The 55,466-nt window shown below is 63.1% G+C and carries 59 protein-coding genes (2 of these 59 running past the window's edge); 30 read left to right on the plus strand and 29 right to left on the minus strand.

Features of this window, described 5'->3' with window-relative positions; all coding sequences use genetic code 11:
• From flgE to GJ668_RS06390, 6 genes are all read right to left on the minus strand, one after another.
• On the minus strand, positions 1 to 406 hold the beginning of the coding sequence (gene flgE / locus GJ668_RS06365; RefSeq protein WP_186342931.1) for a flagellar hook protein FlgE. It extends 932 nt beyond the left edge of the window; 406 of the gene's 1,338 nt are visible here — the first part of the coding sequence; its start codon is at positions 404 to 406; its stop codon lies beyond the left edge, outside the window.
• Positions 407 to 445: 39 nt separating this feature from the next.
• Entirely contained in the window at positions 446 to 1,123 is a 678-nt protein-coding gene (locus GJ668_RS06370) for a flagellar hook assembly protein FlgD (protein ID WP_155449310.1), read from the minus strand.
• A gap of 38 nt (positions 1,124 to 1,161) precedes the next feature.
• A complete protein-coding gene (gene flgC / locus GJ668_RS06375; RefSeq protein WP_155449311.1) occupies positions 1,162 to 1,581 on the minus strand; it encodes a flagellar basal body rod protein FlgC in 420 nt (139 codons plus the stop codon).
• A 4-nt stretch (positions 1,582 to 1,585) separates the two neighbouring features.
• Positions 1,586 to 1,993: a flagellar basal body rod protein FlgB gene (gene flgB, locus GJ668_RS06380; RefSeq protein ID WP_155449312.1), complete on the minus strand. Its 408-nt coding sequence runs from the start codon at positions 1,991 to 1,993 to the stop codon at positions 1,586 to 1,588.
• A gap of 163 nt (positions 1,994 to 2,156) precedes the next feature.
• Positions 2,157 to 2,972: a CheR family methyltransferase gene (locus tag GJ668_RS06385; protein ID WP_186342923.1), complete on the minus strand. Its 816-nt coding sequence runs from the start codon at positions 2,970 to 2,972 to the stop codon at positions 2,157 to 2,159.
• A gap of 17 nt (positions 2,973 to 2,989) precedes the next feature.
• Positions 2,990 to 3,913, minus strand: coding sequence for a chemotaxis protein (locus GJ668_RS06390; RefSeq protein ID WP_155449313.1), 924 nt, complete (start codon positions 3,911 to 3,913; stop codon positions 2,990 to 2,992).
• Positions 3,914 to 4,096: 183 nt separating this feature from the next.
• Between GJ668_RS06390 and flgA the strand changes: the two genes are divergently transcribed.
• The 5 genes from flgA to GJ668_RS06415 all read left to right on the plus strand — a co-directional run bounded on the left by flgA (position 4,097) and on the right by GJ668_RS06415 (position 7,600).
• Positions 4,097 to 4,837, plus strand: coding sequence for a flagellar basal body P-ring formation chaperone FlgA (gene flgA / locus GJ668_RS06395; protein ID WP_155449314.1), 741 nt, complete (start codon positions 4,097 to 4,099; stop codon positions 4,835 to 4,837).
• Positions 4,838 to 4,943: 106 nt separating this feature from the next.
• The gene (flgM, locus tag GJ668_RS06400; protein WP_155449315.1) at positions 4,944 to 5,249 is read left to right on the plus strand and encodes a flagellar biosynthesis anti-sigma factor FlgM; all 306 of its coding nucleotides are present in this window, start codon (positions 4,944 to 4,946) and stop codon (positions 5,247 to 5,249) included.
• Positions 5,246 to 5,758 (plus strand): flagella synthesis protein FlgN, encoded by a 513-nt coding sequence (locus GJ668_RS06405; protein ID WP_155449316.1) that lies wholly within the window; start codon positions 5,246 to 5,248, stop codon positions 5,756 to 5,758. Before flgM ends, GJ668_RS06405 begins: the two co-directional genes overlap by 4 nt.
• Positions 5,759 to 5,783: 25 nt before the next feature.
• Positions 5,784 to 7,274: a flagellar hook-length control protein FliK gene (locus GJ668_RS06410; RefSeq protein WP_186342924.1), complete on the plus strand. Its 1,491-nt coding sequence runs from the start codon at positions 5,784 to 5,786 to the stop codon at positions 7,272 to 7,274.
• Positions 7,271 to 7,600, plus strand: coding sequence for an EscU/YscU/HrcU family type III secretion system export apparatus switch protein (locus GJ668_RS06415; RefSeq protein ID WP_186342925.1), 330 nt, complete (start codon positions 7,271 to 7,273; stop codon positions 7,598 to 7,600). Before GJ668_RS06410 ends, GJ668_RS06415 begins: the two co-directional genes overlap by 4 nt.
• Positions 7,601 to 7,618: 18 nt before the next feature.
• On the opposite strand, the gene murI is transcribed toward GJ668_RS06415, so the two are convergent.
• The 5 genes from murI to folP all read right to left on the minus strand — a co-directional run bounded on the left by murI (position 7,619) and on the right by folP (position 14,567).
• Positions 7,619 to 8,467 carry a glutamate racemase gene (murI, locus tag GJ668_RS06420; protein WP_155449318.1) on the minus strand — a complete coding sequence of 283 codons (849 nt, stop codon included), beginning with the start codon at positions 8,465 to 8,467 and terminating at the stop codon, positions 7,619 to 7,621.
• Between the two features lie 111 nt (positions 8,468 to 8,578).
• Positions 8,579 to 9,895 carry a homoserine dehydrogenase gene (locus tag GJ668_RS06425; RefSeq protein WP_155449319.1) on the minus strand — a complete coding sequence of 439 codons (1,317 nt, stop codon included), beginning with the start codon at positions 9,893 to 9,895 and terminating at the stop codon, positions 8,579 to 8,581.
• A 38-nt stretch (positions 9,896 to 9,933) separates the two neighbouring features.
• Positions 9,934 to 11,136, minus strand: coding sequence for an alanine transaminase (gene alaC / locus GJ668_RS06430; RefSeq protein ID WP_186342926.1), 1,203 nt, complete (start codon positions 11,134 to 11,136; stop codon positions 9,934 to 9,936).
• 74 nt (positions 11,137 to 11,210) lie between these two features.
• Positions 11,211 to 13,721, minus strand: coding sequence for a penicillin-binding protein 1A (locus GJ668_RS06435; RefSeq protein ID WP_155449320.1), 2,511 nt, complete (start codon positions 13,719 to 13,721; stop codon positions 11,211 to 11,213).
• A 9-nt stretch (positions 13,722 to 13,730) separates the two neighbouring features.
• Complete coding sequence (folP, locus tag GJ668_RS06440) at positions 13,731 to 14,567, minus strand: dihydropteroate synthase (RefSeq protein WP_155449321.1); 837 nt, start codon at positions 14,565 to 14,567, stop codon at positions 13,731 to 13,733.
• 165 nt (positions 14,568 to 14,732) lie between these two features.
• Here folP and GJ668_RS06445 point away from each other — a divergent pair, with 165 nt between their 5' ends.
• The gene (locus tag GJ668_RS06445) at positions 14,733 to 15,110 is read left to right on the plus strand and encodes a PilZ domain-containing protein (protein ID WP_155449322.1); all 378 of its coding nucleotides are present in this window, start codon (positions 14,733 to 14,735) and stop codon (positions 15,108 to 15,110) included.
• Here GJ668_RS06445 and GJ668_RS06450 read toward each other — a convergent pair.
• The 7 genes from GJ668_RS06450 to GJ668_RS06480 form a co-directional block, all read right to left on the minus strand.
• A complete protein-coding gene (locus tag GJ668_RS06450) occupies positions 15,074 to 16,558 on the minus strand; it encodes a glycogen synthase (protein WP_155449323.1) in 1,485 nt (494 codons plus the stop codon). The two genes, GJ668_RS06445 and GJ668_RS06450, sit on opposite strands and share 37 nt — an antisense overlap.
• Before the next feature lie 20 nt (positions 16,559 to 16,578).
• On the minus strand, positions 16,579 to 17,439 hold the full coding sequence (locus GJ668_RS06455) for a hypothetical protein (protein ID WP_155449324.1): 861 nt from the start codon (positions 17,437 to 17,439) through the stop codon (positions 16,579 to 16,581).
• Between the two features lie 8 nt (positions 17,440 to 17,447).
• Positions 17,448 to 19,586 (minus strand): glycogen debranching protein GlgX, encoded by a 2,139-nt coding sequence (glgX, locus tag GJ668_RS06460; protein WP_155449325.1) that lies wholly within the window; start codon positions 19,584 to 19,586, stop codon positions 17,448 to 17,450.
• A 189-nt stretch (positions 19,587 to 19,775) separates the two neighbouring features.
• The gene (locus GJ668_RS06465; protein ID WP_155449326.1) at positions 19,776 to 20,918 is read right to left on the minus strand and encodes an MFS transporter; all 1,143 of its coding nucleotides are present in this window, start codon (positions 20,916 to 20,918) and stop codon (positions 19,776 to 19,778) included.
• An 80-nt stretch (positions 20,919 to 20,998) separates the two neighbouring features.
• A complete protein-coding gene (aroC, locus tag GJ668_RS06470) occupies positions 20,999 to 22,108 on the minus strand; it encodes a chorismate synthase (protein WP_155449327.1) in 1,110 nt (369 codons plus the stop codon).
• Between the two features lie 2 nt (positions 22,109 to 22,110).
• Complete coding sequence (locus tag GJ668_RS06475; RefSeq protein ID WP_155449328.1) at positions 22,111 to 23,451, minus strand: TolC family outer membrane protein; 1,341 nt, start codon at positions 23,449 to 23,451, stop codon at positions 22,111 to 22,113.
• Between the two features lie 128 nt (positions 23,452 to 23,579).
• Positions 23,580 to 24,536, minus strand: a complete 957-nt coding sequence (locus GJ668_RS06480) for an adenylate/guanylate cyclase domain-containing protein (protein WP_155449329.1) — start codon at positions 24,534 to 24,536, stop codon at positions 23,580 to 23,582.
• Between the two features lie 101 nt (positions 24,537 to 24,637).
• Here GJ668_RS06480 and GJ668_RS06485 point away from each other — a divergent pair, with 101 nt between their 5' ends.
• From GJ668_RS06485 to GJ668_RS06495, 3 genes are all read left to right on the plus strand, one after another.
• A complete protein-coding gene (locus tag GJ668_RS06485) occupies positions 24,638 to 25,054 on the plus strand; it encodes a hypothetical protein (RefSeq protein ID WP_155449330.1) in 417 nt (138 codons plus the stop codon).
• A 77-nt stretch (positions 25,055 to 25,131) separates the two neighbouring features.
• Positions 25,132 to 25,635, plus strand: a complete 504-nt coding sequence (locus GJ668_RS06490) for a DUF454 family protein (protein ID WP_186342927.1) — start codon at positions 25,132 to 25,134, stop codon at positions 25,633 to 25,635.
• A gap of 11 nt (positions 25,636 to 25,646) precedes the next feature.
• Complete coding sequence (locus GJ668_RS06495; RefSeq protein WP_155449331.1) at positions 25,647 to 26,456, plus strand: sirohydrochlorin chelatase; 810 nt, start codon at positions 25,647 to 25,649, stop codon at positions 26,454 to 26,456.
• An 8-nt stretch (positions 26,457 to 26,464) separates the two neighbouring features.
• Here GJ668_RS06495 and GJ668_RS06500 read toward each other — a convergent pair whose 3' ends face one another.
• The gene (locus tag GJ668_RS06500) at positions 26,465 to 27,424 is read right to left on the minus strand and encodes a Gfo/Idh/MocA family protein (protein ID WP_155449332.1); all 960 of its coding nucleotides are present in this window, start codon (positions 27,422 to 27,424) and stop codon (positions 26,465 to 26,467) included.
• 70 nt (positions 27,425 to 27,494) lie between these two features.
• Complete coding sequence (locus GJ668_RS20090) at positions 27,495 to 27,665, minus strand: hypothetical protein (protein WP_186342928.1); 171 nt, start codon at positions 27,663 to 27,665, stop codon at positions 27,495 to 27,497.
• 158 nt (positions 27,666 to 27,823) lie between these two features.
• On the opposite strand from GJ668_RS20090, the gene apaG reads away from it, so the two are divergent.
• Both apaG and GJ668_RS06510 read left to right on the plus strand, forming a co-directional pair.
• Positions 27,824 to 28,195, plus strand: coding sequence for a Co2+/Mg2+ efflux protein ApaG (apaG, locus tag GJ668_RS06505; RefSeq protein ID WP_155449333.1), 372 nt, complete (start codon positions 27,824 to 27,826; stop codon positions 28,193 to 28,195).
• A gap of 28 nt (positions 28,196 to 28,223) precedes the next feature.
• Positions 28,224 to 29,060 (plus strand): symmetrical bis(5'-nucleosyl)-tetraphosphatase, encoded by an 837-nt coding sequence (locus GJ668_RS06510; RefSeq protein WP_155449334.1) that lies wholly within the window; start codon positions 28,224 to 28,226, stop codon positions 29,058 to 29,060.
• Positions 29,061 to 29,065: 5 nt separating this feature from the next.
• On the opposite strand, the gene GJ668_RS06515 is transcribed toward GJ668_RS06510, so the two are convergent.
• The 6 genes from GJ668_RS06515 to GJ668_RS06535 form a co-directional block, all read right to left on the minus strand.
• Complete coding sequence (locus tag GJ668_RS06515; RefSeq protein ID WP_155449335.1) at positions 29,066 to 29,581, minus strand: dihydrofolate reductase; 516 nt, start codon at positions 29,579 to 29,581, stop codon at positions 29,066 to 29,068.
• Between the two features lie 12 nt (positions 29,582 to 29,593).
• Positions 29,594 to 29,956: a ribosome silencing factor gene (gene rsfS / locus GJ668_RS06520; RefSeq protein WP_155449336.1), complete on the minus strand. Its 363-nt coding sequence runs from the start codon at positions 29,954 to 29,956 to the stop codon at positions 29,594 to 29,596.
• A 51-nt stretch (positions 29,957 to 30,007) separates the two neighbouring features.
• On the minus strand, positions 30,008 to 30,682 hold the full coding sequence (nadD, locus tag GJ668_RS06525; RefSeq protein WP_155449337.1) for a nicotinate-nucleotide adenylyltransferase: 675 nt from the start codon (positions 30,680 to 30,682) through the stop codon (positions 30,008 to 30,010).
• 73 nt (positions 30,683 to 30,755) lie between these two features.
• Positions 30,756 to 30,914, minus strand: a complete 159-nt coding sequence (locus tag GJ668_RS20095; RefSeq protein ID WP_186342929.1) for a hypothetical protein — start codon at positions 30,912 to 30,914, stop codon at positions 30,756 to 30,758.
• Positions 30,915 to 30,952: 38 nt separating this feature from the next.
• Complete coding sequence (locus GJ668_RS06530; protein ID WP_155449338.1) at positions 30,953 to 32,410, minus strand: NAD(P)/FAD-dependent oxidoreductase; 1,458 nt, start codon at positions 32,408 to 32,410, stop codon at positions 30,953 to 30,955.
• A gap of 155 nt (positions 32,411 to 32,565) precedes the next feature.
• Positions 32,566 to 33,840, minus strand: a complete 1,275-nt coding sequence (locus GJ668_RS06535; RefSeq protein ID WP_155449339.1) for a glutamate-5-semialdehyde dehydrogenase — start codon at positions 33,838 to 33,840, stop codon at positions 32,566 to 32,568.
• Positions 33,841 to 34,044: 204 nt separating this feature from the next.
• Between GJ668_RS06535 and GJ668_RS06540 the strand changes: the two genes are divergently transcribed.
• The gene (locus tag GJ668_RS06540; protein ID WP_155449340.1) at positions 34,045 to 35,940 is read left to right on the plus strand and encodes a putative bifunctional diguanylate cyclase/phosphodiesterase; all 1,896 of its coding nucleotides are present in this window, start codon (positions 34,045 to 34,047) and stop codon (positions 35,938 to 35,940) included.
• Positions 35,941 to 36,073: 133 nt separating this feature from the next.
• Here the strand turns inward: GJ668_RS06540 and GJ668_RS06545 are convergent, their stop codons facing one another.
• A complete protein-coding gene (locus GJ668_RS06545; protein ID WP_155449341.1) occupies positions 36,074 to 36,493 on the minus strand; it encodes an SCP2 sterol-binding domain-containing protein in 420 nt (139 codons plus the stop codon).
• Between the two features lie 252 nt (positions 36,494 to 36,745).
• On the opposite strand from GJ668_RS06545, the gene ubiG reads away from it, so the two are divergent.
• From ubiG to secF, 7 genes are all read left to right on the plus strand, one after another.
• On the plus strand, positions 36,746 to 37,468 hold the full coding sequence (ubiG, locus tag GJ668_RS06550; RefSeq protein WP_155449342.1) for a bifunctional 2-polyprenyl-6-hydroxyphenol methylase/3-demethylubiquinol 3-O-methyltransferase UbiG: 723 nt from the start codon (positions 36,746 to 36,748) through the stop codon (positions 37,466 to 37,468).
• The gene (gene gph / locus GJ668_RS06555; protein ID WP_155449343.1) at positions 37,461 to 38,153 is read left to right on the plus strand and encodes a phosphoglycolate phosphatase; all 693 of its coding nucleotides are present in this window, start codon (positions 37,461 to 37,463) and stop codon (positions 38,151 to 38,153) included. The genes ubiG and gph overlap by 8 nt, the downstream gene beginning before the upstream one ends.
• 34 nt (positions 38,154 to 38,187) lie before the next feature.
• The gene (locus tag GJ668_RS06560; protein WP_155449344.1) at positions 38,188 to 38,964 is read left to right on the plus strand and encodes an SDR family NAD(P)-dependent oxidoreductase; all 777 of its coding nucleotides are present in this window, start codon (positions 38,188 to 38,190) and stop codon (positions 38,962 to 38,964) included.
• A 42-nt stretch (positions 38,965 to 39,006) separates the two neighbouring features.
• The gene (locus GJ668_RS06565) at positions 39,007 to 40,734 is read left to right on the plus strand and encodes a potassium/proton antiporter (protein WP_155449345.1); all 1,728 of its coding nucleotides are present in this window, start codon (positions 39,007 to 39,009) and stop codon (positions 40,732 to 40,734) included.
• A gap of 157 nt (positions 40,735 to 40,891) precedes the next feature.
• A complete protein-coding gene (gene yajC / locus GJ668_RS06570; RefSeq protein WP_155449346.1) occupies positions 40,892 to 41,224 on the plus strand; it encodes a preprotein translocase subunit YajC in 333 nt (110 codons plus the stop codon).
• Positions 41,225 to 41,396: 172 nt separating this feature from the next.
• Positions 41,397 to 43,253: a protein translocase subunit SecD gene (gene secD, locus GJ668_RS06575; RefSeq protein WP_155449347.1), complete on the plus strand. Its 1,857-nt coding sequence runs from the start codon at positions 41,397 to 41,399 to the stop codon at positions 43,251 to 43,253.
• Positions 43,254 to 43,265: 12 nt separating this feature from the next.
• Positions 43,266 to 44,216, plus strand: coding sequence for a protein translocase subunit SecF (gene secF, locus GJ668_RS06580; protein WP_155449348.1), 951 nt, complete (start codon positions 43,266 to 43,268; stop codon positions 44,214 to 44,216).
• A 555-nt stretch (positions 44,217 to 44,771) separates the two neighbouring features.
• Here the strand turns inward: secF and GJ668_RS06585 are convergent.
• Both GJ668_RS06585 and GJ668_RS06590 read right to left on the minus strand, forming a co-directional pair.
• A complete protein-coding gene (locus tag GJ668_RS06585; protein WP_155449349.1) occupies positions 44,772 to 45,899 on the minus strand; it encodes an NAD(P)/FAD-dependent oxidoreductase in 1,128 nt (375 codons plus the stop codon).
• Positions 45,900 to 46,020: 121 nt separating this feature from the next.
• Positions 46,021 to 46,632: an arylesterase gene (locus GJ668_RS06590; RefSeq protein ID WP_155449350.1), complete on the minus strand. Its 612-nt coding sequence runs from the start codon at positions 46,630 to 46,632 to the stop codon at positions 46,021 to 46,023.
• On the opposite strand from GJ668_RS06590, the gene GJ668_RS06595 reads away from it, so the two are divergent.
• The 11 genes from GJ668_RS06595 to iscB form a co-directional block, all read left to right on the plus strand.
• Positions 46,631 to 47,326 carry an ABC transporter ATP-binding protein gene (locus GJ668_RS06595; RefSeq protein ID WP_155449351.1) on the plus strand — a complete coding sequence of 232 codons (696 nt, stop codon included), beginning with the start codon at positions 46,631 to 46,633 and terminating at the stop codon, positions 47,324 to 47,326. The two genes, GJ668_RS06590 and GJ668_RS06595, sit on opposite strands and share 2 nt — an antisense overlap.
• Positions 47,323 to 49,812 carry an ABC transporter permease gene (locus GJ668_RS06600; RefSeq protein ID WP_155449352.1) on the plus strand — a complete coding sequence of 830 codons (2,490 nt, stop codon included), beginning with the start codon at positions 47,323 to 47,325 and terminating at the stop codon, positions 49,810 to 49,812. Before GJ668_RS06595 ends, GJ668_RS06600 begins: the two co-directional genes overlap by 4 nt.
• Before the next feature lie 173 nt (positions 49,813 to 49,985).
• Positions 49,986 to 50,186 carry a type II toxin-antitoxin system TacA family antitoxin gene (locus tag GJ668_RS06605; RefSeq protein ID WP_155449353.1) on the plus strand — a complete coding sequence of 67 codons (201 nt, stop codon included), beginning with the start codon at positions 49,986 to 49,988 and terminating at the stop codon, positions 50,184 to 50,186.
• A gap of 29 nt (positions 50,187 to 50,215) precedes the next feature.
• Entirely contained in the window at positions 50,216 to 51,805 is a 1,590-nt protein-coding gene (locus GJ668_RS06610; protein WP_155449354.1) for a class I SAM-dependent DNA methyltransferase, read from the plus strand.
• A 25-nt stretch (positions 51,806 to 51,830) separates the two neighbouring features.
• A complete protein-coding gene (locus GJ668_RS06615; RefSeq protein WP_155449355.1) occupies positions 51,831 to 52,136 on the plus strand; it encodes a hypothetical protein in 306 nt (101 codons plus the stop codon).
• Positions 52,133 to 52,534 carry a type II toxin-antitoxin system VapC family toxin gene (locus tag GJ668_RS06620; RefSeq protein WP_155449356.1) on the plus strand — a complete coding sequence of 134 codons (402 nt, stop codon included), beginning with the start codon at positions 52,133 to 52,135 and terminating at the stop codon, positions 52,532 to 52,534. Before GJ668_RS06615 ends, GJ668_RS06620 begins: the two co-directional genes overlap by 4 nt.
• Positions 52,535 to 52,686: 152 nt before the next feature.
• Complete coding sequence (locus GJ668_RS06625; RefSeq protein WP_186342930.1) at positions 52,687 to 52,941, plus strand: type II toxin-antitoxin system HicA family toxin; 255 nt, start codon at positions 52,687 to 52,689, stop codon at positions 52,939 to 52,941.
• Entirely contained in the window at positions 52,941 to 53,153 is a 213-nt protein-coding gene (locus GJ668_RS06630; RefSeq protein ID WP_155449358.1) for a type II toxin-antitoxin system HicB family antitoxin, read from the plus strand. Before GJ668_RS06625 ends, GJ668_RS06630 begins: the two co-directional genes overlap by 1 nt.
• Before the next feature lie 50 nt (positions 53,154 to 53,203).
• Entirely contained in the window at positions 53,204 to 54,424 is a 1,221-nt protein-coding gene (locus GJ668_RS06635; RefSeq protein WP_155449359.1) for a restriction endonuclease subunit S, read from the plus strand.
• Between the two features lie 16 nt (positions 54,425 to 54,440).
• Positions 54,441 to 54,734, plus strand: a complete 294-nt coding sequence (locus GJ668_RS06640) for a DUF4365 domain-containing protein (protein WP_155449360.1) — start codon at positions 54,441 to 54,443, stop codon at positions 54,732 to 54,734.
• 232 nt (positions 54,735 to 54,966) lie between these two features.
• Positions 54,967 to 55,466 carry the beginning of an RNA-guided endonuclease IscB gene (gene iscB, locus GJ668_RS06645; RefSeq protein ID WP_155449361.1) on the plus strand. The gene runs 850 nt beyond the window's last position, so 500 of the gene's 1,350 nt are visible here — the first part of the coding sequence; it begins with the start codon at positions 54,967 to 54,969; the stop codon falls past the right edge of the window.

The following is a 55,466-nucleotide window of genomic DNA, read 5'->3' on the forward strand; positions in this document are numbered from 1 at the left end:
TATCGCTATTCGGTATTTTTGGAGGATAGACCTGCAGTCGCTTCCCTGCCGAGCTAACGACATAGCCATCCCGATCGACTTGAAAAGTACCATTACGCGTGTAAACCATCTCGTTCTGCCCAACGTCGTTGCGCAAAACAAAAAAACCCTCGCCATTGATAGCCATATCCAATGTGTTATCGGTCAATTCGAGACTGCCCTGAGAAAACTGCTGGGTCACCGCCGCCAAGCGAACACCGACAGCCGAGTTATTAGCACAGGTGCCAAAAGAAGAGGCATAGATATCAGCAAATTCAGCGCGTGACTTCTTGAAGCCGATCGTCGATGAATTGGCGATATTGTTGCCGGTGACTTCGAGATCTTTTGCTGCTGCATTCAAGCCACTCAATCCGATACTAAACATGATGTCATCTCCTGGCTGAAATCTGAAGAAGGTCTGTGCCCACTAGCTGACACGAAGAACATCTGAGAATGTAGTGTTACCGATCCCCTGAACGTTGAGCATGAGTCCGGCGCCCGTGCTCTCGGCTGATACGCTCTTGACTTGACCATTGAGATAGGTCGTCAGTGCTTCGGTCATGCCGTTGGTTTGAGCGGTGACTTTGAATTCGTAGTTGCCGGCGGGAGCTACAGAACCATCCTCTAGCGTGCCATCCCAATCGAATTCCTGAAGACCCGCGCTCAATGCCCCTAAATCCAGGGTACGGACCACTTGACCGCTGGCGTCATAGATATCGGCCCTGGCCTGAGTCGCGGACGTAGATAGCTCCACCGCACCGCTTGCACCCTGCCCTTCGGAAAGCTCCATCTTGCTCGACGGTACTAATACGCTCTTCCCAACCAGGGTCGCGGCTTCCAGGGCTTGACCTTGCAACAGTGTCTGTGACAAAGACTCGAACGAACTCGTCAGCTCCTCAATTCCGGTCAAGGTCGAGAATTGCGCCATCTGCGCGACAAAATCCTCGTTTTCGACCGGATTGGTCGGATCCTGGGTCGTCAGCTGCGTGGTCAGCAGCCTGAGAAAATCTTCTTGTCCAAGCTCGTCGTCACCTTGCGTGGTCGAAGCTGGAGAATAGGCATTCAGGCCTAGCCCATTCAAATATTCAGTGCTCAGTTCAGCCATGATGTTGGCTCCTAAATAGCATACATATCAACGAAGAATCAGCCCTGACCCACTTGCAAGGTTCGCTGTAACAGGGAGCGCGTTGTCGTCAGCACCTCGACATTAGCCTCATAGCTGCGCGAGGCCGACATCATGTTGGCCATCTGCTCGACCATATTGATGGCGGGCCGAAACACATAGCCTTCTTCATTGGCATTGGGGTGATTGGGTTCATAGGTCGGAATCGGCTCGCATTCGTCATCGACGATGCCTGCAACTCGCACTGGCATGGCTACGCCATTGGGATCTTCCTGATCGATCACGGTCTGAAAAAGTACTTCTTTGGCGCGATAGGTATCCTCGGGTGTCGAGGCAGTGGTGGCGGCATTCGCCATGTTGGAGGCGACGGTATTGAGCCGCACGGATTGCGCCGTCAGCGCCGAAGCCGAAGTATTGAAGATACGAAACAAATCGCTCATGACATCACTCCTTACGCAAAGCCTTACGCAGACCCGCGACGCGACGATCGAGGAATTCGAGCGTGCTCTGATAATGCGTGGTATTTTCGGCGAAGGCCGCGCGTTCGAGCTGAGGATCGACCGTATTGCCATCGAGCGAGGGCTGCGACGGAATGCGATAGAGCAGATCCGGCTCCAGCGCCTTGGATTTATCGATCTCGTTCGTCAAATGATTGGCGCGCGTCGTCGCCAGCTTCATCCGATTGCCCATCCCCTCGACCTCGGCCAGTACTTCGGTGAAATGGAAATCGCGCGATTTATAGTCCGGTGTATCGGCGTTAGCGAGATTGGAGGCCAGCAGCTCGGCACGACGCGCTTTGATCAGCACCGCCGACGGCAGGACTCCAAAGGCTTTGTCGAGCGAGAGACTCATGGTGCTGGCATCCGCGACTAAGGGCTGCCTGCTGAGATGCAACTGACATGCCAGCCGCTTAAATCACATAGACGCCCGACCCGAACCTGATCCGGTCGAGCCATGGGCCATCAAGCGGTGGTGCTGGCAGAGGCCGAGCCTCTGACGTGCTCGGCGCGAGGCGCTACGAACGACGCCGTAGCAGGCTGCCTTGCGGGGTACGGACGATCTCGAAGGCGTCGGTGTAGGAGCTGACCGACTCCGAAGCGCCGACGAACAGATAACCACCCGGATTCATCTGCCGGGCCAGGCCGTCAAAAATCTGACGTTTGGTTTCAGCCGAAAAATAGATCAGAACATTGCGGCAAAAGATGACATCGAACTTGCCGAGCATGGCGTAGGAATCGATCAGATTGAGTTTCTGAAAGCGCACGCGACGCTGGATCTCAGGCTTGATGCGATGGCCGTTCTCGATCGTGTCGAAGTATTTCTGACGCCGCTCGGGCGTCAGGCCGCGCACGATACTCAGACCATCGTAGACGCCTGACCGAGCCTCGGCGAGCACGCTCTCAGACAGATCGGTCGCCAGAATACTGACGGGCGTGGACTTGGGTGGAAAGCTCGCCTCCCACTCAGAAATCACCATGGCGATGCTGTAGGGTTCCTGGCCGCTGGAGCAGGCCGCCGACCAGATCCGGACCGGTTTCTTGCGCGCGTCCAACTCCGGCAGCAAGACCTGGCGCAGGATCTCGAAGGGATAGACGTCGCGAAACCAGGAGGTTTCATTGGTCGTCATGGCATCGATAACGCGCGACTTGAGCGTCGGATTGCCCGACTGGCGCAGCGCTCGCAACAGATCCTCAACCTTGTGGTAGCCGAACTCGCTGAGCAGACGTGACAGACGACTGGAGACGAGATACTGACGGTTCTCGCCTAACACCAGGCCACAGCACTCCGAGAGAAACCGAGCGAACTCGGCGTAATCCTGCGCGTCAATCACGAATGAACCCCATCATATCAGTCATGCCGCGCATATTTGAGCACGGTTGACGCCAGTTCGTCCGGATCGAATTTGGCCAGAAAATCATCAGCTCCAGCCCGCTTGACCATATCGACATTGAATTGACCGCTCAGCGAGGAATGTAGAATCACACATAGATGCTTGAGTTTGGCATTTTCGCGGATCTTGCGCGTCAAGGTATAGCCGTCCATGCGCGGCATCTCGATATCGGCGATCACCATCTCGATGGAGGAATCGACCATGTCGGCAGTCGCCAGTTCTTCCAGATACTCTAGCGCCGCCTTGCCGTCGGAGCGGCTCTCGGTGCGAAAGCCCAGCTCCGTGATGGAACGCTCGATCTGCTTGCGCGCCACCAGCGAGTCGTCGACGACCAGGATGCGCCGGTCGTGTGGAAGCTCTTCGGCCTGGGTGCGCACCGCATCTGAGACATCCGTCGGGAGATTGTTGATCTGGGCAAAGACGCGCTCGACATCGATGATTTCGACCAAACGGCTATCGACTTCGGTGACCGCGACCAGATAGCTCTCACGCTCGGTGCCGCGCGGCGGCGGTTTGACCGTCTCCCAGTTGACATTGACGATGCGGTCGACCGCCGATACCCAAAAGCCCTGCACCGAACGGTTGAACTCAGTCACGATCACCTTGGCGTCGTTGTCCTGATCGACCGGCAGCGGCTCGAAGCCGATGGCGCGCGCCAGATCGATCACCGAGACGGTGCGTCCGCGGATATTGGCCACGCCACAGACCATCGGGCTGGAGCCTGGAAGATGTCTCAGGGTCGGCTTGGCGATGACTTCGCGGACCTTGAACACATTGATGCCGAACATCTGCCGACTGCCCAGATAGAACAGCAGCAACTCCATGCGGTTTTGCCCGACCAGACGGGTCCGCTGATCTACATCGGCGATAAACTGACTCATCTCACCCACACCCTCTTGATGTCATCGGTAAAGGCCCGGCACGCAAGCACCGGTGGCCAGTGTAGCAGTCGCACGCCGATTCGAGGCACTCGGCATCGACCATTCGTCCGCTGAAGGTGCGGCTCAAAACGGCGCGTTTCATGCATGATTCTCGCCAAACCCGCCACGAGAGGAGTCCGATCGATGACACTGACAACGCCCAAGACCTCTAGGCACCGCGGCGCGCGGCCCGCGCTCGGATACGCGCTGCTGGCCCTGAGTTTGTCCCAACCAGCACTGGGGGCCGACATCGAACCCGTGGAGCGGATTCTGAATACGGCGCGCGCCTTTGCGGCCACGGCTGTCGATTCATCGTCACCCGATCAGGAAACCCACATCGAAATCGGCAAACTGGACAGCCGACTGCAACTGACACGCTGCGCACATCCGCCGACCGCTCAACTCGCCCCAGGTGCACGCACTGATGGCCATACCACCATCAATGTCCGTTGTTCCGAACCTGTGAGCTGGTCGCTGTTCGTCCCGGCCCGCATCGAGCGCCATCTCCCGGTCGTCGTCCTCGACCGACCGGTCGCCCGCGAGCAGGTCATTCGTTCCAAGGATGTCAGAATCGAGCCGCAATCCGTCTCGACCCTGACCAACGGTTATTTTACCGAGATGGACGCTGTGGTCGGAATGGCCGCACGCCGGCGCCTGATGCCCGGACAGGTGCTCACCAGCGCCCATATCACCCAGCGCCAGATCATCGAGCGCGGCCAGGAGGTGACACTGTTCTCGGCGCGTCCCGGTCTGGTGGTGCGCATGAAAGGCGTTGCTCTGGAGGATGGCGTCGAAGGCGAGCGCATCCGGGTGCGTAACAGCGCCTCGAAGCGGGTTGTTGAAGGGTATGTCGAACCTTCCGGCGCGGTGCGCGTCGCATTATGATGACCAATCTTCACCATCGAACGCCAAGGACATGAACATGTCCTATAGTTTTCCACTCAAGCGCCGATATTCATAGGCGTACCCCAATCGACTCTGGACCGAGCCCATGGATATCAAGCTTCCTATTGGAAACAACCTGCGCACCGACGGGACGGTAGCGGGGGGCAAGCCGCGTAACGCGCCCTCGTCGACCGAGCCGACCGAGACCAGGCCCAAGGGCGTGGCGGGCGAATCCGTCACACTCACCGAGACCGCTAAGACCCTGAGCGCCGCGCGTGGAGATGCCCAGGAGGCGCCCGTCAACAATACGCGCGTGGCCGATATCAAGGCGGCGCTCGCCGAGGGGCGCTATGAGATCGACAACCAGCGTCTGGCGCAACGAATGCTCGCATTCGAGGGAGCCTTCGCTTGAGCACCACGGACATGCAGACGCCGATGCCGGGTGCGAGCGATCTCACTGGACTGGTGGCCTCGCTCGACCGCGCCATCGTGGACATGCATCAACTCGCCGAGTTGATGTTCGATGAGCTGCGGGCGCTCGAATCCAGGGATCTTGATGGACTCCAGCAGGTCGTCACCGAAAAGCAGCGTCTTGTGGCCCGCCTCGAAGCCGAGACCGCTCAACAGCGGCACTGGATCGAGGCCGCCGGTTTCAGCTTCACGCCCGTAGGCATCGAGCAGTTCATCCAAGGTTTCGACCAGAACGACCAACTCAGCACACGCTGGTCGACACTGCTCGACCACACACGCCGCTGTGACCAATTGAACCGCGACAACGCCCGCTCGATCGAGCGCGACTGGCGGCGTGTCACCGTAACGCTGCGTCTGCTCAAGGGCGAGGATGCCAGCACAACGACCTATGATACACGGGGTCGGACCGCCTCCAGCGGCCAGCGCGGACGCAGCCTCAGTCAGGCGTGAAGCGCTTGGAGCGTCCGTTATTTTGATGAGCGAGCCACCGCGCCTCCCGCCGTCCGGCTCTGGCGCGAGTGTTGCCAGTGCGGCCGCGAGCGCAACGCGCGCACAGGCGTCAACGGCGGCGGCGCTCGCCGAGCGACTCCAGGTCGGGATGCAGGTCGAACTCAGACCCAGCCGCTCGATTACGCCCGAACTGATCGAAACGCAGCTACGCCCCCTGGGGAGCACGACGACCTGGAGTCAAGGCATCCAGGCACGGCTGACTTCCCCCATGCTCGCCAATTCGCTTCCAGCGCCCGCCGTCGGTGAACGTTCGGCGACAGGCGGCGCCATGCCAGCACTGCGTGCCGAGGTTGTCGCCACCAGTCCGGCACTCGTGCTGCGGCTCATCTCCACGACGGCAGACCGCTCGACGCCGATCCCGAATCAAACCGCCGTGGCCGGCTCGCGCGAATGGCTGGGGCAGCAGTTCAAACAGCACTGGCCTGAATCCCGGCCGCTCGCGGCCACACTGGACCGCATCCTGGTGCAACTGGCCAGCGCCAGCACACCCCCTATCACCAACCTCACTCACACAGATCCGACGAACGCCACGCCAATCCAGCGTGCCGTTGACAGCTTGATCGGCCAGCTCGCGACCGTGACTGAGCTGACCGACCCCGAGCAGTTGGCCGTCGCTGTCAGCCGCTCCGGACTTTGGATGGAAGCGCTCCTGGCACAAGCGGCGATCACGCCAACTCAGTCGAACGAACTGGTGCTCGATCTCAAAGCACAGTTGCTCGTGCTCGCCCAACGGCTTCGTCTCCCGGGAGCCGGAGCGCCGAGCGCGCCATCCAGTGCTCAGCCAACAGCCGGACAGCGCGTCGACTCGCCCGTACAGGCCCTCCAAACCGGCGCACAGATGGAGCGCTCCGGCGCATCCGCTGGAGCCGAGCCGAGACCGGGGGCGACGCCCGAACCGGCTGGACCAGGCACCAGCCGCGTTGCCGCGCCTGAATCGGGATCGCCTCCCACGAGCGACAACGCACCGCCGGAAGAGACGCGCACCGCTGAACAGAACAACTCGCGCACCGCGAGCCTGGCGCGCGACGTGGAAGGCATGCTCAAGCAGGTGGTGACAAAACAGCTTCAGTCGCTCGACAGCCCGGCGGGGCAGAACCAGTGGTTGCTGGAACTGCCCTTCCGGACTCCGACCGGACTTCAGGCGCTGGAAGCGGACATCCGCCGCGAACAGGCGCGGGACGGCAGCGAGCACGAGACCTGGAGCATGCGACTGCGGCTCGATCTGCCTAAGCTCGGTCCACTGAACATTCTGCTGACACTGCGCAACGAACGGCTCAATGCCAGTCTCCAGTCGGCCGATGCCGATGGCGCACAGCAAATCCGACAACACCTGAGCGAACTGCGCGCGCGTTTGGAGGCGCGGGAGATCGAAATCGCCAGTCTCCACGCCGGCCACCGGCCGCTCGATCGCCCCGTTCCACCCTTCACGGATCCACTGGTGCGTGAACAGGCGTGAGCGCGTCATCCACACCTCCCCGGCCCAAGACCACCAAGGCGGTCGCGCTGTCCTGGGACCGTCAGAACGCGCCCCGCATTACGGCCACTGGAACCGGGCTGACCGCCGAGCAGATCCTCAAGATCGCCGAGGAGCACGATATCCCGCTGCGCGCCGACCCGGTGCTGGTGGAAGCCCTGGCACAGATTCCGCTCGGTGCCGAGATCCCGCGCGCGCTTTATGTGGCCGTCGCCGAGGTGCTGGCGTTTGTGTTCATGCTGGAAGGGATCGATCCCAGACAACCGACGCTCATTCCAGCCGAGCGAAACAAACAGCAGACAGAGTGATGTGGTTGGCGGCGTGGTTCAGATCGGCTCCAGCGCCAGACCGCCATGGGATCTCGGGTCATCTCGCGTCTTCGACTCGGCCCAGTGCGCGAGCTCGACCTCGCCGGCCCAGAGCCGGGACATGAGCCCGTGCATCCTCGCCGGGTGCGCACTCGTCCAGAATCGATCACGTCCAATCCGATCCTCCGGAGCCAGCAGTTCAGCCTCGCTCAAGCGACGGTGCACCTGACGCGCCACCCCCATCCCTGAATCCAGGATGCGTACATGCGGCCCCGCCAATTCCTGGATCAAGGGGGTCAGCAGCGGATAATGCGTACAGCCCAGAACCAGAGTATCGGCCCCGCGCTCCAGCAACGGCTCCAGATAAGCGCGTAGCAACTCGCGCGTCCCCTCCCCCGCCAAGTCACCCGCCTCGACCCGCTCGACTAAGCCAGGACAGGGCTGCAACAGCACCTCGGCATTGGTTTCGAGCCGCCCAAGCAGCACCGAGAAATTGTGACTGGCCAGCGTCTGGCGCGTGGCCAGCACCGCCACCACGCCCGAGCGCGAGTGCTCGACCGCTGGTTTGACAGCCGGCTCCATGGCAATCAAGGGGACACTGTACCGCGTGCGCAACAGCCGCGCGGCAGCACCTGTCGCCGTATTGCAGGCCACCACGATCGCTTTGGCGCCGCGTTCGAGCAGAAATTCGGTGATGGCGATGGACCGCGACTCGATGAAGGCCACGGACTTGTCGCCATAGGGCGCATGGGCCGAATCGGCCACATACAGCAGATCCTCGCCCGGCAACAGACGGCGGATCTCGCGCAGCACGGTCAGTCCACCCAAGCCTGAGTCGAAGACGCCGATCGGATGATGAGAATGCATGGTTGATCGTTGAGGGCGCGATTATGCTGGCGCGATTTTCGTCAAACCGCTGGGCGATGGAGCATCGCCGGAACCGCCAGCTCGATCACGTCGACTTCTTTGCCATTGGAATCAGCCGGAGAGGCTCTCCATGCGGATGCGCACCACCGAACCCTGAACCGAGTCGAGCGCCTCGATGCGGGCGATGGCCCGGTTCATCTGACCCTCGATCACGCGATGGGTGAGCATGACCAGGGTCACCTGGGTCTCGCCCTCGGCGGGCGCCTTCTGCTTGATGGCCTCGATGCTGATGCCCTCCTCGCCCAGGATACTGGCGATGCGTGCCATGACACCAGGACGGTCGAGCGCAGTGAGACGCAGATAGTAGGAGGTCTTGATGGCCTCCATCGACAGCACCGGCGTATCGGCCAGCTCGTCGGGCTGGAAGGCCAGATGCGGCACACGATTGTTGGGATCCGTGGTCAGCGCGCGTGTCACGTCGACCAGATCCGCAACCACGGCCGAGGCGGTCGGCAGCGCGCCGGCTCCGGCCCCATAGTAGAGCGTCGGACCGACTGCATCGCCCTTGACCAGCACCGCGTTCATGACCCCATCGACATTGGCCAGCAGCCGCCGCTCGGGGATCAGGGTCGGATGCACGCGCAGCTCGATCCCGCCGGGCGAGCGGCGTGCGATGCCCAAATGCTTGATGCGATAACCGAGTTCAGCGGCATTGGCCACATCCTGGGCGTCGATGCGCGAAATACCCTCGGTGAAGCAGCGCTCGAATTGCAGCGGGATGCCGAAGGCGAGCGAGCCGAGAATCGTGAGTTTGTGGGCGGCGTCGATGCCCTCGACGTCGAAGGTCGGATCGGCCTCGGCATAGCCGAGCGCCTGGGCCTCGGCGAGCACCTCGGCGAAGTCGCGCCCCTTGTCGCGCATCTCGCTGAGGATGAAGTTGCCGGTGCCGTTGATGATGCCGGCGATCCATTCGATATGGTTGGCCGCCAGCCCCTCGCGCAGCGCCTTGATGATGGGGATGCCACCGGCGACGGCAGCCTCGAAACCGACCATGACGCCCTGTTCGCGCGCGGCGGCGAAAATCTCGTTGCCGTGCTTGGCGATCAGGGCCTTGTTGGCCGTGACGACGTGCTTGCCATTCTCGATGGCGCGCATCACCAGTTCCAGCGCCGGCGAGTAGCCGCCGATCAGCTCGACGACGATCTGAATGTCGGGATCCTCGACCAGGTCGAAGGCGTCATCGCCAATGTGACCGATCTGGTCCAGGCCCTCGATCAGCTCGGGACGATAGTCACGCGCCGCCGCGCGGGCGATCTCGATACCGCGACCGGCGCGGCGGGCGATCTCGCGTGCATTGCGCGTCAGCACCGTCACCGTGCCGCCGCCGACGGTTCCCAAGCCCAGTAGACCGATCTTCACCGGATCCATGCGATTACCTCAAAGCTGTGTCAATTCCAGGATTCGGATCAGGCGCCCGCGCGCGAGTCGCGCCGGAACATCTCCTTGATGCCGCGAATCGCCTGGCGCGTGCGGTGCTCGTTCTCGATCAGACCGAAGCGCACATGGGTGTCGCCGTACTCGCCGAAACCGATGCCCGGCGACACCGCAACCTTGGCCTCGCGCAAGAGCTTTTTGGAGAACTCCAGCGAACCCAGGTGACGGTATTGTTCGGGAATGGGCGCCCAGGCAAACATGGTCGCCTTCGGCGGTTCGATCGGCCAGCCGGCGGCGTTCAGGCCGGAGCACAGCACATCGCGCCGACTTTCGTACATGTCGCTGATCTCGCGCACGCAGTCCTGCGGTCCTTCCAGCGCGGCGATGGCCGCGATCTGGATCGGAGTGAAGGTGCCATAGTCGAGATACGACTTGATGCGCGCCAGAGCCGAGACCAGGGTGCGGTTGCCGCACATGAAGCCGACGCGCCAGCCGGGCATGTTGTAGCTCTTGGACATGGAGAAGAACTCTACCGCGATGTCCTTGGCGCCTGGGACTTGCAGGATCGAGGGTGCCTTGTAGCCGTCGAAGACGATATCCGCATAGGCGATGTCGTGCACCACCCAGATGCCATGCTCCTGAGCGATATCAACGACCTTCTGGAAGAAGTCCAGCTCCACGCATTGAGTCGTCGGATTACCGGGGAAGTTGATCACCAGCATCTTGGGCTTTGGCCAGGACTCCTGAATCGCTTTTTGCAGCTCCTCGAAGAAATCCACCTCGGGTGTCAGACGCACATGACGCACATCGGCCCCGGCGATGATGAAGCCATAGGGATGGATCGGATAGGCCGGATTGGGCACCAGCACCGTGTCGCCCGCGCTCATGGTGGCCAGCGCCAGATGCGCCAGACCTTCCTTGGAGCCGATGGTGACGATGGCCTCGATTTCAGGGTCGAGATGCACGTCGAAGCGGTCGCGGTACCAGTTGCAGATGGCGCGGCGCAGACGCGGGATGCCGCGCGAGACCGAGTAGCGGTGCGTGTCGCGGCGTGAGGCCGATTCGACCAGCTTGTCGACGATATGCTGGGGCGTACTCTGATCCGGGTTGCCCATGCCGAAATCGATGATGTCCTCACCCCGCGCTCGCGCCTCGGCCTTCAACTCATTGACGATGTTGAAGACATAGGGAGGCAACCGCTTGATGCGGTGAAAGTCTGACTCGGGGGAGACCACGGCGAAACCTCATGGGATGGTGGATGGGATGAAAGCCGTCAAGTCTACCGCCGCGATCAGTAGAAATCATCACCTCAAAATAGATCGTCCGTGACACGGGGGCCCGAGCGCTGACTCGATGGGCCTCGCTTGCGTGTCGAAGGTCCGGCGACCTTGACCGGCTCAGGACCAAGCAGGGCGTCGCGATACTCTTCCTGCACGAATTCCACGACCCCGCTCTTAGCCTTGGTCTCAACGCCGCGCGCCGGATCGACCCGCACCTCGACGAGCCCGGATGGCGGCTCCAGGGTGGCGACGGGCCGCCCCTTGAGTGCCTCTTCCATGAAATCGATCCACATCCCGATCGCCGCCCGGCCGCCCTCCTCGCCGCGACCGAGCTTGCCGAAGTCGTCGAAGCCCATCCAGGCGATGGTCACGAACTCGGCCTGATAGCCGGCGAACCAGGAGTCGCGGATGTCGTTGGTGGTGCCGGTCTTGCCGACGATGTCCGGTCGGTTGAGCTTCTTGGCACGGGTGCCGGTGCCGCGCTCAACAACTTCGCGCAGCAGCGAAGTCATCTGATAGGCCGTGCGCGGATCGATGGCAGGCTCGGCCAACCCCTGTGAGGCGAGCGCCCGGGTGGTGGCGGACGACTCTCCGGTCTTGTACCAGCAATCCGTGCAGGCACGCGCCGGTTTGGCCTCGAAGACGACCTGACCGTCGCCGTCTTCGATACGCTGGATGAAATAGGGCGTGACATGGTAGCCACCATTGGCAAAGACGGCGTACCCCTCAGCGAGCTTGACCGGAGAGAGTTCGCCCGTACCCAGCACCATGGAGAGTCCGAGCGGCAGCGCCGGTGTATCGAAACCGAAACGGCGGATGTAGTTCTGGGCCTCTTCCAGACCGACGCTCTGCAACAGATTGATGCTGGCCAGGTTGCGCGAGAGCGCCAGCGAGCGGCGCAGACTGATGGGGCCGAGTTCCCTGTGGTCGGCGTTCTTGGGGTTCCAGCGCTCAGACCCCTTGAGCTTCACGGCCTCGTCGCGCAGCAGGCTGGCCGGCGTCCAACCCTTGTCGAGTGCGGCAGCATAGACGAAAGGCTTGAAGCTGGAGCCGGGCTGGCGGCGCATGTCGACGGCGCGGTTGAACTTGGAGTCGCTGAAGGCATAGCCACCGACCAGCGCCCGGACCCCGCCGTCCAGAGGATCGAGCGCGACCAGTGCCCCTGAGACGGCCGGAATCGGGGTCAGTACCCAATCCCCCTTGGATGAGCGTCTGAGTCGCACCAGATCACCGACCGCGACGGCGTTCGGACCACGCCGCCGTTCGCCGCGCCAGCGGGCCAGATTGCGCTGGGTGCGCGCCCAACTGAGCGCCGTGCGCGGGAGTTCGACCCGCTCGCCGTGCCCGAGATAGATCTCGGCGCCGCTCGAGGAGACACGGGTGACGAGTCCGGCCACGAGTCCTGGAACGCGCACGACCTCGTCCAGAGCGTCGTCCAGCTCGGACTCGGTCAGTCCAGCGATGTCGAGCGTGGCTTCCGGGCCGCGATAGCCATGACGGCGATCGTACTGGCGCAGTGCAGTGCGCACGGCCTCCTGCGCGGCGATCTGGAGACGCGGTTCGAGTGTGGTAGTCACGCGGTAGCCGCGACTGATGGCCTCCTCGCCATAAAAACGCACGATCTCAGCCCGCGCCATCTCGGCGACATAGCCGGCTTCCAGATCAGGCAGACGCCAGTGCGCGCGCGCCATGTCGGGCGTGGCGATCGCGGTGGCATGCTGCCCGGCGTCGATATAGCCGAGTTCGAGCATGCGCCCGAGGATATAGTCGCGCCGCTCAAGTGCGCGCGCCGGATTGGTGATGGGATTATTGGCCGAGGGCGCCTTGGGAATACCGGCCAGCATGGCCGCCTCGGCGACCGTGAGCTGATCGAGCGGCTTGTCATAGTAGAGCGCGGCGGCGGCCGAGATGCCATAGGCACGATGCCCGAAGAAGATCTGATTGAGATAGAGTTCGAGGATCTCCTCCTTGGTCAGGGCCTGCTCGACATGCAGGGTCAGCAGCACCTCGGCGAGCTTGCGCTGAAAGGTCTTTTCGGGCGAGAGAAAGAAATTGCGCGTGAGCTGCATACTGATGGTGCTGCCGCCCTGGGACTTCTCGCCCGTTGTGGCGTAACTCAGGAGCGCGCGCCCCAGACCCTGAGTATCGATGCCGCGATGCTCGAAGAACCGGCTGTCCTCGGTCGCGAGGAAGGCCTGGATCACCAGCGGTGGGATCTGACGGATCGAGACCGGACGGCGCCGTTCGATGCCGAACTCGCCGATCAGGAGTCCATCGGCACTGTAGACCCGCAAGGGTTGCTGGAACTGGACGTCGCGCAATGTCTCGACGTCCGGCAGATCAGGAAGCGTCACACCGACGAAGATGGCCGCGCCCGCCAGACCCAGTGTTAGTACCTGCAGTGGAGCGCCGAGACCCGAACCGACGAAATGCAGAAACCAACGGGTCACCGAGCGCGATCCTGGACGCGCGCCCTCGCCCTTCACCGGCTCGGGTGGCGGCCGATCGGGCGCGTTCGTGTTGACGGCGTTTTTACTCATGTCCAAGGTTCATACACCTGTCGAAAAGCCGGAGATGGCCCAGGCGACGTCGGCCGCCTGACGGTTGGCGGCCACATCGTGCACACGAAAGACCGCTACGCCCTGCATGACGCCCAGTGCTGTGGTGGCACAGGTCGCCGCCACCCGCTCATGCGGCGCGACATGACCGCACAGGGCGCCGAGAAAGCCTTTGCGACTCGTCCCGAGCAGCACCGGCAAGCCCAGCTCGACCAATCGCCCCAGCCCGGCCAGGAGCGCCAGATTGTGCGCCTGCGTCTTGCCAAAGCCGATGCCTGGATCAAGCAGGATATCGCACTCGCGCACACCGGCAGCCAGTGCGGCCTCGGCGCGCGCGGCCAGATGATCGCGCACCTCGCCGACCACGTCCGCATAGCTTGGCGCCTGCTGCATGGTCTGTGGCGTCCCGCTCCGGTGCATGAGCACGATCGGGGCGTGCTGCTCGGCGGCCAGCGGCAGCATCCCAGGGTCGTCGAGTCCGGCCGAGGTGTCGTTGATCCAGTCCGCTCCAGCCGCAAGTGCCGCGCGCGCCACACTCGCCCAGGTGGTGTCGATACTCAGCGGAACCCCTTGCGGCAGACGTTCGCGCAGGACGCGAATCACATCCAGAACGCGCCGCTGCTGCTCCTCGGGCGGAACTGGAGCCGAGCCTGGACGGGTCGACTCGCCGCCGATGTCGAGAATGTCGGCGCCCTCCTCCAGCATCCTGAGCGCGCGCGCGACAGCGGCCTCTGGCTCCAGATAACGACCGCCGTCGGAAAAGCTGTCTGGCGTGATGTTGAGAATGCCCATGAGGCGCGGTGGACGTGAGACAGGCAAAGTGGACATGGTGTCTGAAAATGCAACGGCTAAATGGCTGGATCGTCTCTGAAACGGCGGGGTGGATCTATACTAAAGTATCGAGTTTGAGTCGGGTGGTACGCCTTGCGTGCTCTACTACAGAGACTTCGGGCGCGCAGGCGAGGTTCTTTTCGAGGCGATGAGGGTCAAACAATGGTCTCCAACACGACAGTTGATGAGCGGCGGTATTTTCGACGGGCGTCCTGGACAGGTCGGGCGCGCATCTTTCCGCTGAGCCTGGAATCGCTGAGCGCCGTTCCGAGCATCCAGGACGTGACCTCGCAGGATATCAGCGAGGGCGGTATTCAGGTACGCAGCGCGCAGATGGTGCCGATTCATTCGCGGTTGCTGGTGGAGCTGGAGTCGAGCGAGACCTCGGCCTGGATCCAAGCCGTCGGCTCGGTAGCCTGGATCTCGCCGGCGATGAACCAGGAACCCTGGTGCCTGGGGATCGAGTTCTCCGATGTCGGCGATCTGGCGCTGGCGGGCATTCGTCATATCGTGGACGAGGCCGACCCCGCAAACCCCTGAGCCTGCCGCGCGTACGCATAGAGACCGAGATAGTCTCGGGCTGGCTGGTGCCACGAATAGTCGCCGCGCATCCCGTTGAGACGCAACTGACTGAAATAGGACGGAAACGTGCGCCAGAGTTCGAGCGCACGGTTCATAGCCCCTTCCAGGGCCTCAGCGGTCGGTTCGTCGAAGAGATAGCCGTTGCGTGACTCAAAGGGCGCCGTCGAATAGTTGGCATCCTGGATGGTGTCAGCCAGTCCGCCGACGCGGCGCGCAATCGGCACTGTGCCATAGCGCATGGCGATCAGCTGCGTCAGCCCACAGGGTTCGTAGAAACTGGGAATGAGGATCATATCGGCCCCGGCATAGAGCAGATGGGCCAGCGACTCGTCATAGCCCAGTTCGAGATGCGCATGCGGACTGGCACCCAGTGTCGACTTCAGATGCGCGAAGCGCTCGGCGATGGCCGGCTCGAGCGCCGTCCCCAGGAGCGCGATCTGAGCGCCCGACTCCAGCCCATGCTGGATACCGTGCGCGATGAGTTCGACGCCCTTCTGCCGATCCAGACGGCTGACGACAGCCATGATCGGTCGTTCTACCGCCGTCTCCAATCCAAGCCGTGCGCGCAGCGCCTGACGATTGAGCGCCTTGCGCGGCAGGGTCTCGGGGCCGAAGTTCGCCGGGATCAGTGGGTCGGTGCGTGGATCCCAGACCGTCTCGTCGATTCCGTTGAGGATACCGCCGAATTTGTCGCGATAGCGCTGCACGCAGGCTTGCAGACCCTGGCCCTGCTCGGTGTTCTGGATCTCCCAGGCATAGCGCGGAGAGACGGTATTGACGACATCCGCCGCCACGATGCCGCCCTGCATGAGGTTGACGCGAGGCGGATCGCCTGGATCGGCGGGCAGACAGGCCGCGTCGAGTCCGACCCGCGTCAGGAGATCGGCCTCGACCCAGCCCTGATAGCCGACATTGTGCAGTGTGTAGCAGACCGGAATCCGCGTGGGCGCTGTTGCGCATGCGGCGAGCAGCACCGGCACGAGACCGGTTTGCCAGTCATTGCAGTGCAGGACGTCCGGGCGCGCCTCCGGGCGCGAGACATATTCGACCACTGCGCGCGAAAAGAAGGCGAAGCGCTCGGCATCGTCCGGCTCGCCATAGAGTCGCCCACGCTCGAAGAAGCCGTGCACCGAACGCGGTGCGATCAGACGGCATTCATAGCCGTCCAGACTCAGCGCGAGCACCTGGCAGGCAATCGATTCACCGGCGAATGGAACCTGCAGCGTGCACTCGATGACGGACGGAGGCGCCCGGGCGTCGAGCCGCAGACTGTCGTAGGCCGGCAGAATGACTTCGACACGCTCGCCGACCTGGGCCAGTTCGCGCGCCAGCCCCTGAACGAAGTCACCGAGGCCACCGGCCTTGGCAATGGGCGCGCATTCGGCGCTGACCATGGCGATGTGCATTGTTCGAATCGACGCGGCTGTTATCGCGGATCACCCAACTCGGGCGGCGGATGCCGTTCCAGGGCGCGCCGGATGAGTTCGGGATCATCGACCTTGAGACTGAGCTGAAAGCGTCCGCCCGGACCCACGCGATAGCGATGTCCGAAGAGATCGATCTCGGCGTTGGGCGCGCTCCAGCCATGAATTCGCAGCTCGGCTTCGATGACCACGCCGGCCATCGAGGGTGCGGGATCGGCATAGGTCAGCACCGGAATGGCGGTTGCGACATTGACGGCGCCCCGGTGTTCGGCATCGACAGGGACTGCCTCGGGTCTTGCCGCGCCCTGTCGTGTCTCGATGAACGAGGCATTCACAGACCCGGTCTGCACCTTCGTGGATGTCGGCACAGGCTCGGCCGGGTGGCTTCGGACATCGCGATCACACCCGAACTCAGGACGCGCCGATGGGGCCGACTGGCGCAACGACTCCAGACCCAGTCCACGCGCCTGCTGGAGCCGATTGGAGCGCGCCAGCAACAGCCAGCCGCCCTCGGGGTTCATCAGTCCCAGCTCGGCCTCGAACAGGGCGACGTCGTCATCGACCTGGAAGGCCGCCTCACCACTCCCGCCCAGCCCGGACAGACGCAGACGCCGCTCACCGATCGGCTCCGATCCGCCCTCGACACGCACACGCCCAAGCCGCAGCACAGGTGACGGCACGCCATCGGCGCGCGGAAAATCGGCGCTATATGCCACAACATCATTGGCACGCAAATGCCAGCGTACCCGAATCTCGCCGGTGGCCCCTGGATAGAGCGTCAGCGGTTTACGCGCGCCGCCAAGCGGAAAGACGGGATCCAGGGGCCGCGTGGGCGGTAACAGATCGGGCGTGACACTTGGCATCAGCACGTCTAACCGGTTTTCCCGGCTGTCGGCCCCGGCTCAGACTGGCTCCGCTCCAGCCGACCCTCGAGAACGAGGATACTCCTGGAACGGACCAACGGGCGTTCGTCGTCGACAGGGTGCTGATCTTCAGGCGCGACGACATCGGACGGCGACGCGCAGGCCGTATCCAACGCCAGATACCAACGTGCCGGGGCGATCTCAGGATGCGCAAAGCGCCGTGCTCGATCGCTCATGTTGATCATGATATGCAGGAGCGCCTCGTCGGGACAGACCGGAGCGAGCGTGAAGGCCAGGATCTGGCTCTCCGGGTCGTCCCAGGGCGGGGCGTTGAGTTCCAGTCCATGCCAGACGACGTCGGGGATGTCCCCGCCCGGCAGCGGCTGGCCGGCAAGAAAGTGACGATGACGCAGATTGGGATGACGCTTGCGCAGCGCGATCAGTCCACGCACGAACCGCAGCATGGCCGCGTTGCGTTCCAACAACGACCAATCGAACCAACCGATGTCGTTGTCCTGACACCAGGCGTTGTTATTGCCCTTCTGCGAGCGCAGCACCTCGTCGCCGGCGAGCAGCATGGGGATGCCCTGACTCAGAAACAGCAGGGTCAGCAGGTTCTTGGCCTGACGGCGGCGCAGGGTCAGCACCTCGACGTTCGGGGTCTCACCCTCGGTGCCGCCGTTCCAGCTCAGATTGTCATCGGTGCCGTCACGGTTGCCCTCGTGATTGGCCAGATTGTGCTTGCGGTTGTAGGAGACCAGATCCCAGAGCGTGAAGCCGTCGTGACAGGTGACGAAGTTGATGCTGTTGATCGGCTTGCGCAGATTGGCTTCATAGAGATCACTGCTGCCCGAGAGCCGGGTGGCGATCTCAGGCACCAGACCGCGATCGCCGCGCACGAAGCGCCGAATGCTGTCGCGATAGCGTCCGTTCCATTCCATCCAGCGATAGCCGGGAAAGCTGCCGACCTGATAGAGCCCGGCGGCATCCCAGGCCTCGGCAATGATCTTGGTGGCGGCCAGGGTATCGGACAGCTCGATGCCCCAGAGCACCGGCGGATTGGCCAGGGGACGCCCGTCACCGTCACGCGCCATGGCGCTGGCCAGATCGAAGCGGAAACCATCGACATGCATCTCGCGCACCCAGTATTCGAGCGCCTCGATGATGAAGTTGGTCACCAGCGGATGATTGGCGTTGACCGTGTTGCCGCAGCCGGTGAAATCGAGATAGATGCCCTTATCGAGCATGTCGAGACAATAAAAGGTCTCGTTACCGAAGCCCTTGAAGGTAAGCGTGGGGCCGGCGGCTCCGCCCTCGCTGGTGTGGTTGAAGACCACGTCGAGAATGACGCCGATGCCGGCGCGATGCAGCGCCTTAACCATATCGCGGAATTCACGCCGATGCGTGCCCTGCTCGGGCGTGACGCAAAACCCCGGATGCGGCGAGAAAAAGCCGAAGCTGCTGTAGCCCCAGAAATTGTGCAGATCCGCGTTCCAGACCCCCTCGGGCACGTCCTGCTCGTCGAAGGCCATGACCGGCATCAACTCGACATGGGTGATGCCGAGCGCCTTGAGATAGGGGATCTTCTCGATCAGGCCGAGAAAGGTACCCGGATGCCGGACGCCTGAGCTGGGATGCCGAGTGAAGCCGCCGACGTGCAGCTCATAGATGATGACCTGTTCGGTCGACATCCAGAGCGGCGTGTCGCCCTCCCAGTCGTACTCCTCGGCGAGCACGATGGCGCGTGGTGAGTCGTGCGGCTGAACGCCGGCCTTCAACCGCCGCCAGCGGTCCCAGCCGGCGACATTGACCGCGCGCGCCCAGGGATCGACCAGCTCGACGTTCGGATCGAAGCGCCAGCCGTGACCATGCGGATCGTTCGGTCCTTCCAGACGCCAGGTGTAATGGGTGCCCGGCGGCAAATCCTCGACCATCACATGCCAGGAGAAAAAGGTGTGATTGGTGCGTGGATCGAGTCGGATGATCTGAAAAGGCTCGGGACTGGTCGCCTCCGTGTAGAGCAATAGCTCAGCGCCGGTGGCATGCCGGCCATAGACGGAGAAATTGACACCAGCATCTTCGACGGTCGCGCCGGGTGGATAACGTCGTCCCGGCAGGACACGATAGGGAGCATTTGAGGCTGGCATGGGAGCGGCGCTTTCCAGAAGTGTCTATCCGCGCTATCCAGGACTCGAATAGAGATGATCAACAGGACGACTGATGGACTCAGCCATATCGACATAGCGTCGACGCCAAGAGCGATCGAGATCAGCCGATGAAACGGGCGTCATCATAACACGCTCACGTTTATTGCCAGCGATCGGATGACAGACCGATCAATGCCGATACAGCTCGCCGTTCATCCAGCGCCAGGCCACCAGCCAGCCGAGCACCGCGGCGATGGCGCCGACCCCGAACGTGATGGCCGGCCCCGCATCGGACCAGAGCAGCCCGCCGATCAAACTTCCGGCCGCCCCGCCCGCACCGAAGCTCAGACTGTTGTAGAGCGCCTGTCCACGCCCCTGGGTGCGACCTGGGAAACCATGATGGACCAGATGAATCGCTGAGGCGTGGAACGCACCGAAGGTCGCGGCATGCAGGCACTGCGCGACGAACAGGACCGCCAGATGTTCGACGAAGACCCCGATCAGGAGCCAGCGCACCCCGCCCAGCGCCAGACTCCAGAGCAGGACGCGCTGAGCGCCGAAGCGCTCCAGCAGCCGATGCATGACCAGAAAGATCAGCACCTCGGCGATGACGCCCAGTGCCCACAGCCAGCCGACCGCCCCGCTCGAATAGCCGGCCGCCTCCAGATGGATGGAATAGAAGGCATAGTAGATGCCGTGGCTCAACTGCATCAGGAAGCAGGCGCCGAAAAAGGCCAGAACGCTCGGGTGGCGCAGGAGTGTTCGCAGTGACACCGAGGACTGGGTGCCCTGGTCGGGCGCGCTGTCCGGAACCAGAAAAGCCGTCAGACAGATCCCAACCGTCAGCAGCAGCACCCAGACCGGCACCTGAGCGAGCGGACCCCGCTCCAGCGCCAGTCCCAGTGCCACCACCACCAGAATGAAGCCCACTGAGCCCCAGACGCGCACCAGCGCATAGCGGGTCGGGCGTTCGCGCAGATGATTGAAGGTCACGGCCTCCATCTGCGGCAGCGAGGCGTTCCAGAAGAAGCTGAACAGAAACAGGGTCAGCGCCATGCCCCAGAAGCCGTCTGTGACATACAGGGTCGCAAAGCCCAGCACCGCGAGCAGCGAGCCGAGCCGCACTACCTGGATGCGATGTCCGGTGTGATCGACGATCTGGCCCCAGACCACGGGCGCCACGATCTTGGTGCCGGCGAGGATCGCCATCAGCATACCGATGGCGAGCGGGTCGAAGCCGGCATCCTGGAGATAAAGTCCCCAATAGGGCACGAGCGCCCCGAGCGAGGCGAAATAGAAGAGGTAATAGCTCGACAGACGCCAGTACGGCATGGGCGACTCGCTGGTGAAACGCGCAAGACCCCGCGCCGGGGCCGGATCGGCCCGTATCAGTTGGGGTCAGGGGGCGTGGATCAGGATTTGGCGCGTGGCTCAGCCGGTATGGCCGGAAGCGGCGGCATGACCTCGGCGTTCTGTCCGCGATGGCGCAAGGTGTGATCCATGAGCACCAGCGCCAGCATGGCCTCGGCGATGGGCGTGGCGCGGATACCGACACAGGGATCGTGCCGACCCTTGGTGACGACCTCGACCGCCGAACCATCGCGACCGATGGTCTGGCCCGGTAGTCGAATGCTGGAGGTCGGCTTGAGCGCGATGCGAGCGACGATGTCCTGGCCCGTGGAGATGCCGCCGAGGATGCCGCCGGCGTTGTTCGACAGGAAGCCTTCCGGGGTCATGGGATCACGGTGTTCCGTGCCCTTCTGTTCGATACAGCCGAAGCCGGCGCCGATCTCCACGCCCTTGACGGCGTTGATGCTCATGAGCGCATGGGCGATGTCGGCGTCGAGCCGGTCGAAGATCGGCTCGCCAAGTCCGGTCGGCAGGCCCGAGGCGACCACGGTCACGGCCGCGCCGATCGAGTCACCCGACTTGCGCAGTGCATCCATGTAGGTCTCCAGCTCCGGGACCGTCTCGGCACAGGGCCAGAAGAAGGGATTGTGCTCGACCTGCTCCCAGTCGAAGCCGCGCGGGCGCAGCGGACCGAGCTGAGAGAGATGGCCGCGAATCCGGATTCCGAGCCGCTCGGCCAGATATTTTTTGGCGATGGCGCCGGCGGCGACCCGGATCGCGGTCTCGCGCGCCGAGGAGCGCCCGCCGCCGCGATAGTCGCGCACGCCGTATTTCTGGTCGTAGCTGTAATCGGCGTGACCCGGCCGATAACGGCCGGCGATCTCAGAATAGTCGTGCGAGCGTTGATCCTCGTTGCGGATCAGGAGTCCGATCGGCGTGCCTGTGGTGCGGCCCTCGAACACGCCGGAGAGGATCTCGACGCTGTCGGACTCGCGCCTCTGGGTGGTGTGGCGCGACTGTCCCGGCTTGCGCCGGTCGAGATCAAGCTGCAAATCCGCGGCTGTCAGTTCCAGGCCGGGCGGACAGCCATCAACGATGCCGCCGAGCGCCGGGCCATGACTCTCACCAAAGGTGGTGACGACAAAACTCCTGCCAAAGCTGTTACCGGACATGATCAGTAGGCCGGCGGCGGAATCGTGTCATTGGGATCGAGCCAGGCGTTGCCCTTGGCCAGCACGTCGCGGCTCAGGGTGCTGGTCGCCTGATGGAGTTTGACACCATTGATGATGTAGTCGTAGCGGGCGCTCATGTAGTCGTACTCGGCCTGGAACAGGTTGCGCTGGGCGTTGAGCACGTCGACCTGGGTGCGGGTGCCGACTTCCAGTCCGGCCTGGGTCGATTCGAGCGCCGAGCGCGCCGAGACGATGGCCGCCTGCCGTGCCTTGACGTCCTCGATGCTGGAGAGGATGCCGCGGAAGGCATCCTTGACCTGCTGGTCGACCTGACGGCGCACCTGGTCGAGCCGATCCTGGGTGGCGCGATACTTGTAGCCGGCCTCGCGGGTTCTGGAGGTGACGGCACCGCCCTGGAAAATGGGCACGTTCAGCGACAGACCCACAAATCCGGTCTCGGCATCCGTGCCATACTGGGCCGCTGAGCGCGCAACGTCATAACCGGCCTGCAAGTCGAGATTGGGAAAATGGCCTGAACGCTCGATCTCGATGCTGGCCTTCGCGGCGTTGACTGACTCGATCGCCGCCAGAATGCCGTAGTTGGAGCGAATGGCCGTGGTCGCCCAGGCATCGATGTCGTTCGGCTCAGGCGGGGACAGCGGCAGCTTTTCGCCGAGACGTGCGAGCGGTACCTTGATCGGACCGACGATGGTGCGCAGTGCTTCCCAGGCGTTGTCGAGCAGGTTCTTGGCGTTGATGAGATCGGCGCGTGACTTGTCGTAGGCGGCCTGACTCTCGTTGACATCGGTGATGGCGACCAGACCGACCTCGAAGCGCTGCCTGGATTGCTCCAGTTGGCGCTCATCGGCGCGCACCAGCGCCTCGCGCACGGTCACGGCATCGGCCATGCGCAGCACGTCGAAATACGCTTGGGTGGTCTTGACCATGAGTCCGATCTGGGCATCGCGATACTCGGCCTCGGCCTGAGCGATGACACTGTCGGCCTGCCCGAGCGTCATCCAGTTGGCGCGATTGTAGAGACTCTGACTGACGACGGCCTGGATCTGCTGGGTGTCGTAACGATCGGTGCGATCACCCAGGTTGCCACCGCGCGAGTCGAGGTCATAGAAATTGGCATCACCCTGAACACTGAGACTCGGCAGGAGCAGCGAACGCGCCTGTGGCTTGATCTCGCGGGTGGCAAAAAGCATCTGCTCGGCCTCGCGTAATGTCGGGTCGCTCACCACGGCCATGTCGTAGATCTGAAGCAGATCCTCCGCCAGCGCCGGGGACAGCGAGCCGCACAGCAGCAACGGGATCAGGGCCGGAAGCATTCTCCTCATGAACATGGGTTTCCTTGCAAACGGGCCGGACGCCCGAGAAGATGAGTTTAAGGGCTGAGTATAGGGGACAAGTGGCCCTGCCCTCAATCGGACCCGGTCGACGCCAGTGCGCATCAGGGTCGAATCAATCAGTTTCCCCACAGGACATGATCGACGTATTGCTTGATTTTTTTGTGGCCCGGCGTGTCGATGGTCGTGAATTGGAGATTGGTGCGGAACTGATCCCGATCCCTGTTCGACTGTGATCGCAGAACCCGCGCATAGACCTCGACCTGGACCTCCAGACCGAACTCGGGCGCAAGCGACATCAATACTTCGGAATACGGCGGCAAGGCCACCGGCATGTCCACGCACAGCCCGAAGTATCCCATGTCGTTGACCTGGCCGACGAAACGCTCAGGCAGGATGCGCTTGTCCTCGACGCGCTGGAAGACGGCTGGAAAATCGACCAGGATCCGGGGTGTCTTGCGGATCTCGACGGTCGGAACGCGCAACAGCCGCGGCTCATTGACGGCCTTGAGTTCGTAGAGCATCACGGGCGCTGAGCGCCCCTTGACCTGGACCTCGTTGACGCTGCCCACCTGCACGGCGTTACCGGCGGCGTGATAGGTCGCCTCGCTCAGCAGGATCTGGCCGCGCAGGGCATAGCCCTCGATGCGCGAGGCCAGATTGACTGGGTTGCCGATGACTGTGTATTCATTGTAGACATCCGAGCCGAAGCAACCGGCCATCACATCGCCGGTGCTCAACGCGATGCCGGCATAGAGACGAGGCTCGCCGCGCAGTTCGCTCTGATGGTTCAGATCGATCATGCCCAACTGCATCTCGACCGCGCAGTTCAAGGCACGGACCAGATCATCGGGACGGCGTGTCGGTACACCGAAGACGGCCATGACCGAGTCGCCCATGAGCTTGTCGACCAGACCGCCATGGCGATCGATGATCTTGGCCATGAGTCCGAAGAATCGATTGAGCAGGTCGACCATCAGCGTCGGCGAGACCGAGTCCATCAAGGCGGAGAAGCCGCGCAGATCGGCGATGAGGATGGTTGCCTGGGTGCCAACGATTGGATGGGATTTGCGCATATCGAAATCCATAATTGACGATTTTCATGGGTTTTATGGCCTGTTCGGTTCATGCTTGAGTGCTCTATCCCTAGACCGCTGCCCAAAGAGGATACTCATCCATGGACCGTTTTACACGCAACTATAGCCTGCTGCTCGGGGCCGTCCTGATCGCCGCCCTCTTCTTTTGGGCCAAATCGGCCTGGAAGCCCGAGGTCTGGAACCTGGACGACGTCCTGACCGCCGATGCAACGCTTGCCGACTATCCCTATCAATTCCGGCTGCGCGCCTTCAAGGATGGCGTGGCTGTGATCTCGACGCCGCGCTCGTCCGACTTCCCGGCTTACAGTTTCTTACAGGTCATCTATCCCAAGCTCGCGGGCAAGGCCCAGGACGATCCCGAGATGATCGCGGCCCAGCAGGGTCTCATCGATCATCAGAAACGCGCCATGGGCCTGATGCTGGCTCAACCCGGTGTCAAGAGCGTCGACTGGGAACTCGACGTCCAGTGGCTGGCCGATCACGGCGTGCATCGCTGAAATCACCGCCTTCGGAACGCAGGAATTCCTGACCAAAACAGACTATAATCGCCCCCCGAATAGCGGAGGGCCGACCAGTGAGAACCACCCAGCACGACCAAACGGCGGCGAGCGAGCCGCCGATTGCGAGCCGCCGTCACCATCTCTACAACATCCTGGCCTGGCTCTGCTTTGGACTTGGATTCGTCGGCATGCTGGTGCCGCTGATGCCGACGACCGTGTTCTGGATCTGCGCCACCTGGCTGTGGCTGCGGAGTCGGCCGCACCGCGTGCGTTTTCTGATCGAGCATCCGCGCTTCGGCGAGTCCATCCGGCGCTTTCTGGAAAGCGGCGAAATCTGCCGCACCGGTAAGACCGCCGCTGTCGTCGGCATGGCCGGCAGCCTGGCGATCTGGATCGCACTCGCCACTCCGGGCTGGCCCTTTATCCTGCTGGTCGGCGGTATCCTGGCCCTGGTCGCGCTCTGGATTCTCACCCGCCCCGAAGGACCACGCCCGGCACCCGCGCCGACCCAGATGGCCGTCACCCTGGACACCGACGCCTGGGCGCGCGCCAAACCGCCCGCCAATCCGCCGGGTTAGGTGACTCAGGCATGCGTTCGATTCTGCTGGTCGACAATGGTTCGAGCCGTCCGGATTCGACCCTGAATCTACGCCGGATCGCCGCCCGACTCGCTGAGCGTGTCGGCGAGCCGATCCGCCCCGTCTCGCTGCTGCATGCCGATCGCGTGGCGCCTGAACACCTCGCTGGTCAGCCAGCCGAGATCCTGGCGCCTACGCTGCGACATCTGGTGAGCGCGGGCGAACGGGAGCTGGTCATCCTGCCGCTGTTCTTCGGCCCCAGCCGCGCCCTCACCCAGTTCGTTCCTGAACTCGCCGCTGAGGTGGCTGCCGAACTCGGCCATTTCCAGCTCGAAACGACGCCCGAACTCTGTCCACTGCCCGCTGGCGAGCCGCGTCTGATCGAAATCCTGGCCGACAACCTCACGGCGGCGGCGACCAAGGCCGCCATCACGCCGAAACGGGTGGTGTTGGTGGATCATGGATCGCCGATCCCGGAAGTCACGGCGGTTCGCCGCTGGCTGGCGGGCGGACTTGCCGAGCGGCTTGGTGCCGCTGTCCGACTGGAGGAGGCGGTGATGGAGCGCCGTCCTGGGCCTGACTATGACTTCAATGGCCCGCTGCTCGAAGACAGCCTGACCCGTCTGGCCGAGGAAGATGGCACAACGCCGATCCTGCTTTCGATGCTGTTTCTATCGGCGGGACGACATGCCGGAGCCGGAGGCGACATCGCCCGGATCTGCGCCGGCGTCGCCGCGCGCTTTCCGCGCCTGCGTATCGCGGTCGCGCCGCTGGTTGGCGAACATCCCGGATTGATCGGGATTCTCGCCAGCCGTCTCTGAACCGAGTCTCAGACGCTCGATGCCGCGATGCGATCGCGCACTTCGAGCGCCACTTCGAGCGCCCTGAGTCCTGTCTGACCATCGACCAGCGGTCGCCCGCCTTCGCGCACCACGCGCGCGAATTCGGCCAATTCCAGATCCAGCGGCTTGATGGGATCGATCTGGAGACGCTCGCGCATGATCTCAGGGCGCGCGCCCTCCTCGATCAAGCGCGGCTCGGCCAGATCGATCGTCTGTTTGACGAAGTCGAGCGACAGATAGCGCCCGGACTGAAAGACCCGAATCCGCCGCGTCGTCTGGTCCGAGACGCGACTGGCGACCACATTGGCGACCGTGCCGTTGGCGAACTCCAGCCGGGCGTTGGCGATATCGACGTGTTCGGTGAGGATCGAGGCGCCGACGGCTGAGATATGACGGATCTCGGCATCGACCAGCGACAGGATGATGTCGAGGTCGTGGATCATCAGATCCGAGACCACATCGACATCGGTCGCGCGCTCGACGAAACCGCCCATGCGCTGCGCTTCGATATAGCGTGGCTCGCGAATGCGATGGGCAAGCGCCATGACACCGGCGTTGAAGCGCTCGACATGGCCGATCTGGAGGATGGCGCCATGCTCTCTGGCCAGACGCACGATCTCGGCGCCCTCCTCGCGCGTGGCGGCGATGGGCTTTTCGAGCAGGACATGGATGCCGCGCGTGAGAAACGGCTCGGCGGCGGCCAGATGCGCGCTCGTCGGCACCACGACACTGACGGCATCGACGCGATCAAGCAGATCGTCGGGACGCGCATAGGCCGTGCAGCCGGCTTCCTCAGCGACCGAGGCGGCGCGTTCAGCATCGGTATCGACGACACCGACGAGTTCGACCTCGGGCAGACGCGAATAGATGAGGGCATGGAATCGGCCGAGATAGCCGACGCCGATCACGGCGACTCTCAGTCGGGTGTCGTGGGTATCGAGTGACATGGAACTCATCCAAGCGTGCATGCAAGAGGGAACGCCAGCGGAGACCGAACGGCGTTCCGGCTCGTTAGGATCAACCGCCGATGGAACCGGCGTCCGGCGACTGCACCGCGACCTCGCTGTGATCGACTGGCGTACAGGCGATCAGCTGATAGCTGATGGTGGCACACAGGCCCACGATGACGAAGAACATCAGCAAAATGAGCGGATCGGGCCTTCGATGAAGCCGCTTCCTGTAGATCATCTAACCGCCTCTGAATTTCAAGTAAGTTTTCAGCAATATTCTACAACTATCTCAAAATGCGACAAGGTCGCCACGCTTTTCGGTCGGATCGGACTCCGCAACGCGCCGGGTCGGTATATCATTCCCCGATCCAGCGTCCGTCATTCCAGGAGACGACCTTGAGCGACTATCTCATCGCGATCTCGGCCCAGAGTCAGTATCAGCCGGATCAATCTTCGCCGGAAGAACAGCGTTACGTTTTTGCATACACCATCACAATCGAGAATCGTGGCGCCAGACCAGCGCGACTGCTCGACCGGCATTGGATCATCACCGACGCCAATGGTCAGGTCCAGGAAGTGCGCGGTCAGGGCGTGGTCGGCGAGCAACCGCATCTGCGACCGGGCGAAGCCTTCAAGTACACCAGCGGCGCCATCTTGACCACGCCGCTCGGCAGCATGCACGGCCACTATGGAATGATCGGCGATGATGGCACCCGCTTTGAAGCGCGCATTGCGGCCTTCTCACTGACCTCGACGCGGCTGCACTGAGTCGATCGGTTCGCGGAGTCGACTCCAGATGCCTATTTATGCGATTGGCGACCTCCAGGGCTGTCACGCCGAACTCGAACGCCTGCTCGACCGTCTCGACTTCGATCCAGGCGTCGATCGACTCTGGTTTGCCGGCGATCTGGTCAACCGTGGTCCAGATTCATTGGCGGTGCTGCGCCAGGTGCGCGCGCTCGGCGATTCGGCCATCGTGGTGCTCGGCAATCACGATCTGCATCTGCTGGCTGTAGCCGCCGGCAACGCCAAGCACTCGAAAAAAAGCACCCTGGGCGCGATTCTGCGCGCGCCGGATCGCGACGAACTGCTCGAATGGCTGCGTCATCAGCCTCTGCTGCATCACGACCCTGACTTGGGTCTGACGCTCGTCCATGCCGGGCTGCCGCCCCAATGGGATCTGGCGCAGGCCCGCGCCTGCGCCGGCGAGCTGGAGACCAGGCTGCGCGCAGACGATTACGGCGACTTCATGCACGCCATGTACGGCAACGAACCGGCACGCTGGTCACCGGATCTCAGGGGTATCGAGCGGCAGCGTTTCATCACCAACGCCCTGACCCGGCTGCGCTTCTGCACCCCGGACGGTACCCTGGCGCTCAAAGAGAAGGGCGAGATCGGCAGCCAGGCGCCCGGTCTGTTGCCCTGGTTTCAGGTTCCGGGCCGGCGCACGCGCGCCGACCGGGTCATCTTCGGCCACTGGTCGGCGCTCGGCTACTGGAGCGGCGAGAACGTCTGGGCGATCGACAGCGGCTGTCTCTGGGGCGGCGCGCTCACCGCGCTCCGGCTCGACCGCGAGCCGCTGGAGCCGATCCAGATCGACTGCGCCGGTTATCTGCACCCTGGGCGGGACTGACGGACTCAGCGACGGACCAGATCGACGAAGGTCATGGCAAAGACGTTGCGTTCGTCGGCGGCACGCGCCTCCCGCGCGATCTCGCGCCACTCAGCGGGATTCCAGGTCGGAAAACGCACATCGCCCGCGACCTGCGCCTGCACAATCGTCAAAGAGAGCCGGCTGGCCAGGGGTAGTGCCTGTGCGTAGATCGAGGCGCCGCCGACGACCATCAGCTGGGGGTCATCGACCGCGGCGATCGCTGACTCCAGCGTCCCGAAGACTTCACAGCCTTCCGCTCGATACGCCGGATCGCGCGAGACGACCAGATGCCGGCGGCGCGGCAGCCGGCCCGGCAGCGACTCCCAGGTTTTGCGTCCCATGAGGATGGGCTTGTCGAGCGTCAGCGCCTTGAAGTGCACCAGATCCGCCGGCAGATGCCAGGGCAGCGCGTTGTCGCGACCGATCACGCGCGTCTCGTCCATGGCCGCCACCAGCACGATGACTGGACGCTGATCCGGCGATGCAGACTCAGACGGCATGGAGCACGGCCCTCACGCCGAAACCGACGCCAGAGACGGTGCCGCCACGGGCGTCGGCGCCGACCACAGTCGCTCCAGACTGTAGAAGTCGCGCACCTTCGGCAGCATGACATGGACCACGACGCCATTGAGATCGACCAGCGCCCATTCGCCCTCGGCCAGACCCTCGGTGCCGAGCGGCGTCTCGCCGGCCTCCTTGGCGCGAAAAGCGATGGTTTCAGCGATGGCCTTCACATGGCGGTCCGAGGTGCCGGAAGCGAGGATCATGTAATCCGTCACGGCGGTCTTGCCGCGCACGTCCATAACCTGGATGTCGCGGGCTTTCATATCGTCGAGTGTTTCGAGAATCAGGTGTTTGAGTTGATCGAGCTGCATGGATTCCTCGGTGTGTAGGGAGTGACGTGTTGCAGAGCGGTTTAGGGCGGTTCAAGCGCCTGGATGGTGCGACTGGAAGGCGTGCGTCTGATCGACATGCCCATAGAGCCGTTCGCGCTCGATGTAGTCGAGCACGGCATCGGGGAGCAGATAGCGTGGACGGCGACCGAGCGCGATGAGTTCGCGGAGGCGTGTCGACGAGATATCAAGCTGAGTCAGGGTCTGGAACAGGATACGCCCGCCCGGTCGCTCTGCCAGACAGCGCGCGTTCTCGCAGACCCGTTCCAGATAGAGCTGCCGCAGGGCGGGACTGGCGACCGGATCATGTCCGGGGCGACGCATGACCACCAGATGCGCCAGCTCCAGGATCTCCAGCGGACGATGCCAGTCGAGAAAACCGCCATAGGCATCGGCGCCGACCAGGAGACAGAGTGGACGCTCAGTGCCGAATTCGGCGCGCAGCGAACGCAGGGTGTCGAGTGTATAGGAAGGACCGTCGCGATGCAGCTCGCGTCGATCCAGCACGAACCCTGGCGCGTCGGCGAGCGCCGCTTCCAGCATCGCCAGACGCTGCTCGGTGCTGGCCTGGGGTTGCGGACGATGGACCGCGATCCTGAGCGGGATGAAGCGCACCTGATCGAGCGCGAGTGCCTGGAGACAGTCCAGGGCCGCGCGCAGATGACCGTAATGGATGGGGTCGAAGGTGCCGCCGAGCAGACCGATCATGGGCGCACCGGACGTGCTGACGGCACCAACGCCTGGGTCGAACCGGGGCGCCCGGCGCCCCGTCGCTTCGACATCAGTTGTGCGACTTCATCAACAGCTTGAAGATTTTGAAGTTGATGATCCAGAAACGCATGAACTGCCATGGAATGGACTGGCGCATATAGCGCGTGAAACCGGTCGGGACCGGCGGATAATAGGCTTGCTGATAGGGTTCTTTGTTCTTCGCGGGCATTGGCGGCGCTCCTCTTGAGACAGGTACAGTAAATGTCCTCAGTCCGGCAGGACCGACCAGCCCGGACGCAGCTTGGCCTGATAGATGAAGACATGATGCAGGAGGTACTTCATCCAGTGCCCGGCCAGACCGATTTCGCCGAAGGTCAGATCCATGTCGCGCCCGTACTGCGGATAGGTCTCGTAGTCCGGCACCACCGGGAAGACGGTCATGGTCGCGGCCGTGCCCTTGAAGATGTCCATGCCGGTCGAGGCCACGCAGGCGGCGCCCATCTCGCCCATCGACGCCGTATGGGTCAGCTCGGTGGCCCCATTGAGCAGATCGCGGATGTTCTCGGCCACCGCCTTACCGATGGTCGCCGAGGGCATGCCGGTGCGCGGCGGCGTCGGGCTGATCTGCATACCGCTCGGACTTTTCATCACCTTGCTGATCGGATGCGGCGGGGCAAAGGCGATGCCGATAGCGAAGATATTCTTGTAGTTCGGGGTCTGATAGGTCTTCGGCCAGTCGGCCTTGCTCCACTCCTCGAACGGCTTGGGATTATAGTCGGCGTCGACCTTCATGAAGCCATTGGGCGCGAAGAGCTGCTCGGTGATGTCGGCCCCGGACTTGTCATAGGCTTTGAGTCCCACGCCTGAAAAGGGCGGGATGAGCATGGAGAAGTCGAACTCCAGCTCGTGCTGGCTGCCGTCGAGCTGCTCGTAATGGATCTTGCCTGGCTCGACTCGGGTCACGGCCGCGCGCGTGATCCACTCCATGCCGCGCTCGACCATCAGCGACTCACCGAACACCTTGCCATTGGTCACATAGCCGCCGCGGGTGATATGCACGCCGCCCATGCCGAAGTCGCCAAGCTCGTACTCGTTGCTGATCCAGACCACGCGCGCTAGATGGCGCACGCCGGCCTCGCGCAGGACATGATCGACGTTATAGATGTACTCGAAGGCGGCGCCCTGGCAGGTGCACATGCCATGCCCGGTGCCGATGACGAAAGTCTTGCGCGCGCCAGCTTTCATCTCCTGGACGCACTTCTGGAGCTGTTCGTTGGCCTCCAGCGCATGGGACGGGGTGCAGACCGACATGGTGTAGCCCTTCTCCGGCCCCAAGCCCGGTGTGGCGTCGAAGTTGAGCTTAGGCCCCGTGGCATTGACCAGATAGTCGTATTCGATTTCGTCGCTCTGTCCGGCGCGGGCTGCATCCGTGTACTCAATCGAGACGAAAGGACTTTCGTGACCGGCGCCGCCTTCGGGGTTGATCGAGAGGGCGCGTGCCTGCCGGAAGTCGACCCTGATCTTTTTGTAGATGCGGTCCAGATCGAAGGTGACCTGGCGCTCGGTCATCTGCCCGACGCCGACCCAGATGTTGGACGGAATCCAGTTCCATTTGGCGTTGGGCGAGACCACAGTGATCTGGTGCTGCTTGCCAACCCACTTGCCCAGATAACGGGCGGTCGTATGGCCGGAGATACCGGCTCCAAGTATCACGATACGTGCCATAGCAACACTCCTCCTAAAGCTTTTATTGTCGGTTCAGGTCACTGGATGGCTTTTGAGCGCGATCGGTCGAACCAAGTTCCGGACCGGCGGTCGCGATCTCGGCTGGAGTCGCATTCTTAACCGTCCGGTCGGACCTTGTCGAGTCCCGAAACCGGTCAGCCGCGCACCTCGCCATCGCCCAGCACCACGAACTTCAGCGAGGTCAGCCCTTCCAGACCGACCGGACCACGCGCGTGGAATTTGTCGGTGCTGATGCCAATCTCGGCGCCCAGCCCGTATTCAAAGCCGTCGGCAAAGCGCGTCGAGGCATTGACCATGACCGAACTCGAATCGACCTCGCGCAGAAAACGGCGCGCGCGCGAGTAGTCCTCGGTGACGATGGCCTCGGTATGGGCCGAACTATGGCGGGCGATATGATCCATGGCCGCGTCCAGTCCATCGACCACGCGGATCGATAGGATGGGCGCCAGATACTCGGTGTCCCAATCTTCATCGGTTGCCGGGATCGCGTCTGCGATGATCGCACAAGTCCGCGAACAGCCGCGCAGTTCCACGCCCTTCTCGCGATAGGCCGCGCCGAGCCGGGGCAGGATGGTCTCGGCCACGGGCGCATCGACCAGGAGCGTTTCCATCGTGTTGCAGGTGCCGTAACGCTGGGTCTTGGCATTCATGGCAATGGCGAACGCCTTGTCGAGATCGGCCTGTTCATCGATATAGACGTGACAGATGCCGTCGAGATGCTTGATGACCGGCACCCGCGCCTCACGGCTGATGCGCTCGATCAGGCCCTTGCCGCCGCGCGGGATGATGACGTCGATCGACTCGGGCATGGTGATCATAGCCCCCACGGCGGCGCGATCGGTCGTGGCCACGACCTGGACGCCGTCCTCGGGCAGTCCGGCGCTCGCCAGCCCGGCCTGGATGCAGCGCGCGATCGCCTGATTGGACTCGAAGGCCTCCGAGCCGCCGCGCAGCACCGTGGCATTCCCCGACTTCAGGCAGAGTGCCGCCGCATCGGCCGTTACATTGGGGCGCGACTCATAGATGATGCCGACTACGCCGAGTGGCACGCGCATGCGCCCGACCTGGATTCCGCTCGGACGATAATCGAGATCCGTGATGGCGCCGACCGGATCGGGCAGTGCTGCGATTTGGCGCACGCCCTCGATCATGGCGTCGATCCGGCTCGGTGTCAGTTCGAGCCGGTCGAGCAGGGCCGCGTCCAGCCCCTTGGCCGCGCCGGCCTCCAGATCGCGCCGGTTGGCCTCGGTAATGACGGCACGCTCGGTATCGAGCCGCTCGGCGATCGCCAGCAGCGCGCCATTCTTGGCCGCCGTGCTGGCGCGCGCGAGCTGGCGCGAAGCGGCTCGAGCGCGCTGCCCAAGGTCGGTCATGTAAGCTTGGATATCCTGAATCTCTGGATCGGTCATGGAGCGAAACCCGTCTCGATGGCGCATTGAAGCCATGGGATAAATAAGATTCATAATGCCATGATTCCCACGGACTTGACACAGACGCACGGCGCAAAGAAGCGCGTGTCTGTATTAAGATAGCCGCCCAGTCACCATGGCCGTATCTTCATAGAGGCTGGTGGCACCAATGCGACGAGGGACGATTGGAGGATCTTGATTGTCATGGATAAAGAACGCTCCTGGTTCGCTGCCGAGTCGTCCTCGGATGCATCGCCTGGACAGCGCGCAACCCTGGAGCTGGTTGCGACCGCCGCCAATGCACAGACCCTGCTCCGATTGGAATCCGAGATCGAGGAGCGAACCGCCGAACTCCTGGCCGCCAACAGCGCCCTGCGCGAGAGTGAAGAGCGCTTCCGCCGTCTGTTCGAAGACACGCGCCAGCCGCTGTCGCTGATCGAGGATGGCCGCTTCATCGCCGTCAATCGAGCGACGGTCGCAATGCTGCGCCTGGAGCGGATCGAGCAGCTCGTCGGCCGTTCACCGGGTGAGGTCTCACCCGAGTACCAGCCCGATGGCCGGCGTTCCGACGAAAAGGCGCCGGCGATGATCCGGATGGCGTTCGAGCAGGGGTCGCATGCTTTCGAATGGGAGCATGTCCGCGCCGATGGCGAACACTTCCCTGCCATCATCCTGCTGACGGCCATCCGTGAGCGCGGCAAGGATCTGATGCATGTGGTCTGGAACGACATCAGCGAACAGCGGCGCGCGCTTGAACAGATCGAATATCTGGCCTTCCATGATGCCCTGACCGGGCTGCCGAATCGGATCCGCGGCCAGGACTGGTTGCGTCAGACACTGGACTCGGCGGCACACCACGGCGACGGATTGGCGGTGCTCTATCTCGACATGGATCAGTTCAAGTACGTCAACGACACCCATGGTCATGGCGTCGGCGACCAGCTCCTCAAGGGTGTGGCCGAACGGCTGAAGGCCCAGCAGCGCGAGTCAGACCGGCTCTGCCGACTCTCGGGTGACGAGTTCATGATGCTGCTGACCAAGATCGAACCCGAGCACCTGGTTCCGCGCGTCTCCGCCGTCTGCGAGCGGCTGCTGTCGAACCTTGCCGCCCCCTTCGACCTGGAGGGCGGTGTGCAGCTCGTCACCTCCTTCTCCATCGGCGTGGCGCTCTATCCGCGCGATGGCGCGGATGCCGAAACCCTGATGCGGCTGGCCGACACCGCGCTCTACGAGGCCAAAAAGGCCGGACCGCATGCCTACCGCTTCTTCGAACCACGCATGAACATCGCGCTCAGACACTTCGTCGAGACGCGCGATGCACTGCGTCTGGCCTTGGAGCGGCGTGAATTCGTGCTGCACTATCAGCCGCAGTTCGATCTGCACGATGGTCGCCTGATCGGCGTCGAGGCGTTGTTGCGCTGGCAGCCGGCTGGTGAAGCGCATCCCCGGATGCCGGGTGTTTTCATTCAGGTCGCTGAGCACAGCGGGCTGATCGTCGCCATCGGACGCTGGGTACTGCGCGAAGCCTGCCGTCAGGCGGCGCTCTGGCGGGAGGCCGGCTGGCTGGACGTCAGCATGGCCGTGAACCTGTCGGCGGTGCAGTTTCGACAACCCGGACTCGAACAGGATGTGATCGCCGCGCTCGCCGACAGCCGACTGGCGCCGCACCATCTGGAACTGGAGCTGACCGAATCCATCCTGCTGCAAGGCATCGACTCAGTGCTGGCCACGGTCTCGCGCTGGAAGGCGCTCGGCATCCGGCTGTCGATCGACGACTTCGGCACCGGCTATTCCAGCCTGGCCTATCTGAAGCGTTTCAAGGTCGACAAGCTCAAGATCGACCGCTCATTCGTCTCCGACATCGCGCATGATGAAGAGGATCGCGCCATCGTCCAGGCGATCATTCAGATGGCGCACAGTCTCAATCTCAAGACCATCGCCGAGGGCGTCGAGAGCGCGGCGATCGAAGAGCGATTGCGCACCATGGGCTGCGAGGAGTCCCAGGGGTATTTCTACTCCAGACCGCTGCCGGCCGCCGAACTGGATGCGCTGGTCGCGGGCGCCGGCTCGACGTCCAGGGTCATCGAGTTGATGCCGTAGCCCCCGGCCCTCATTCAATCGAACCACTGTTTAGCACGGGAGGTCTTGCGCGCGATCGGGTCGATCTCTATCAGGGCTTGAACGCAAAAGCCCGCCGGACGGCGGGCTTCGCGTGCAGATCGGGGTAAACCGATCACTTGATCTCGTCGGTGTCGAGCTGCTGCATCAGACCGAAGCTCTTGACGAAGGGATTGGCCATACGCGGATCCTTGATGATGGCCTTATAGTCACCCACCTTGAACTTAAGCTTACCCGTTGCGAAAGCTGTGCCCATGGCCATCATGCCGATGCCGTTCTCGACCCATTTGAGCCAGTCCTTCAGATCAGCGCGCATGTCCCAGTTTGGAGCTGGATCGCTCTCGGACCAATCGCCGGCGCGCACACAGACGCCCTTTTCGACCACGAACACACCGCGCGGATTCTCTTCGTCCTTGAAGCCGCAGGTGATGACCGAGTTGAAATCGATCTCGGCGAGCTTGTCGCAAACCTCAGGCTCTTTGTTCCAGGCGTCCATGAGTTGTTTCATCCAGTCGTCAGAAAAGAGTGCGGACATTCTTATCGATCCTCCAGGGTGATCAGCGTGTCATTAGCGAGCTGGAATCAGCGTCGTCGACGCGGGTCGAAACCCGCGTGCCTGTGGATTCTATCAGGATCGGCGCCCAGAATATCGAGCGACGCACGGCCTCGATGCACGGATTGCATCGGTTGCAACCCGTCGAAAACCACCTTTTTCACTCAGCGATCGGTGCTCGCGGTTTAGAATGTCGCGATCCTTTCGACAGCTTTGGAACACTTTGCAGACACCATGAGCGAACATCACCCCAACGTCGATCACGCCGAAATCAGCAAGTTCGAGGCTCTGGCCTCGCGCTGGTGGGATCCGTACAGCGAATTCAAGACGCTCCACGACATCAATCCGCTGCGTCTGGACTATGTTGAGCGCGGCGCCGGTGGACTGGCCGGCAAGCGCGTGCTCGATGTCGGCTGCGGCGGCGGCATCCTCTCCGAGGGCATGGCCCTGTGTGGCGCTCAGGTCACGGGCATCGACATGGGCGACATGCCGCTGCGCGTGGCCGAACTCCATACGCTCGAAAGCGGCGTGGATGTCGAGTATCGGCGCGTACCGGTCGAGACCCTAGCCCTGGAGCAACCCGACAGCTTCGATGTCGTCACCTGCATGGAGATGCTCGAACACGTCCCCAATCCGGCCTCGGTGGTCGATGCCTGCGCACGTCTGGTGCGGCCCGGCGGCTGGGTGTTCTTCTCCACACTCAACCGCCATCCCAAATCCTATCTGCTCGCCGTAGTCGGAGCCGAGTACATCATGCGCATGCTGCCGCGCGGCACGCATGACTATTCGCGCTTCATCCGCCCGTCCGAACTCGATGCCTGGATTCGTCCAACGGCGCTGCGCACCACGGACATGACCGGCATGGTTTACAACCCGCTCACCCAGGTCTACCGGCTCGACCCGCATGATCTGGACGTGAACTATCTCGTGACCTGTGTGCGCGATACCCATGGCTGATCGGCGTCCGCCGCGCGATGGCGTCGTGCTCTTCGACCTGGACGGCACCTTTGCCGATACCGCACCCGACATGGCCGCCGCGCTCGACAAGCTCCTGCGCCGTCACGGACGCGCCCCCCTGCCCTTCGCACGGGTGCGGCCCTTCGCTTCGCACGGCGCGCCCGGCCTTCTCAGGGTCGGCTTCGGACTCACGCCCGAGGATCCCGACTACGAGCCATTGCGCGGTGAATATCTGCGCATCTACGAAAGCGCCCTGGTCGAGCATACCGCCCCCTTTCCAGGCATGATCGAGCTGATCGACACCCTGGAGGCGCGCGGCCTGCCCTGGGGAATCGTCACCAACAAGTCGACGGCGCTCGCTGAACCACTCCTGGAGCGCATCGGCTTTCTGGAGCGTGCCGCCTGTCTGGTCTGCGGCGATACCACACCGCGCCCCAAGCCGCATCCAGACCCGCTGCTCTATGCCTGTGATCTCCTGGGCGTCGACCCTGAGCGCGGCTGGTACGTCGGCGACGCCGAGCGCGATATCCAGGCGGGACTGGCGGCCGGCATGGGCACGCTCGCCGCGCTCTTCGGCTATCTGGGGCCGGACGACGACCCTGGCGCCTGGGGCGCACATGGCATGATCGACCATCCATTGCAACTGCTCGACTGGCTCGCGTATGACGCCGCCAGCGATGCTTGACCACCGAACAGACGACTGAATACTGAAACCAAGCATGTCCACAGAACCATCACCGTCCACTGCATCCTCGACCACCGGCACCCAACTCCAGGACCGCGTCATCCTCATCACCGGCGCCCTGGAGGGTCTGGGTCGCGCTGTTGCCCTCGCCTGTGCTGCCGAGGGCGCGACCGTCATCCTGTCCTCCTTCGATCAGGTCGACCTGGAGCCGGTCTACGACCAGATCCTTGAGGCGGACCATCCCGAGCCGGCCATCCTGCCGCTGAATCTGGAGACGGCGAGCGAGCGCGACTTCATCGCCGCCGCCAACATTATCGGCGACACCTTCGAGCGGCTCGATGGACTGGTCCATTGCGCCGCCTCCGCGCCCTTCCTGAGCCGGATCGACGACTATGACGCCAGCGAATGGGAACGGGTCATCCGGGTCAATCTCAACGCGCCCTTCATGCTCACCCAAGCCTGTCTGCCGCTGCTGCGCCTGGCCGAGGACGCCGCGATCGTCTTCACCGCCGATCGGGTCGGGCGTCAGGGGCGCGCCTACTGGGGCGCCTATGCAGCCGCCAAGTTCGGCATCGAGGGACTGATGCAGGTGCTGGCCGAGGAAACGCGCGAGTCCGGCCATCTCCGCGTCAACAGTCTCGATCCAGGTATTCTGCGCACCGCGATGCGCGCCAACCTCTATCCGGGCGAGGATCCAAACAGCCATCCGGATCCCGCGACCGTAGCCGGCGCCTATGTGCAGTTGCTCGGCCCCGAGGGACGCGGACTGACCGGACGCACGCTGCGGGTCGAGAACGGCCGGGCCTGCTGAGGCCCGCACAGCCACAGATCGCCCGTTCGCTAGCGCGCGCCCATGGAACTGACCAACCACATCATCCTGCTCGGCTCAGCCGTCGTTTTCGTCAGCGTACTGGCGAGCGTGGTGACAGCGCGCGTCGGTGCGCCGCTGTTGCTGGTGTTCCTGGTGATGGGGATGCTGTTCGGCGAGGACGGTCCGGGCGGCATCACCTTCGACGACGTCCAGCTCGCGCATCTGCTCGGCAACCTGGCACTGGCCGTGATCCTGTTCGACGGCGGACTGGCCACGTCTTACAAGGACTTCCGGGTCGGTCTGCGCCCGGCGCTCGGGCTGGCCACGCTCGGCGTGCTCATCACCACGACCCTCACCGGACTGTTCGCGGTCTGGTGGCTGGAACTCGGTTGGCTCGAAGGGCTGCTGCTCGGAGCCATCGTCGGCTCGACCGATGCCGCGGCCGTGTTCTCACTGCTGCGCTCCAATGGCATCGAACTCAAACAGCGTGTTGGCGCGACCCTGGAGATCGAGTCGGGCAGCAATGATCCGATGGCGATCTTTCTGACCATCGTCCTGATCGAGCTGATCCGGAACAATCAGGGCAATCCCGGCTTGACGCTCCTGACCGAATTCGTGCGCCAGATGGGACTCGGCACCCTGTTCGGACTGGCCGGCGGCTTCGTGCTGGTGTGGCTCGTCAATCGGCTCAAGATGTCGGCTGGACTCTATCCGCTCGCCATCATGGCCGGCGGACTGTGTCTGTTCGGCGTCACGGCCACGCTGAACGGCAGTGGTTTTCTGGCCATCTATCTGGCCGGTATCGTGATCGGCAACCGACCGCTCGAAGCGCGCCTGGAGATCAAGCGCTTCCACGACGGCCTGGCGCGACTGGCCCAGATCGGCATGTTCCTGATGCTGGGGCTGCTGGTCACACCCTCGGATCTGCTACCGGTAGCGCCTGATGCCCTGCTGTTCGCCCTGGTACTGATCCTGATCGCGCGTCCACTGGCCGTCTGGCTGTGTCTGCTGCCCTTTCGCTTTCCCTGGCGCGAACAGGTCTTCATCGGCTGGGTCGGACTGCGCGGGGCGGTGCCCATCATCCTGGCGCTGTTTCCGCTGCTCGCCGGACTGACCCTGGCGCCGGTGATCTTCAATATCGTCTTTTTCGTGGTGTTGGTCTCGCTGCTGATCCAGGGCTGGACGGTCATCGCACTGGCACGCCGGCTGGATCTGGAGGTTCCGCCCAGCACGCATCTGGTGCAGCGGGTGGAACTCGACATCCCGGGTCAGCAGGAACTGGAGTTCGTTGGCTACCGGCTGGCGGAGAATGCCCCGATCGTCGTCGAGACCTCGGTGGCTCAGACACGTCTGCCGCCCGGCTCGCGTCTGGTCGCCGTGCTGCGTGATGGACGGCTGCTCGATCAGTGTGGCCCGGTGATGGCGCGTGCGGGCGATCATGTCTATCTGCTGGCCGATCCGGGCGATCTGGCCGAACTGGACCGGCTCTTCGTCGCCGCGCCCGAGACCGAGCGTCTGTCGGAGCGTGCTTTCTTCGGCGAGTTCGTGCTCGATGGCGCGGCCCGGCTGGCTGATCTCTGCGCCTTCTATGGTCTCAAGGTTCCGAGTGACGATGGACAGCTTACGCTCGACGCCCTGATCCGGCGTGAACTCAACGCCCATCCGGTCGTCGGCGACCGACTCCAGCTTGACGCCCTGGAACTGGTGGTGCGCGCGGTTGACGAAGACCGCATCACCCAGGTCGGACTCAAACTGCCGAGTGCCGATTGAGGATCGACCCCAGGTGCGGACTCCAACGCCTTTGCTGTGCGATAATCCCGCCCTGTTTTTGTGGGGCCGTCCCGTGACTGGAAGCGGCGGCCCGTTCGCGTCCACTGGCTCGCCCAATCCAGAGCGATCCACGCAACACTGAGTAAGGAACCGACCCATGAGTTTTTTCATCTCCGATGCCCTGGCCCAGGGCGAGGCCGCCGCACCGGCCGGCGATCCTTTCATGGCCCTGCTGCCGCTGGTCCTGTTCGCGGTCGTCTTCTACTTCCTGCTGATCCGTCCGCAGGCCAAGCGTCAGAAGGAACATCGTAAGATGGTCGAGTCGCTGGCCAAGGGCGATGAGATCATCACCATGGGCGGCATGGCCGGGCGCATCGCCGACATCGGCGAGAACTTCGCCCTGGTCGAGGTCGCCGACGGCATGAAGGTCAAGATCCGTCGCGCCGCCGTGGAATCCGTGCTGCCGAAGGGCACCCTGCAGGAGCTCTGACCCCCACCCTCCCGAGATCAGCCTCGTCCCGGACGCTGGAGACCGGCGTCCAGGATCAAACGGCTCAGAGTGGATCGTCGATCCGAATATCCGCGCCGCATCGCCGGCGATCCCTCCAGACGTCTCCCGCCAGCGCACACGGCGAGCCGCCATTCTCCAATCCGGAGTCCCAATGAACCGATACCCACTGTGGAAGAATTTACTCATCCTGGGCGTCATCCTGGCCGGCCTGCTGCTGGCCTGGCCGAATCTCTACTCCCAGGATCCATCGATCGAGATCACCGCTGCGCGTGGTCATGAGATCAGCGAGGCCAGCCCCGGCGAGATCAAGTCCGCGCTCGAAAACGCCAAGGTACCGCTCAAGGGCATCGAGTCCCTGGAAGGCGGCAAGCTGCTCGCCCGTTTCAACACGCCCGGCGAGCAGTTGCGCGGTCAGGAGGCCATCGAGCAGACCCTGTCCGAGCGCTACCGCACCGCGCTCACCCAATCGGCAGACCTGCCCGGCTGGATGCGGGCACTCGGTCTCCATCAGATGTCGCTCGGTCTGGATCTGCGCGGCGGTATCCATGTCGTCATCGACGTCGACATGGAAGCCGCGCTCGAACAGGCTGTCGAGCGCTACAGCGGCGACCTGCGCACCCTGTTGCGCGAGGACAAGATCCGCTACCTGACCCTGACCCGCGATGGCACCAATATCCTGGTCCGCTTCGAGGATGCCGCCAGCCGCGACGCCGGCGAGAAAAAGATCAAGCGCGAGTTCCGCGAACTCACGCTCGAGCCGAGCGAGGAGTCCGGGGTCTTTCTGCTGCGCGCCAGCCTGTCCGAAACCGAACAGCAGCAGATCCGCGACTTCGCGCTCCAGCAGAACATCACCACCCTGCGCAATCGCGTCAATGCGCTCGGCGTGGCCGAGCCGAGCATCGCCCGTCAGGGCGAGCGACGCATCGTCGTCGAGCTGCCGGGCGCGCAGGATCCGGGGCGTCTGAAAGAGATCCTTGGGGCCACAGCTACGCTCGAATACCGCCTGGTCGATACCGAGGGCAGTGTCGCCGACGCCGTCGCCGGACGTCCGCCCGTCGGCAGCAAGCTCTACTACGAGCGCAACGGCACTCCGATCCTGCTCAAGCGCCGGGTGATCGTCACCGGTGACCAGATCACCGACGCCTCAGCCGGCTTCGACAGCCAGAGCGGCAGCCCGGCCGTGTTCGTCAATCTCGACGGCCAGGGCGCGCGGCGCATGCGCGACGTCACCACCGAGAACGTCGGCAAACCGATGGCGGTGGTCTTCATCGAGAACCGCACCACGACCCAGATGGTCGACGGCGAGCCGGTCAAGACCACGCGCAAGGTCGAGGAAGTCATCAGCGTTGCCACCATTCGCGAGCCATTCGGCCGACGCTTCCAGACCACGGGCCTGGACAGCAGCAACGAGGCGCACGACACCGCGCTCCTGCTGCGTTCCGGTGCGCTGGCGGCCCCGATCGAAATCGTCGAGGAACGCACGATCGGACCCAGCCTGGGTCAGGACAACATCGATCAGGGCTTCAACTCAGTCATGATCGGTCTGGCCCTGGTGGTTCTGTTCATGGCGCTCTACTACCGGATCTTTGGACTGGTGGCCGATCTGGTACTGGTCGCCAATCTGGTGCTGACGATCGCCGTGCTCTCCATGCTCCAGGCGACGCTGACCCTGCCCGGCATCGCTGGTATCGTGCTCACGGTCGGTATGGCGGTCGACGCCAACGTGCTGATCTTCGAGCGCATCCGCGAAGAGATCCGCAATGGCAACTCGCCCCAGGCCAGCATCCATGCCGGTTATGACAAGGCGTTCTCGACCATCATTGATGCCAATGTGACCACGCTGATCGCCGCCGTGGTGCTCTTCAGCTTCGGCACAGGTCCGGTCAAGGGCTTCGCGGTGACGCTGTTCATCGGCATCATCACCTCCATGTTCACCGCCATCCTCGGCTCGCGCGCCCTGATCAATCTGATCTACGGCGGTCGGCGGCTGAACAAGTTGGCCATCTGAGGAGCGCGCGACATGAGCAAGAAACGCACGATCAATGAGCTGAACATCGACTTCATGGGCCGGCGCCATATCGCGTCCTGGCTGTCGATTGGCGCGCTCGTCATCTGTCTGCTGTCGATCCTCTTCCGTGGCTTCGACTTCGGGCTGGACTTCACCGGCGGTACCGTAATCGAGCTGGGGTATGCACAGCCGACCGAACTGAGCGACGTGCGCGCCGCCCTGGAGACCGAGGGACTCGGCAGCGCGACCATCCAGTATTTCGGCTCGCGTACCGATATCCTGATCCGTCTGGCACCACAGGACGGTGTGGAAGAGGCGAGCGCCCAACTGAGCGATCGCGTCTTCGCGGCATTGAATCGCGCCGCTGACGGACAGGTCGAACTCCGCCGGGTCGAGTTCGTCGGACCCCAGGTCGGCGAGGAACTGCGCGAACAGGGCGGACTCGCGGTGCTGTTCTCGCTGATCGGCATCCTGATCTATGTCGCGCTGCGCTTCGAATGGCGCTTCGCGGTCGGCGCGGTGGTGGCACTCATCCATGACGTGCTGTTCACCGTCGGCGTCTTTTCGCTGTTGCAGATCCCCTTCGATCTGACGGTACTCGCGGCCGTGCTGGCGGTGATCGGCTACTCGCTCAACGACACCATTGTTATCTTCGACCGTGTCCGTGAGAACTTCCGCCGCATCCGCAAGGGCACGGTGATCGGGATCATCAACACCTCGATCAACGAGACGCTCTCACGCACCATCGTCACTTCAGGTACGACGCTGCTGGTGCTGGTGGCGCTCTACTTCCTGGGTGGCGAGGCCATCAGCGGTTTTGCGCTGGCGCTCATCATCGGCATCCTGGTCGGTACCTACTCGACCATCTATGTCGCTACGGCCATCGTCGTCTGGCTCGGCTTGAGCCGCGATGACCTGTTGCCGGTCAAGAAGGAAGGCGCTGAGCTCGATCCGCTACCGTAGCGGTATCGTCGGCATGTAGACAGAACAACGGGGCCAGATGGCCCCGTTGTCCGTTTCAGCGTTGGCTCAATACCTGTCTTAGCAGGCATCCGTTCGACTCGTCGTCAGCCCCGAAGGGCGTAGGGCACCAGGGGCAACAGGCAAATGGCGACGATATACCAGAAAGCCCGACGATCCTGGGTACGCAGTGCTTCTTCGCTCATCTTGGTCACCTTTCGAGTCAATGGTTGATCGATTGCTGGACGATTGGAGTCTCTTTAGCCCCGCATGGCGTAGGGCACCAGGGGCAACAGGCAAATGGCGACGATATACCAGAAGGCCCGACGGTCTTGAGTACGCAGTGCTTCTTCGCTCATCTTGGTCACCTTTAAGTCGATGTTTGATCGAAAGAGGCGGTGGACGACTCGACCTTGGCGGCAGTGCCTTGTCGTCTCGTTCACCGGCCTACGGTTGTCAAGATGGCCGCCTTTCCAGCAACTTCAACGAATACCGCTTTTAGTCCGTGGAAATTTCGCACTATTTTACTGCGATATAAAGATCAAGCCATTGATTCGCTTAGCGATAGCGCTGCAAATACAGCCATTCAAAGAACCGCTTGAGCCAGTGGAAGAGCCGCATCGAGGGCAGGACCAGGTTGAACTTCTCGTTGCGCGCGACCAGCATGCCGCTGTCGTTGGTGTCGACAATACAGATCAGCTCGACGCGGAAGGTCTCCTTGGGTTCCTGACCCGCGAACTCGGCGAGCAGATTGCGCGCGGCCGCCCGCGCTTGCAGATCGGCCATGTGGCCCTGCTTAGGCATCCAGTCGGGACCAGGGAAGCTGCCCGAATCGCCGGCCACATAGACGCGCTCGAAGCCGGGCACCCGACACTGGGCATCGGCCTGGAGCAGCCCGCCCGGTGAGCGCGGCAGATCCGTGTCGTCGAACCAGGCATTGCCCGTCATACCCGGCATGAACAGGATGAGATCGGCGTCGAAGGTCTCGGCCTCGGTGGTCACCTGGGTCGCACTGAAGCCTTTGAGCTTGTGGCCCAGATGAGTCTGGATGCCGCGGCGCCCCATCTCGGCGAGCAGACCGTCGACCGCCTTGGGTCCGAGCCGGTTGCCGGGACGCTCGGCCGGGGTGAAGAAATGCAGCGTGAATCTATCGCGCCGCTTCTCGCGCTTGAGCTGATTGTCCATCCCGAACAGGAACTCGAAGACCGGGCCACCGCGCATCGAGCTGGGTTCATTGGGATTGCCGGCAAAGCCCATGGCGATGTGACCACCGTCCATCGCGCGCACCCGGTCGCGGATCTCCTTGGCCGCCGCCACGCCTTCGCAGGGGACGATGGCATGCTCGATGCCGGGGAGTTTTTTGATGAAGCGCCCGCCGCTGGCGATGATGAGTCCGTCGTTCTCGACCGAACCGTGCGTAGTCTCCAGCAGACGCCCGCCGTTTTTGAGTCCAGTGGCCTCGGCCGCCAGATGCCGGACCTTCATGCGTTCGAAGAAATAGCGCAGATCGATAACCAGATCATCGCCGGTGCGCAGACCGCTGGGCACCCAGATCAGGCCCGGATAGTAGACGAACTCGGGCCGGCGGCTGACGAGGGTTATCTCGACATCAGGGGCGCGCTTGCGCAGTTCGATGACGGCCGTCAGTGCGGCAAACCCGGATCCCACGATGGTGACACGTTGCATGATGTCAGTTACTCCAAAGGTGTTGAAGTCCGGCTCGATCTCGATCGGATCGAGCCGTCCAGATAGACACGCGCCTTGCCTTGATGCCATGCCCAGGCATTGGGCACTCAGCGCTTGCAGATCAGTCTAACAGCAGTGGTTCCAGGGTCGGCCAAACGTTGTCGAGCAGGCGCTCCTGCGCCTCGGCGGTCGGGTGCAGACCATCGGGCTGCATCAGACTCCAGTCCTCGGCCACATCCTTGAGCAGGGCCGGCACCAGGGGTACGCCCTGCTCGGCGGCGACCTCCATAAACACGGCTTGAAAGCCGTCGACGTAGGACGCACCATAGTTCGGTGGCAGTCGTACCCCAATGAGCATCACGCGCGCGCCTGACTCGCGCCCCTGGACGACGAGCTGCCCGAGAGTGTCGCGCATCAGATCGAAGTCCCAACCGCGCAGTCCATCATTGGCGCCGAGTTCGATGACGAGCACCGCCGGGCGATGGCGTTCGAGCAGTGACGGCAGGCGTGTCAGCCCACCGGCGGTGGTTTCGCCGGACACGCTGGCATTGACCACCTGATACGGCCGTCCGGCGCGCTCGATGCGCTCGGCGAGCCGCGCGACCCAGCCTTGCCCGGTATCGATGCCATAACCGGCGCTCAGACTGTCACCCAGCACCAGCACCACCGGCGCCTGGGCAAAGGTTTCCAGCGGCGGACATAGCAGAATCAGAGTCAGGAGTAGATATCTCATGTCGGATCAAGCGGCCTCCGCCGTCTCGCGAGCGATTGGATTGGGTAAGCATGTTACCGGCCCGGCCGGCGGCTTGACCATCCTCGATGGATTGGATCTGGAGATCCACGCCGGTGAGGCGGTTGCCATCCTCGGGGCCTCCGGCTCGGGCAAGTCGACCCTGCTCGGGCTCCTGGCCGGACTCGATGATCCGACCGGCGGTGAGATCTGGCTGTGCGGGCAACGGGTCGATCAGCTTGACGAGGACGGACGCGCCGCGCTGCGCGCCGGCCGGGTCGGCTTTGTGTTCCAGAATTTCCAGCTCCTGCCGACACTCACCGCGCGCGAGAACGTGCTGCTGCCGCTGGAGCTGACCGGCACTCCGGACGCCGCGCGTCGCGCCGACGAGGCGCTCGATCGCGTGGGCTTGAGTGCGCGCGCCGGACACTATCCGCGCCAGCTCTCAGGCGGCGAACAGCAGCGCGTGGCTATCGCGCGGGCCTATGCGCCCCGCCCCGCCGTGCTCTTCGCCGACGAGCCGACCGGAAACCTCGATCAGACGACCGGCGAGCACATCATCGACCTGTTGCTCGAATTGCGTCAGGAAACGGGCACCGGCGCGGCCTTGGTGCTTGTGACCCATGATCCGCATCTGGCCGAGCGCTGCGACCGACGTCTGCGGATGCACGACGGACATCTGGAGTCACTGGCATGAAGGCCTGGCGTCTCACACTGCGACTGCTGCGCCAGGACTGGCGCAGTGGCGAACTCTATCTGCTCTCGGCAGCGCTGGTGCTCACGGTCGCGGCCATCACGGCGGTTGGCTTTTTCACCGACCGGGTCGAGGCGACCCTGGAGCGCCAGGGCAGCGAGCTGATCGCTGCCGATCTGGCGCTCGAATCCTCCAAGCTGCTCGATGCTCAGTTCGCTGAAGAAGCCCAGGCGCGCGGTCTCAGAACGGCGCGCACGCTCGAATTCCGCAGCGTGGTCATGGGCGAGCGACCGCAACTGGTGCTGATGAAGGCGGTCGACCCGGAGTATCCATTGCGCGGTCAGTTGCGTATCGCCGAGACCCTGGACGCGCCCGACCGCCCCGTCGATTCAGGTCCGCCCGCCGGCGAGGTCTGGGTCGAATCCAGGCTGCTGCGACTTCTGAACCTGACACTCGGCGACAGCCTGGGGGTGGGTGAAGCGCGTCTGCGTCTCGGCGCCATCCTGACCGAGGAGCCGGATCAGGGCCGGAGCTTCTTCAACATCGCCCCGCGCGTGCTGATGAACCGCGCTGACTTGGAGGCGACCGGACTGATCGGACCAGCGAGCCGTGTCACGCATCGGCTGCTGATCGCGGGCGCGGCGACGCCGATCGACGCCTATCGCGACTGGGCGAGCACCCGGCTCGCAGCCAATGTCACCCTGACCGACGCGCTGGAGGCCCGGCCTGAGTTTGGCTCGGCAGTGGAGCGCGCCTCACGCTTCCTGCATCTGGCGACCCTGGTCACGCTGCTGGTGGCCGGCGCGGCGATTGCGCTCGCCAGTCAGCGTCTGGTCGAGCGCCAGACCGATGCCGTGGCCGTGATGCGCTGTCTGGGCGCGCCGCGCCATCTGCTGATGCAGGTGCTGATTGGACGTCTGGTGCTGTTCGGGCTCGCGGCCAGTCTGGTCGGTTGTCTGCTCGGCTGGCTGGGTCAGGCGGGATTGCTGGCGGCGCTGGCCGACTGGCTGGGCACGGATCTGCCGCCGGCCTCGCCCGCCCCCATCCTGGTCGGTCTGGCGACCGGGCTGATCACACTGCTCGGCTTTGCGGTGCCGCCGCTGATCCAACTGGCGCGGGTGCCGCCCCTGCGTGCGATCCGGCGCGATCTGGGTACGCCGCGCGCCTCGGCCGCATTCGCGCTGGGCGCGGCCGGACTGGCGCTGGCACTGCTGATCCTGTGGCAGGCCAATGATCTTGAACTCGGGCTGAAGCTCCTGGGAGGCGTGCTGGCGACCTTGCTGGCCCTGATCGGAACCGTGCTGTTGCTAGTGCGTCTGGCCGGACGGCTGGCCGGACGCGCGCGCGGGGTCTGGCGGCTCGGGTTGGCGGCACTGACCCGGCGTCCGGGCGCGGCGGTGCTCCAGATCGCCGGCTTCGGCATCGGCATCCTGGCGCTGCTGCTGCTCGCCGTGGTGCGGGTGGATCTGCTCGAATCCTGGCGCGAGACCGTGCCCGAGGGCGCACCCAACTATTTCCTCATCAATATCCAGCCGCCTGAGGTCGAGCCGTTACGCGCCTTCCTGAACGACTCCGGGATCGAAACGCCCCAGCTCCAGCCGATGATCAGCGGGCGTTTGACCCGCATCGGCGAGCGTGCGGTCGAGCCTTCCGACTACGACAATCCGCGCGCCGAACGGCTCGCCAGCCGTGAGTTCAATCTCAGTTACGGCACCGAGCCACAGCCGGACAACCGAATCCTCGCCGGGCGCTGGTGGAGCGAGGGTGCCGAAGCTGCGCCACAGTTCTCGGTCGAGCGCGGTATCGCGGAGACGCTTGGGATCGAACTGGGCGATGTGCTGACCTTCTGGGTCTCGGGGCACGAGGTCAGCGGGCCGGTCACCAGTCTGCGCGAGGTGCACTGGGATAGCTTCAATGTCAATTTCTTCGTTGTTGCGTCCCCCGCCCTGCTCCAGGATGAAGCGGCGACCTTTATCACCAGCTTCCATCTACCGGCCGAGCGTGAGGCGGTCATTGCGGAACTGGCGCGGCGCTTTCCAAGTGTGACCACGCTCGATGTCGAGGCCATTCTGGGTCAGGTGCGTCAGGTCATCGACCGTGGCGTGCTGGCGGTCGAGTATGTGTTTCTGTTCACGCTGGGCGCGGGTCTGCTGGTCATGTACGCCGGCATCCAGGCGAGTCTGGAGCAACGCCGCACCGAGCACGGCATCCTGCGCACCCTGGGCGCCGGACGGCGCACGCTTCTGACCAGCCTGGCGGTCGAGTTCACGGCGGCGGGGTTGCTGGCCGGGCTGCTGGCGTCGGTTTTTGCCGAAGCCACCGGCTGGCTGCTTGCTGAGCAGATTTTCGAGCTGGAGTTTGGCTTCAACCCGAGTCTATGGGTGGTGGGTGTGTTGGGGTCAGGATTAGCGATCGGGTTAGCCGGCACGCTGGCGACCTATCCGCTGCTGATCCATCCGCCGTTGCGGACATTGAGGGGAGATGCCTGAATTTTCCGGGTTCGAGTCCCGGCTGTCGGGGGCATTGATACACCGGGTATCGAGAAGAGCGACAATGGTTGGCAGGCTGTACACCGCGCGGCGATCTGAAAGCACTACCCGTGGATAGCCCTATTGTTGTAGCATCTTTGCACGACAAGCGAAACCGAAACGCGAGACCGTCGATGCCAGCCCTCAAGACCGAGACCCTGACCATCCGCCTCTGTCCCGAGACCAAGGCCGCGTTGCGCCAAGCGGCCGAGCGCGAGCGGCGCAGTCTGTCGAACATGCTCGATGTGATGATCCTCGACTACAGGACTCGTCATCCCCACGCATTTGCCGGCATTCCCGCCACGCCTTCCACGGTGCCCTCCGGCGCTGACTGACTCGTCTCGATCTCAAGGAGACTGCGCACATGGCCAAGCGTGCCACCGCCAAGACTGCCCGCAACGGCGGCGACCTCGGTATCGAAGCCGATCTGTTCAAAGCCGCCGACAAGCTGCGCGGCAACATGGAGCCGTCGGACTATAAACACGTCGCGCTGGGCCTGATCTTCCTCAAGCACATCTCCGACAGCTTCGAGGCCAAGCACGCGCAGTTGCTGGCCGAGTATCCCGAGGGCGCGGAAGACCCGGACGAATACGCCGCCGAGAACGTCTTTTGGGTGCCGAAGGAAGCGCGTTGGTCCTATCTTCAGGACACCGCCAAGCAGCCGGGCATCGGCAAGCGCATCGATGAGGCGATGCTGGCCATCGAGCAGGTCAACGCCAGCCTCAAGGGTGTGCTGCCCAAGGAGTACGCGCGCCCGGCGCTCGATGCGGTGATGTTGGGCGAGTTGATCGACCTGATCTCCGGCATTGCGCTCGGCGAGGCCCAGGACCGCGCGCGCGATGTGCTGGGGCGGGTCTACGAATACTTCCTTGGCCAGTTCGCCGGGTCTGAGGGCAAGCGCGGCGGCGAGTTCTACACCCCGCGCTCGGTGGTGCGGGTGCTGGTCGAGATGCTGGAGCCGTTCCCGAACCCCGCGCGCAAGATTCAGGGCCGCGTCTATGACCCCTGCTGCGGCTCGGGCGGCATGTTCGTGCAGGCCGAACGCTTTCTGGAGACCCACGGCGGACGGGTCGGCGAGCTGGCGATCTACGGGCAGGAGTCCAACTACACCACCTGGCGGCTCGCCAAGATGAATCTGGCGGTGCGCGGCATCGAGGCCGACATCCGCTGGAACGCTGAGGGCAGTTTCCGCAAGGATGAGCTGCCGGACCTGCGCGCCGATTTCATTCTGGCCAATCCGCCCTTCAACATCTCCGACTGGGGCGGCGACAAGCTGCGCGAGGATGCGCGCTGGGTCTATGGCGCCCCGCCGGTCGGCAATGCCAACTTCGCGTGGCTGCAACACATCCTCCACCATCTCAGCCCCAATGGGACGGCGGGCGTGGTGCTGGCCAATGGGTCCATGTCATCGAGCCAGTCCGGCGAGGGCGAGATCCGCCGGGCGATGGTCGAGGCCGATGTGGTCGATTGCATGATCGCCCTGCCGGGGCAGTTGTTCTATTCGACCCAGATTCCGGCCTGTCTCTGGTTTCTGGCCAAGAACAAGGCCAACGGCGGGTTGCGCGACCGGCGCGGTCAGATCCTGTTCATCGACGCCCGGCAGCTCGGGCACATGGTCGACCGCACCCGTAAGGAACTCTCCGATGCGGACATCGCGCGCATTGCCGACACCTACCATGCTTGGCGCGGGGAGGCGGACGCGGGCGAGTATGCCGACGTGCCCGGCTTTTGCAAGTCGGCGACGCTGGAGGAGATCCGCACCCATAACCACGTCCTTACACCGGGGCGCTATGTCGGGGCGGCGGCGGTGGAAGAAGACGAGGTGCCGTTTGTGGAGCGGTTCGCGGCGTTGCGGGAGACACTGGAGACGCAGTTGGCCGAGGGCGAGAAGCTGGGGGCGGTGATTCGGGAAAAGTTGGCGCGTGTCATCCCCACGTCTGTGTCATCGAGTTGATGAGAGGAATTGAGAGGATCTGAGCATGTTGCAAACCATTGAAGTCGAGATTGACGCGAGCGGCCGCGTGCATCCGGTCGAACCCTTTGAGCATCTGCCATCCGGCCGTGCGTTGTTGACCCTGCTGCAACCGACGCCAGCCTCGCGGAAGCGGCTTGAGGCGGTCATCGCAACCACGGAACACCACGCCGGGGAACCTCTTGGAACGGATAACAGTTCATCCGTCCTGACGCTGCTGCGCTCGCCATGGTTTCAGCACGCGCCAGCCGGCGATCCGGCGGCGCTCGAAGAGACGATTCAGGCCAACCGCGAAGCCTGGAATGACCGATGACGCGCATCTATCTCGATAGCTGCATCCTGATCTATCTTGTCGAGCGCCATCCGATCTTCGCGCCTGTCATCGAGGCGCGTCTAGCGACTCTGAAAGATGCCGAGTTGCTGATTTCTCCCTTGGTCCGGCTGGAAGTTTTGGTGAAACCGCTGCGGGCGGCCGATGTTTCGCTATTGCAGCGTTATCGAAAATTCATGGATGCCTTGCACCAACTGTCGATGCCGGACGACGTTTTTGATCTCGCCCTGTCGTTGCGCGTGCGGTACAACCTGAAAACGCCGGACGCCTTGCACGCGGCGACGGCTCAGTATCATGTCTGCCAGTCCTTTTGGACCAATGACCATCGTTTGGCGGATGCGCTCGGAGAGTGTGCCGTGGTGGTGACGCATGCGAACTGAGCAATGCACCGGCATGCGAGACGGTGTCGGGTGTCTTCAGGAGCGGTTCGCGGCGCTGCGGACGACGCTTGAGACGCAGTTGGCCGAAGGGGAGAAGTTGGGGGCGGTGATTCGGGAGAAGTTGGACGGCGTGGTGCTTTAAGAGGTTGGTCGTGGGTAAACACGAAAAGTTATTGGATAAAATTCTCTACGGTCGCTCAGACACGAACATTGGTTTCGACGAGCTTTGCAATTTGTTGGAACGGCTGGGCTTTGAGCAGCGCCAACGCGGCAGCCATCGAATTTTTCGCAAAGCCGGCGTTGAGGAAAAGATCAACCTGCAAGAAGATAACGGTCAGGCAAAGCCCTATCAGGTGGGGCAAGTGCGCGCTATTTTGCTGCGCTATCGTTTGACGGAGATTTGCTGATGTTCAAGTATGAAACCATCATTTTCTGGAGCGAAGCCGACCAAGCGTTTGTCGGTGAGATTCCCGAGCTGCCCGGCTGCATGGCGCATGGCGACACTTATCAATCGGCGTTGGCTAATCTCATGGAAGCTGGGCAACTGTGGATTGATACCGCCATTGAGTTTGGCGATCCGGTGCCCGAGCCAAAAGGGCGGCGGTTGACGTATGCGTGATTGTAAGGAGCTGGGTGCGGTGATTCGGGAGAAGTTGGCGGGAGTGACACATGGTTAGTTGGCCTCAAGTCACTATCGGCGAATTAGGCCAAGTATTCGATGGACCTCATGCGACGCCGAAAACTATTGATGAAGGCCCAATCTTTCTAGGGATTGGGGCGCTACAGGATGGGCGGATTAACTTGGGAGAAACGAGGCACGTCACGCCAGAGGATTTCGTCAAGTGGACCCGTCGAGTTCGCCCGCAAGCTGGAGATATCGTATTTTCTTATGAAACTAGATTAGGCCAGGTCGCAATTATTCCTGAAGGAATGAAATGTTGCCTTGGTCGTAGAATGGGACTCGTCAGAGCAGACAAAAATAAAATTCTTCCTCGCTTTTTCCTGTATTACTTTCTTTCTCCATTTTTTCAAGAATTTATTCGCGCGCATACTGTGCAAGGCGCGACAGTTGACCGAATACTCCTTACCGATTTTCCTTCATTTCCGTTTCTTTGTCCGCCACTCTCAGAGCAAGAGGGGATAGCATCGTTATTGGGCGCACTCGACGACAAAATCGAGCTGAACCGCCAGACGAACGCAACCCTGGAGGCGATGGCGCGGGCGCTGTTCAAGGACTGGTTCGTGGACTTCGGCCCCACGCGCGCAAAGGCCGAGGGCCGCGCGCCCTATCTCGCCCCGCACCTCTGGGAACTCTTTCCCGATGCCCTCGATGATGAGGATAAGCCGGTGGGGTGGGAGTATAAGCAAGTCGAAGACATACTTGAGCTGGCCTATGGAAAAGCCCTCAAATCGACGGATAGAGTGGATGGCTGCATACCTGTTTATGGTTCTGGCGGAATCACCGGATATCACAACAAATCTTTGGTTGATGGGCCATCGATCATCGTTGGGCGAAAAGGAACTGTTGGAAGTCTTTACTGGGAAGATGGGCCTTTTTTCCCAATCGATACGGTTTTCCATGTCAAACCCAAAGCCCCTCTGACGTTCTGTTTCTATCTCTTGCAGACTCTTGGTCTTGAGGGAATGAATACCGATGCTGCCGTACCTGGTTTGAATCGAGGCAATGTTTATCGATTGCCGGTTTCTTGGTCGCAAGAAAGCATCAGGTTCGCCTTTAATGCGATCATCGAACCCCTACGTCAGAAGATCAGGTGCAATGCTGATGAATCCCGCACCCTCGCCCAAACCCGCGATCTGCTGCTCCCCAAGCTGATGTCCGGCGAGATCCGTCTGCACGAGGCCGAACGGATCGCCGAGGCCGTGCTGTAACCTCGGGGCGCGACGCATGACCCAAGACCATCTACTCACCTCAACCGACCGCGAAGAGGCGCTATCGCGTGCCTACCTGCAAGCCGTCGCCGCCGGGGCCGGCTATGTGGTGGCGAGCCTGGACTTCGACCGCGACGGGATCGACTGCGAGATCAAGGCCGGCGGGCAGATGCGCCCGTCGCTGGGCATCCAGCTCAAGGCGACGATCAATCTGGGCGCGGTTCAGAACGGCCACTACAGCTATCCGCTCAAGCGTCGCAACTGTCAACTACCCCGGCCTGAAGGCCGGAGCTTGAAAGAGCTGGGTTGACCAGGGAAAGCGGTGAAAACCCGCTGCGTTTGCAACAGGTCGCACAGACCGACTCCGAGGTGCTTCCTCAGCCTCGGACTCTCGAAGACCCGGATCATGCAGGCGAAAGGTAAAGCGTCGAAGGTTCGGGCCGCCGCCGCGAGGCGGGAGCCGGTTGCAGACATTCCCGAGGGGAGCGGGCTGTAAAGCCCCGTCACCAGGCCCGTAAGGGCAGAGGTTTTGGAACAGACCGATGGCTGTATTCGTGCTCGACAAACAGAAACGTCCGCTGATGCCGTGCACGGAGAAACGCGCGCGGCTGTTACTGGAGCGCGGGCGTGCCGTGGTGGTGCGTCTGGCGCCCTTCACCATTCGGTTGAAGGATCGAATCGGCGGGGCGGTTCAACCGCTGCGCCTGAAGCTCGATCCGGGCAGTCGCGTCACGGGGCTGGCCCTCGTTCGCGAATCCGAGATCTGTGATCCGGACACGGGCGTGGTCGAGCGACTGGAGCATGGGCTGTGGTTCGGGGAACTGGCGCATCGCGGTCAGGCGATCCGGGAGGCGCTGGAGACACGGCGTCACTACCGTCGGGCGCGCCGCGCGCGGAAGACCCGCTACCGGGCCCCGCGCTTTTTGAATCGCACCCGCCGCGCGGGCTGGTTACCTCCATCGTTACAGCATCGGCTCGACACCACCCTCAACTGGGTGCAGCGGCTACGGCGGCTTGCCCCGATCACCGCTCTCAGTCAGGA

This window comes from Allochromatium palmeri (assembly GCF_009720725.1).
GTDB lineage: Bacteria > Pseudomonadota > Gammaproteobacteria > Chromatiales > Chromatiaceae > Thermochromatium > Thermochromatium palmeri.

Excerpts from the sequence above, each read along its gene's own strand:
- GJ668_RS06370 (WP_155449310.1), bottom strand. The coding sequence starts at position 1,123 with ATGGCTGAACTGAGCACTGAATATTTGAATGGGCTAGGCCTGAATGCC.
- flgC (WP_155449311.1), bottom strand. The coding sequence starts at position 1,581 with ATGAGCGATTTGTTTCGTATCTTCAATACTTCGGCTTCGGCGCTGACG.
- flgB (WP_155449312.1), bottom strand. The coding sequence starts at position 1,993 with ATGAGTCTCTCGCTCGACAAAGCCTTTGGAGTCCTGCCGTCGGCGGTG.
- GJ668_RS06390 (WP_155449313.1), bottom strand. The coding sequence starts at position 3,913 with ATGAGTCAGTTTATCGCCGATGTAGATCAGCGGACCCGTCTGGTCGGG.
- flgA (WP_155449314.1), top strand. The coding sequence starts at position 4,097 with ATGACACTGACAACGCCCAAGACCTCTAGGCACCGCGGCGCGCGGCCC.
- flgM (WP_155449315.1), top strand. The coding sequence starts at position 4,944 with ATGGATATCAAGCTTCCTATTGGAAACAACCTGCGCACCGACGGGACG.
- GJ668_RS06410 (WP_186342924.1), top strand. The coding sequence starts at position 5,784 with ATGAGCGAGCCACCGCGCCTCCCGCCGTCCGGCTCTGGCGCGAGTGTT.
- murI (WP_155449318.1), bottom strand. The coding sequence starts at position 8,467 with ATGCATTCTCATCATCCGATCGGCGTCTTCGACTCAGGCTTGGGTGGA.
- GJ668_RS06425 (WP_155449319.1), bottom strand. The coding sequence starts at position 9,895 with ATGGATCCGGTGAAGATCGGTCTACTGGGCTTGGGAACCGTCGGCGGC.
- GJ668_RS06435 (WP_155449320.1), bottom strand. The coding sequence starts at position 13,721 with ATGAGTAAAAACGCCGTCAACACGAACGCGCCCGATCGGCCGCCACCC.
- folP (WP_155449321.1), bottom strand. The coding sequence starts at position 14,567 with ATGTCCACTTTGCCTGTCTCACGTCCACCGCGCCTCATGGGCATTCTC.
- GJ668_RS06445 (WP_155449322.1), top strand. The coding sequence starts at position 14,733 with ATGGTCTCCAACACGACAGTTGATGAGCGGCGGTATTTTCGACGGGCG.
- GJ668_RS06450 (WP_155449323.1), bottom strand. The coding sequence starts at position 16,558 with ATGCACATCGCCATGGTCAGCGCCGAATGCGCGCCCATTGCCAAGGCC.
- GJ668_RS06455 (WP_155449324.1), bottom strand. The coding sequence starts at position 17,439 with ATGCCAAGTGTCACGCCCGATCTGTTACCGCCCACGCGGCCCCTGGAT.
- glgX (WP_155449325.1), bottom strand. The coding sequence starts at position 19,586 with ATGCCAGCCTCAAATGCTCCCTATCGTGTCCTGCCGGGACGACGTTAT.
- GJ668_RS06465 (WP_155449326.1), bottom strand. The coding sequence starts at position 20,918 with ATGCCGTACTGGCGTCTGTCGAGCTATTACCTCTTCTATTTCGCCTCG.
- aroC (WP_155449327.1), bottom strand. The coding sequence starts at position 22,108 with ATGTCCGGTAACAGCTTTGGCAGGAGTTTTGTCGTCACCACCTTTGGT.
- GJ668_RS06475 (WP_155449328.1), bottom strand. The coding sequence starts at position 23,451 with ATGAGGAGAATGCTTCCGGCCCTGATCCCGTTGCTGCTGTGCGGCTCG.
- GJ668_RS06480 (WP_155449329.1), bottom strand. The coding sequence starts at position 24,536 with ATGCGCAAATCCCATCCAATCGTTGGCACCCAGGCAACCATCCTCATC.
- GJ668_RS06485 (WP_155449330.1), top strand. The coding sequence starts at position 24,638 with ATGGACCGTTTTACACGCAACTATAGCCTGCTGCTCGGGGCCGTCCTG.
- GJ668_RS06495 (WP_155449331.1), top strand. The coding sequence starts at position 25,647 with ATGCGTTCGATTCTGCTGGTCGACAATGGTTCGAGCCGTCCGGATTCG.
- GJ668_RS06500 (WP_155449332.1), bottom strand. The coding sequence starts at position 27,424 with ATGTCACTCGATACCCACGACACCCGACTGAGAGTCGCCGTGATCGGC.
- GJ668_RS20090 (WP_186342928.1), bottom strand. The coding sequence starts at position 27,665 with ATGATCTACAGGAAGCGGCTTCATCGAAGGCCCGATCCGCTCATTTTG.
- GJ668_RS06510 (WP_155449334.1), top strand. The coding sequence starts at position 28,224 with ATGCCTATTTATGCGATTGGCGACCTCCAGGGCTGTCACGCCGAACTC.
- GJ668_RS06515 (WP_155449335.1), bottom strand. The coding sequence starts at position 29,581 with ATGCCGTCTGAGTCTGCATCGCCGGATCAGCGTCCAGTCATCGTGCTG.
- rsfS (WP_155449336.1), bottom strand. The coding sequence starts at position 29,956 with ATGCAGCTCGATCAACTCAAACACCTGATTCTCGAAACACTCGACGAT.
- nadD (WP_155449337.1), bottom strand. The coding sequence starts at position 30,682 with ATGATCGGTCTGCTCGGCGGCACCTTCGACCCCATCCATTACGGTCAT.
- GJ668_RS20095 (WP_186342929.1), bottom strand. The coding sequence starts at position 30,914 with ATGCCCGCGAAGAACAAAGAACCCTATCAGCAAGCCTATTATCCGCCG.
- GJ668_RS06530 (WP_155449338.1), bottom strand. The coding sequence starts at position 32,410 with ATGGCACGTATCGTGATACTTGGAGCCGGTATCTCCGGCCATACGACC.
- GJ668_RS06535 (WP_155449339.1), bottom strand. The coding sequence starts at position 33,840 with ATGACCGATCCAGAGATTCAGGATATCCAAGCTTACATGACCGACCTT.
- GJ668_RS06540 (WP_155449340.1), top strand. The coding sequence starts at position 34,045 with ATGGATAAAGAACGCTCCTGGTTCGCTGCCGAGTCGTCCTCGGATGCA.
- GJ668_RS06545 (WP_155449341.1), bottom strand. The coding sequence starts at position 36,493 with ATGTCCGCACTCTTTTCTGACGACTGGATGAAACAACTCATGGACGCC.
- ubiG (WP_155449342.1), top strand. The coding sequence starts at position 36,746 with ATGAGCGAACATCACCCCAACGTCGATCACGCCGAAATCAGCAAGTTC.
- gph (WP_155449343.1), top strand. The coding sequence starts at position 37,461 with ATGGCTGATCGGCGTCCGCCGCGCGATGGCGTCGTGCTCTTCGACCTG.
- GJ668_RS06560 (WP_155449344.1), top strand. The coding sequence starts at position 38,188 with ATGTCCACAGAACCATCACCGTCCACTGCATCCTCGACCACCGGCACC.
- GJ668_RS06565 (WP_155449345.1), top strand. The coding sequence starts at position 39,007 with ATGGAACTGACCAACCACATCATCCTGCTCGGCTCAGCCGTCGTTTTC.
- yajC (WP_155449346.1), top strand. The coding sequence starts at position 40,892 with ATGAGTTTTTTCATCTCCGATGCCCTGGCCCAGGGCGAGGCCGCCGCA.
- secD (WP_155449347.1), top strand. The coding sequence starts at position 41,397 with ATGAACCGATACCCACTGTGGAAGAATTTACTCATCCTGGGCGTCATC.
- secF (WP_155449348.1), top strand. The coding sequence starts at position 43,266 with ATGAGCAAGAAACGCACGATCAATGAGCTGAACATCGACTTCATGGGC.
- GJ668_RS06585 (WP_155449349.1), bottom strand. The coding sequence starts at position 45,899 with ATGCAACGTGTCACCATCGTGGGATCCGGGTTTGCCGCACTGACGGCC.
- GJ668_RS06595 (WP_155449351.1), top strand. The coding sequence starts at position 46,631 with ATGTCGGATCAAGCGGCCTCCGCCGTCTCGCGAGCGATTGGATTGGGT.
- GJ668_RS06590 (WP_155449350.1), bottom strand. The coding sequence starts at position 46,632 with ATGAGATATCTACTCCTGACTCTGATTCTGCTATGTCCGCCGCTGGAA.
- GJ668_RS06600 (WP_155449352.1), top strand. The coding sequence starts at position 47,323 with ATGAAGGCCTGGCGTCTCACACTGCGACTGCTGCGCCAGGACTGGCGC.
- GJ668_RS06605 (WP_155449353.1), top strand. The coding sequence starts at position 49,986 with ATGCCAGCCCTCAAGACCGAGACCCTGACCATCCGCCTCTGTCCCGAG.
- GJ668_RS06610 (WP_155449354.1), top strand. The coding sequence starts at position 50,216 with ATGGCCAAGCGTGCCACCGCCAAGACTGCCCGCAACGGCGGCGACCTC.
- GJ668_RS06615 (WP_155449355.1), top strand. The coding sequence starts at position 51,831 with ATGTTGCAAACCATTGAAGTCGAGATTGACGCGAGCGGCCGCGTGCAT.
- GJ668_RS06620 (WP_155449356.1), top strand. The coding sequence starts at position 52,133 with ATGACGCGCATCTATCTCGATAGCTGCATCCTGATCTATCTTGTCGAG.
- GJ668_RS06630 (WP_155449358.1), top strand. The coding sequence starts at position 52,941 with ATGTTCAAGTATGAAACCATCATTTTCTGGAGCGAAGCCGACCAAGCG.
- GJ668_RS06635 (WP_155449359.1), top strand. The coding sequence starts at position 53,204 with ATGGTTAGTTGGCCTCAAGTCACTATCGGCGAATTAGGCCAAGTATTC.
- GJ668_RS06640 (WP_155449360.1), top strand. The coding sequence starts at position 54,441 with ATGACCCAAGACCATCTACTCACCTCAACCGACCGCGAAGAGGCGCTA.